37 protein-coding genes and 1 riboswitch (1 of these 38 cut by a window edge) are annotated in these 41,717 nt (G+C 71.6%); of the genes, 20 read left to right on the forward strand and 17 right to left on the reverse strand.

The annotated features are described in order from the left end of the window. Positions 1–176: the final stretch of a bifunctional [glutamine synthetase] adenylyltransferase/[glutamine synthetase]-adenylyl-L-tyrosine phosphorylase gene (locus AC07AG_RS41650; protein WP_478762258.1), read on the forward strand. Its footprint begins 2,836 nt before the window's first position; only the last 176 of its 3,012 coding nucleotides appear in the window; its start codon lies off the left edge, out of view; its stop codon occupies positions 174–176. 44 nt (positions 177–220) lie between these two features. Here the strand turns inward: AC07AG_RS41650 and AC07AG_RS41655 are convergent, their stop codons facing one another. Continuing rightward, a complete protein-coding gene (locus AC07AG_RS41655) occupies positions 221–871 on the reverse strand; it encodes a TetR/AcrR family transcriptional regulator (RefSeq protein ID WP_478762260.1) in 651 nt (216 codons plus the stop codon). Positions 872–1,018: 147 nt separating this feature from the next. Between AC07AG_RS41655 and AC07AG_RS41660 the strand changes: the two genes are divergently transcribed. After that, positions 1,019–2,470, forward strand: a complete 1,452-nt coding sequence (locus AC07AG_RS41660) for an APC family permease (RefSeq protein WP_478762262.1) — start codon at positions 1,019–1,021, stop codon at positions 2,468–2,470. Between the two features lie 139 nt (positions 2,471–2,609). After that, positions 2,610–4,190 carry an amidohydrolase gene (locus tag AC07AG_RS41665; RefSeq protein WP_478762264.1) on the forward strand — a complete coding sequence of 527 codons (1,581 nt, stop codon included), beginning with the start codon at positions 2,610–2,612 and terminating at the stop codon, positions 4,188–4,190. Between the two features lie 21 nt (positions 4,191–4,211). Here the strand turns inward: AC07AG_RS41665 and AC07AG_RS41670 are convergent, their stop codons facing one another. The 3 genes from AC07AG_RS41670 to AC07AG_RS41680 form a co-directional block, all read right to left on the reverse strand. After that, on the reverse strand, positions 4,212–5,114 hold the full coding sequence (locus AC07AG_RS41670) for a phosphatase PAP2 family protein (protein ID WP_478762266.1): 903 nt from the start codon (positions 5,112–5,114) through the stop codon (positions 4,212–4,214). Positions 5,115–5,189: 75 nt separating this feature from the next. After that, positions 5,190–6,224, reverse strand: a complete 1,035-nt coding sequence (locus AC07AG_RS41675; RefSeq protein ID WP_478762268.1) for a LacI family DNA-binding transcriptional regulator — start codon at positions 6,222–6,224, stop codon at positions 5,190–5,192. Between the two features lie 25 nt (positions 6,225–6,249). Beyond that, the gene (locus AC07AG_RS41680) at positions 6,250–7,905 is read right to left on the reverse strand and encodes a glycoside hydrolase family 13 protein (protein WP_478762270.1); all 1,656 of its coding nucleotides are present in this window, start codon (positions 7,903–7,905) and stop codon (positions 6,250–6,252) included. A 517-nt stretch (positions 7,906–8,422) separates the two neighbouring features. On the opposite strand from AC07AG_RS41680, the gene AC07AG_RS41685 reads away from it, so the two are divergent. The 5 genes from AC07AG_RS41685 (at position 8,423) to AC07AG_RS41705 (ending at position 13,450) form a co-directional block, all read left to right on the forward strand. Further along, entirely contained in the window at positions 8,423–10,075 is a 1,653-nt protein-coding gene (locus AC07AG_RS41685) for a SpoIIE family protein phosphatase (RefSeq protein WP_478762273.1), read from the forward strand. Positions 10,076–10,154: 79 nt separating this feature from the next. Continuing rightward, positions 10,155–11,081 (forward strand): metal-dependent hydrolase, encoded by a 927-nt coding sequence (locus AC07AG_RS41690; RefSeq protein ID WP_478762275.1) that lies wholly within the window; start codon positions 10,155–10,157, stop codon positions 11,079–11,081. Between the two features lies 1 nt (position 11,082). Next, complete coding sequence (locus AC07AG_RS41695; RefSeq protein WP_478762277.1) at positions 11,083–12,153, forward strand: PDR/VanB family oxidoreductase; 1,071 nt, start codon at positions 11,083–11,085, stop codon at positions 12,151–12,153. A 77-nt stretch (positions 12,154–12,230) separates the two neighbouring features. Next, a complete protein-coding gene (locus AC07AG_RS41700) occupies positions 12,231–12,935 on the forward strand; it encodes a TetR/AcrR family transcriptional regulator (protein ID WP_478762279.1) in 705 nt (234 codons plus the stop codon). Then, on the forward strand, positions 12,932–13,450 hold the full coding sequence (locus AC07AG_RS41705; protein WP_478762280.1) for an N-acetyltransferase family protein: 519 nt from the start codon (positions 12,932–12,934) through the stop codon (positions 13,448–13,450). The genes AC07AG_RS41700 and AC07AG_RS41705 overlap by 4 nt, the downstream gene beginning before the upstream one ends. Positions 13,451–13,516: 66 nt before the next feature. On the opposite strand, the gene AC07AG_RS41710 is transcribed toward AC07AG_RS41705, so the two are convergent. From AC07AG_RS41710 to AC07AG_RS41720, 3 genes are all read right to left on the reverse strand, one after another. Further along, the gene (locus AC07AG_RS41710) at positions 13,517–15,433 is read right to left on the reverse strand and encodes a hypothetical protein (protein ID WP_478762282.1); all 1,917 of its coding nucleotides are present in this window, start codon (positions 15,431–15,433) and stop codon (positions 13,517–13,519) included. A 21-nt stretch (positions 15,434–15,454) separates the two neighbouring features. Beyond that, positions 15,455–15,949: a tetratricopeptide repeat protein gene (locus tag AC07AG_RS41715; RefSeq protein ID WP_478762284.1), complete on the reverse strand. Its 495-nt coding sequence runs from the start codon at positions 15,947–15,949 to the stop codon at positions 15,455–15,457. 73 nt (positions 15,950–16,022) lie between these two features. Beyond that, a complete protein-coding gene (locus AC07AG_RS41720; protein ID WP_478762286.1) occupies positions 16,023–19,148 on the reverse strand; it encodes an alpha-N-acetylglucosaminidase in 3,126 nt (1,041 codons plus the stop codon). Positions 19,149–19,301: 153 nt separating this feature from the next. Here AC07AG_RS41720 and AC07AG_RS41725 point away from each other — a divergent pair, with 153 nt between their 5' ends. Further along, positions 19,302–19,754: a hypothetical protein gene (locus tag AC07AG_RS41725; protein ID WP_478762336.1), complete on the forward strand. Its 453-nt coding sequence runs from the start codon at positions 19,302–19,304 to the stop codon at positions 19,752–19,754. Between the two features lie 50 nt (positions 19,755–19,804). Here AC07AG_RS41725 and AC07AG_RS41730 read toward each other — a convergent pair whose 3' ends face one another. From AC07AG_RS41730 to AC07AG_RS41740, 3 genes are all read right to left on the reverse strand, one after another. Continuing rightward, entirely contained in the window at positions 19,805–21,316 is a 1,512-nt protein-coding gene (locus AC07AG_RS41730) for a DUF1996 domain-containing protein (protein WP_478762288.1), read from the reverse strand. Between the two features lie 88 nt (positions 21,317–21,404). Further along, positions 21,405–22,055 (reverse strand): LuxR C-terminal-related transcriptional regulator, encoded by a 651-nt coding sequence (locus AC07AG_RS41735; RefSeq protein ID WP_383278000.1) that lies wholly within the window; start codon positions 22,053–22,055, stop codon positions 21,405–21,407. Next, positions 22,040–23,311 (reverse strand): sensor histidine kinase, encoded by a 1,272-nt coding sequence (locus tag AC07AG_RS41740; protein WP_478762291.1) that lies wholly within the window; start codon positions 23,309–23,311, stop codon positions 22,040–22,042. The genes AC07AG_RS41735 and AC07AG_RS41740 overlap by 16 nt, the downstream gene beginning before the upstream one ends. 231 nt (positions 23,312–23,542) lie before the next feature. Between AC07AG_RS41740 and AC07AG_RS41745 the strand changes: the two genes are divergently transcribed. Beyond that, complete coding sequence (locus AC07AG_RS41745) at positions 23,543–25,726, forward strand: MMPL family transporter (RefSeq protein WP_478762293.1); 2,184 nt, start codon at positions 23,543–23,545, stop codon at positions 25,724–25,726. A 118-nt stretch (positions 25,727–25,844) separates the two neighbouring features. Here the strand turns inward: AC07AG_RS41745 and AC07AG_RS41750 are convergent, their stop codons facing one another. From AC07AG_RS41750 to AC07AG_RS41770, 5 genes are all read right to left on the reverse strand, one after another. Next, positions 25,845–26,840 carry an NAD-dependent epimerase/dehydratase family protein gene (locus AC07AG_RS41750; RefSeq protein ID WP_478762295.1) on the reverse strand — a complete coding sequence of 332 codons (996 nt, stop codon included), beginning with the start codon at positions 26,838–26,840 and terminating at the stop codon, positions 25,845–25,847. 84 nt (positions 26,841–26,924) lie between these two features. Then, positions 26,925–27,512 carry a winged helix-turn-helix domain-containing protein gene (locus tag AC07AG_RS41755; RefSeq protein WP_478762296.1) on the reverse strand — a complete coding sequence of 196 codons (588 nt, stop codon included), beginning with the start codon at positions 27,510–27,512 and terminating at the stop codon, positions 26,925–26,927. Positions 27,513–27,889: 377 nt separating this feature from the next. Further along, positions 27,890–28,909: a glutamine synthetase gene (gene glnII / locus AC07AG_RS41760; protein WP_478762298.1), complete on the reverse strand. Its 1,020-nt coding sequence runs from the start codon at positions 28,907–28,909 to the stop codon at positions 27,890–27,892. Between the two features lie 157 nt (positions 28,910–29,066). Then, positions 29,067–29,540 (reverse strand): hypothetical protein, encoded by a 474-nt coding sequence (locus tag AC07AG_RS41765; RefSeq protein WP_478762300.1) that lies wholly within the window; start codon positions 29,538–29,540, stop codon positions 29,067–29,069. 155 nt (positions 29,541–29,695) lie between these two features. After that, positions 29,696–30,064, reverse strand: a complete 369-nt coding sequence (locus tag AC07AG_RS41770) for an arsenate reductase family protein (protein WP_478762302.1) — start codon at positions 30,062–30,064, stop codon at positions 29,696–29,698. Between the two features lie 143 nt (positions 30,065–30,207). On the opposite strand from AC07AG_RS41770, the gene AC07AG_RS41775 reads away from it, so the two are divergent. The 4 genes from AC07AG_RS41775 (at position 30,208) to AC07AG_RS41790 (ending at position 34,053) form a co-directional block, all read left to right on the forward strand. Next, positions 30,208–30,513 carry a hypothetical protein gene (locus AC07AG_RS41775; RefSeq protein ID WP_361045748.1) on the forward strand — a complete coding sequence of 102 codons (306 nt, stop codon included), beginning with the start codon at positions 30,208–30,210 and terminating at the stop codon, positions 30,511–30,513. A gap of 70 nt (positions 30,514–30,583) precedes the next feature. Next, positions 30,584–31,504, forward strand: a complete 921-nt coding sequence (locus AC07AG_RS41780; protein ID WP_478762304.1) for an alpha/beta hydrolase family protein — start codon at positions 30,584–30,586, stop codon at positions 31,502–31,504. A 131-nt stretch (positions 31,505–31,635) separates the two neighbouring features. Further along, on the forward strand, positions 31,636–33,003 hold the full coding sequence (locus AC07AG_RS41785) for a DUF2252 domain-containing protein (RefSeq protein WP_478762306.1): 1,368 nt from the start codon (positions 31,636–31,638) through the stop codon (positions 33,001–33,003). Positions 33,004–33,084: 81 nt separating this feature from the next. After that, positions 33,085–34,053, forward strand: coding sequence for an asparaginase (locus tag AC07AG_RS41790; protein WP_478762308.1), 969 nt, complete (start codon positions 33,085–33,087; stop codon positions 34,051–34,053). A 102-nt stretch (positions 34,054–34,155) separates the two neighbouring features. On the opposite strand, the gene AC07AG_RS41795 is transcribed toward AC07AG_RS41790, so the two are convergent. Then, positions 34,156–35,298 (reverse strand): HAD family hydrolase, encoded by a 1,143-nt coding sequence (locus AC07AG_RS41795; RefSeq protein WP_478762309.1) that lies wholly within the window; start codon positions 35,296–35,298, stop codon positions 34,156–34,158. Positions 35,299–35,493: 195 nt separating this feature from the next. On the opposite strand from AC07AG_RS41795, the gene AC07AG_RS41800 reads away from it, so the two are divergent. The 5 genes from AC07AG_RS41800 (at position 35,494) to AC07AG_RS41820 (ending at position 39,958) form a co-directional block, all read left to right on the forward strand. Beyond that, on the forward strand, positions 35,494–36,360 hold the full coding sequence (locus AC07AG_RS41800) for an AraC family transcriptional regulator (protein ID WP_478762311.1): 867 nt from the start codon (positions 35,494–35,496) through the stop codon (positions 36,358–36,360). Between the two features lie 5 nt (positions 36,361–36,365). Continuing rightward, positions 36,366–36,812 carry a VOC family protein gene (locus AC07AG_RS41805; RefSeq protein ID WP_478762312.1) on the forward strand — a complete coding sequence of 149 codons (447 nt, stop codon included), beginning with the start codon at positions 36,366–36,368 and terminating at the stop codon, positions 36,810–36,812. Between the two features lie 7 nt (positions 36,813–36,819). Continuing rightward, positions 36,820–37,005, forward strand: a riboswitch (cobalamin riboswitch). Between the two features lie 66 nt (positions 37,006–37,071). After that, positions 37,072–38,124, forward strand: coding sequence for an ABC transporter substrate-binding protein (locus tag AC07AG_RS41810; protein ID WP_478762314.1), 1,053 nt, complete (start codon positions 37,072–37,074; stop codon positions 38,122–38,124). Further along, positions 38,121–39,152 carry a FecCD family ABC transporter permease gene (locus AC07AG_RS41815; RefSeq protein WP_478762316.1) on the forward strand — a complete coding sequence of 344 codons (1,032 nt, stop codon included), beginning with the start codon at positions 38,121–38,123 and terminating at the stop codon, positions 39,150–39,152. The genes AC07AG_RS41810 and AC07AG_RS41815 overlap by 4 nt, the downstream gene beginning before the upstream one ends. Further along, positions 39,149–39,958: an ABC transporter ATP-binding protein gene (locus AC07AG_RS41820; protein ID WP_478762318.1), complete on the forward strand. Its 810-nt coding sequence runs from the start codon at positions 39,149–39,151 to the stop codon at positions 39,956–39,958. The genes AC07AG_RS41815 and AC07AG_RS41820 overlap by 4 nt, the downstream gene beginning before the upstream one ends. A gap of 80 nt (positions 39,959–40,038) precedes the next feature. On the opposite strand, the gene AC07AG_RS41825 is transcribed toward AC07AG_RS41820, so the two are convergent. Then, entirely contained in the window at positions 40,039–40,842 is an 804-nt protein-coding gene (locus AC07AG_RS41825; RefSeq protein WP_478762320.1) for an MBL fold metallo-hydrolase, read from the reverse strand. Between the two features lie 133 nt (positions 40,843–40,975). Here AC07AG_RS41825 and AC07AG_RS41830 point away from each other — a divergent pair, with 133 nt between their 5' ends. Beyond that, positions 40,976–41,593 carry a CGNR zinc finger domain-containing protein gene (locus AC07AG_RS41830; protein ID WP_478762322.1) on the forward strand — a complete coding sequence of 206 codons (618 nt, stop codon included), beginning with the start codon at positions 40,976–40,978 and terminating at the stop codon, positions 41,591–41,593. Positions 41,594–41,717: the final 124 nt, after the last annotated feature.

Below are 41,717 nucleotides of genomic sequence, written 5' to 3' on the forward strand. Positions count from 1 at the left end.
TGATGCTGGTGCGCGGCCGGGCGGGCGACACGTTCCCGTCGGACGGCCGCGAACTTGCCGCGGTGGGGCGCTACTTGGGCTACGACCCCGGGCACGTCGGCGACATGCTGGACGACTACCGACGGGTCACGCGCAGGGCGCGGGCCGTGATGGAGGAGCGGTTCTACGGGGCGTAGACGGCCCCCGCTACGGCCCTGCCCCCGCTACGGCCCCGGCCCCGCTACGCCCCCGGCCCCGCAACGGCTCCAGAGCATGCATGGTGGTGGCCCTGGAGCATGGTCCGCGCGTGCGCCAGGAACCCCGTGAGCGCCAGCTCGAAGGCGCGGTCGGCGCGCCCCCGGGGCGCCGCGTCCAGGGCCCGTGCGAGCGCGGGCGTCGACGTCTCGTCCGGCAGCTCCCACATGGCCTCCGGCGCTGCCAGGTCGAGCGCGGAGCCGAGTACCAGGTTCTCCAGGGCGATGATCACCGGCATGACGTCCGCGAGGGCGAACCCGGCGTCGATCAGCAGCGTCACCGCGCGCTCGTACTGCTCAAGTACCCGCGGGGCGCGCACCGGTGAGGTCATGAGGAGCGGGATGACCCTGGGGTGGGCCGCGAAGGCCGCGCGGTAGGAGCGGGCCCAGCCGGACAGGGAAGCGTCCCAGGGGCTTCGCGGGTCGAGGGTGCTGGTGTCGATCGCCTCGCTCACCCGCTCGCGGAGCAGCTCCACGATGCCGTCGCGGCCGTCCACGTGGTGGTAGACGGAGCCGGTCTGCGCGCCGAGGCGCTTGGCGATCTGCGGGACGCTGAAGTCGCCCTTCTCGTCGATGAGGGCGAGCGCGGTCGTCGTGATGCGGTCCCTGTCGAGCAGGGGGGTGCGCGGCCGTCCCATGTCTTCGATCTCCTCGCGATCTCTTCCCGTGAGCCCAACGAGAGGTTACATTGCGAAAACCGAAAGCCTTTAGGTTTATGGCTTCCGGCGGCCGGTCCCCGCCGTCGGAGCCCTTGCCCCGCCTGTCGTCGAAGGGCTTCTCCCCGCATGTCCACAACCACCCGGAGCCCTGCCGCCGAGGCCGGGCCCACGCTCCGCAGCGGCTCCCTCGGCACCGCCGACATCGCCTTCTTCGTCATCTCGGCCGCCGCCCCGCTCACCGTCATGGCGGGCGTCGCCCCCATCGCCATCTCCCTGGGCGGCATCGGCGCGCCCGTCGGCTATCTGCTCGCCGGGATCACGCTCGCCGTCTTCGCCGTCGGGTTCACCGCGATGAGCCGCCACGTCCGCAGCGGCGGCGCCTTCTACGCGTACATCACGCGCGGCCTCGGCCGCCCCGCCGGCATCGCCGCCGCCCTGCTCGCCATGCTGGGCTACAACGGCATGGAGATCGGCGTCTACGGACTCCTGGGCACCGCCACACAGGACACCGCCCACGCCCTGTTCGGCGCCGACATCCCCTGGCTCCCGGTGTCCCTCGCCGGACTGCTCCTGATCTGGTACGCCGGATACCGCTCGATCGACTTCGGCGCGAAACTGCTCGGCGTGCTGCTCGTCGCCGAGACCGGGATCCTGGTGCTGCTCGCGGGCGGCGTCCTGGTCAAGGGAGGCGCGGGGGAAGGGCTGAGCCTGGACGGCTTCACCCCGGGGCATGTCTTCGTCCCCGGCACGGCCGCCGTGCTCGCCTTCGCCTTCGCGGCGTTCACCGGATTCGAGTCGACCGTCATCTACCGCCGTGAGGCGCGGAATCCGGACCGGACGGTGCCGCGCGCGACGTACATCGCGGTGGCGTTCCTCGGGCTCTTCTACGCCTTCGTCGTCTGGACGGTGATCCAGGCCTTCGGCGACGAGGCGGTCCTGAAAGCCGCGGGCTCGGACCCGGCGGGCCTCTTCTTCTCGGCCATCACGACCTATGTGGGCGGCTGGGCCGCCGACTTGATGCACGTGCTGATCGTGACGAGCGTGCTGGCGTCGCTGCTGGCCTTCCACAACGCGATCAACCGGTACGCGCTCGGGCTCTCGGAGGAGGGGGTGCTGCCGAAGGCCCTCGGCCGGGTGCACGGGCGGCATCGGTCTCCCTACCTGGCGGGGGCGGCGCAGACGGTCCTCGGGGCGGTGGTGGTCGTCGCCTTCGCCGCGGCGGGCGCGGATCCCTACGCTCAGCTGCTGCTGTGGGTCAACACCCCCGGGATGATCGGCCTGTTGGCGCTCCAGCTGATCGCGGCGATCGCGGTTCCCTGCTACTTCCGACGGATCAGCCATGAGGAGGGCGTGCTGCGGACGGTGGTGGCGCCGGTGGTGGCGACGGTGCTGCTGAGCGCGGCGCTCGTCCTGGTCGCCACGCACATAGACGTCTTCACGGGGGCGAGCCCCTTCGTGAACACGGTCCTGGTCGGGGTCGCCCCCGCGGTGTTCGTCCTGGGCCTGGCCCTGGCGATGCGGCTGCGCCGCAGCCGTCCGGAGGTGTACGAGGGCTTCGCGGCGGAGCCGCCGGGCTGACCTTTTCCTTTCCCCGACCCCGCCCCTTCCCGAAAACCCGCCGGCGCGGAGCCCCAGTTTCGGGAAGGGGCGGGATGGGGGAGAGCCCCGCAGGGCCGCCTTGACCGCAACCATCCATCCACCTGAACGGAGTTCCCCCGTGACACCCGCCGACCTCATCCTCACCGGCGCCCACATCCGCACCCTCGACCCCACCAACCCCCACGCCACCGCCCTCGCCGTCCGCGACGGACACATCGCGGCCGTGGGCCACGAGGCGGACGTACGCGACTGGAAAGGCCCCCGCACCGAGCGGATCGACCTCGGCGGAGCCACCCTCACCCCAGGCCTCGTCGACTCCCACAGCCACCCGGTGTGGGGTCTGGAGATGGCCACCGGCCTCGACCTCTCGGCCGTGACCGATCTCGAAGAGCTCCGCGCCGCCCTGCGCACAGCGGCCCGCGTCGATGGATGGGTCATCGCCTGGGGGCTCGACCACAACGCCTTCGGCGGGCGCCCGGTCCACCGCGGCCTCATCGAGGACGCCCTCGACGGCGCACCCGCCTTCATCCGCCTCTACGACGGCCATTCCGCCCTGGCCAGCGGCGCGGCCCTGCGCGCGGCGGGGATCACGGGACCGCGCGAGTTCGCCCAGCGGTCGGCCGTCGTGTGCGACGAGGACGGGCACCCCACCGGCCACCTCGTCGAGCACGCCGCGATGGACCTCCTGAACGACGTCCTGCCCCGCCCCTCCCACGCCGAGCGCCGCACCCGCCTGGTCGAGCTGCTCTCCGCGATGGCGGCCACCGGCCTGACCGGCGCGCATGTCATGGACCTCGGAGGCGGCGACGTACCCGGACTGCTCGCGGCGGTCGAGGGCGAGACGGATCTTCCGCTGCGGCTGCGGCTCGCCCCCTGGTGCATGCCCGGCGTCGACAAGGAGGGGCTCGACGAGCTCGTCGCACTGCAGGCCGAGCGCGGCAGGCACTGGCGCGTCGGCGGTGCCAAGTTCTTCATGGACGGGACCGTCGAGGGCGGCACCGCCTGGCTGGAGCACGCGGACTGCCACGGGCAGGGGACCGACGCCTTCTGGCCCGACCCGCGGGCCTACGCGGACGCCGTACGGCATCTGCACGCGGCCGGGGTGCGGACGGCGACCCACGCCATCGGGGACGCCGCCGTGCGGCACGTGCTCGACACCGTCGCGTCGCTGGGCCCCGGCGGGCGCCTCACGCACCGGATCGAGCACATCGAGACCGTCCCTGACGACACGGTCCCGCGCTTCGCGGAGCTCGGGGTGATCGCCTCGATGCAGCCGCCGCACACCGCGTACACGCGCGCCGACCACACCGACGAGTGGTCCAAGCGGCTTGGGGACGAGCGGGCCGCGCGGGCGTGGCGGACCCGGGATCTGCGGGACGCGGGGGCTGTCGTCGCCCTGGGCTCCGACTGGCCCATCGCGCACTACGACGCGCGTCAGGTGCTCTCGACCGCGCGTGCGCCCCGTGGAGCGGCCTCGGCGGCGGCCGGTCTCACCGGACTCATGGCTCTGGAGGGTGCCACCTCCCACGCCGCGATCGCGGCGGGCGAGGCGGAGGTCGCGGGGCGGATCGCCCCCGGCTTCCGGGCGGATCTCACGGCCTTCGGGCTCGACCCCGTCCAGGCGCCCGCCGACGAGGTGGCGCAGGCGCCGGTCCTGCTGACCGTGTCCGGGGGACGCGTCACGCACCGTCACCCGTGACCGGGTGGGGCAGGGCTCCGCTCAGGCCTTGGACCGGGCCTTGAACCGGGACCTGAACCGGGCTGAAAGGAGCGGAGCCCGCTCCTCCCGCACCGCCACCTCCTGAGGCATCCCGTACGGCATCGCCCCGTACCACAGGCGCGCCACCACGAACCCGAACGCCAGGCAGATCATGCCGCCCACCGCGTCGAGCCAGAAGTGGTTGGCGGTGGCCACGATCACGATCAGGGTCGCCGTCGGGTAGAGCAGGCCGAGCACCTTCACCCAGGGCACCGAGGCCAGGGCGAAGATCGTCAGGCCGCACCACAGGGACCAGCCGATGTGCATCGAGGGCATCGCCGCGTACTGGTTCGACATGTGCTTGAGGTCGCCGGAGGCCATGGAGCCCCAGGTCTGGTGGACCAGGACCGTGTCGATGAAGTCGTGGCCGTTCATCAGGCGCGGGGGTGCCAGGGGATACAGGTAGTAGCCGAGGAGTGCCACCGCTGTCGTCGCGAAGAGCACCATGCGTGTCGCCGCATAACGACCCGGGTGCTTGCGGAAGAGCCACACCAGGACACCGAGCGTCACCACGAAGTGCAGCGTCGCGTAGTAGTAGTTCATGCCGACGATGAGCCATGTCACCGAGTTCACCGCGTGGTTGACGCTCTGCTCCACGGCGATCCCGAGGTGCTCCTCCATGCGCCAGATCCAGTCGGCGTTGCGCAGGGCCTGCGACTTCTGTTCCGGCACCGCGTTGCGGATCAGGGAGTACGTCCAGTAACTCACCGCGATCAGCAGGATCTCGAACCAGAGCCGAGGGCGTCGGGGCGTGCGAAGACGGCGCAGGAATGTCCGCCCATTGCGGTCTTCTTGCTCGCCCGCGATGGGTGATGTGGTGGGCCGCTGCTGGCCTTCCAGTGTCGTCACAGTCATCTCACCCATAGGCACAGAGTCTGCCAGATACCGACCCTCCGCCCGATCATCCCAAGGTCTGGTTCAGGTCGCATTCTCTACGCCCTACGGACGAGCGCGTCCCCGAGGGGAAGAAGCGGTTGAACCCCGAACCACCAGCTCCGGCATGAACACGAATTCGCTGTGCGGGGCGGGCGTGCCGCCGATCTCCTCGAGGAGTGTACGCACCGCCGCCTGCCCCATCGACGGTACGGGCTTGCGCACGGTGGTCAGGGGTGGATCGGTGAACGCGATGAGGGGGGAGTCGTCGAATCCCACCACCGAAATGTCGTCGGGGACCTCGAATCCACGCTGCCGTGCCGTCCGTATCGCCCCCAGGGCCATCATGTCGCTCGCGCACACCACGGCCGTGCAGCCGCGGTCCATCAGCGCGGACGCCGCGGCCTGCCCGCCCTCCAGTGTGTACAGCGAATGCTGGACGAGATCCGACTCGATCTCCTCGGGGGTCAGGGCGAGCAGGTCCTGCACCGTGCGTACGAAGCCCTCGATCTTCCGCTGTACGGGCACGAACCGCTTGGGGCCCAGGGCCAGTCCGATCCGTGTATGCCCCAAGGAGACGAGGTGGGTCACCGCGAGGCGCATCGCCGCCCGGTCGTCCGGCGAGATGAAGGTTGCCTGCACCTTGGGGGAGAAGCCGTCGACCAGGACGAACGGCACGCCTTGCGCGCGCAGCTGTTCGTAGCGCTGCATGTCGGCGGAGGTGTCCGCGTGCAGGCCCGAGACGAAGATGATGCCGGAGACCCCGCGGTCCACGAGCATCTCCGTCAGCTCGTCCTCCGTGGAGCCGCCCGGCGTCTGCGTCGCGAGGACCGGCGTATACCCCTGGCGGGTCAGGGCCTGCCCGATGACCTGCGCGAGCGCGGGGAATATCGGGTTCTCCAGCTCCGGCGTGATCAGCCCGACCAGACCCGCGCTGCGCCGGCGCAGCCGCACCGGGCGCTCATAGCCGAGCACGTCGAGTGCGGCAAGCACGGACTGGCGGGTGGCACCGGCGACGCCGGGCTTGCCGTTGAGCACCCGGCTGACCGTCGCCTCGCTGACCCCCGCCTGCGCTGCGATGTCGGCCAGTCGCGCGGTCACAGGATTGGACTGTACCGGTCACATCTCAGGCTGCCCACCAGACCGTTGAATCTGCCGGGAGGATCGTCGTCTCGGCGCCGGGCGCCGTCTCCGCGCTCGACAGGAGCACGGTGCCGGTGCCGGGGGTGGGGATCGTGACGGGCGCGGAGCCGATGTTCACCGTGCAGACGACCGAGCCCCGCGGGCTCGTGCGGCGGAAGGACAGCACGCCCTGGGGAGCGTCGAGCCACTCCACGTCGCGCCCCGCGCCGAGGGCCGGGTGCTCGCGGCGCACGGCGAGCGCGCCGCGGTAGAACTCCAGGGTCGATGTGGGGTCGCCGTCCTGGGCCTCGACCGTGAGCTCCTTCCAGTCGGCGGGCTGCGGCAGCCAGCTCGGGCCGCCCTCGGCCGGGCCGAAGCCGAACGGCGCCCGCCGCCCCGACCACGGCAGCGGCACCCGGCACCCGTCCCGCGTCCCGTCCTGCCCCGTGCTGCGGAAGAACGCCGGGTCCTGGCGCACCTCGTCCGGAAGGTCGGTCACCTCGGGCAGACCGAGCTCCTCGCCCTGGTAGATGTACGCCGAGCCGGGCAGCGCCAGCATCAGGAGCGTGGCCGCCTTCGCCCGGCGCAGGCCGCGCGCCGCGTCGCCGTCGGCGAAGCGGGTGGAGTGGCGCACCACGTCGTGGTTGGAGAGCACCCAGGTGGCGGGCGCCTGCACGGCGTTCATCGCGTCGAGGGAGCGGTCGATGACGGCGCGCAGCTCGGCGGCGTCCCAACCGGTCGTCAGATACTCGAAGTTGAAGGCCTGGTGCAGCTCGTCCCCGCGCAGATACCGCGCGCTGCGCTCCACGGTCGGCGTCCAGGCCTCGGCGACGGCGATCCGCTCGCCCGGGTACTCGTCGAGGATCCGCCGCCAGCTGCGGTAGATCTCGTGCACGCCGTCCTGGTCGAAGTAGGGGACGGCCTGCTTGCCGAGCAGCTTCACCTGCTCCCCGTGGCCGATGTCGGGCAGGCCCGCCGCCTTGACCAGGCCGTGGGCCACGTCGATGCGGAAGCCGTCGATGCCGAGGTCGAGCCAGAAGCGCAGGATCGAGCGGAACTCGTCGTGCACCGCCGGGTGTTCCCAGTTGAAGTCGGGCTGCTCGGGCGCGAAGAGGTGGAGGTACCACTCGCCGTCCGGCACCCGTGTCCAGGCCGGGCCGCCGAAGACGGACTCCCAGTCGTTGGGCGGCAGTTCACCGTCCGCGCCCTTGCCCGGCCGGAAGTGGAAGCGTGCCCGCAGCGCCGACCCCCTGCCCTCGCGCAGTGCCTGCTTGAACCACTCGTGCTGGTCCGAGCAGTGGTTGGGCACCAGGTCGACGATCACCCGCAGTCCGAGCGCGTGCGCTTCCCGTACGAGATCGTCGGCGTCCGGCAGGGTGCCGAACACGGGATCCACCGCGCGGTAGTCGGCCACGTCGTACCCGGCGTCGGCCTGCGGGGACGCGTAGAAGGGGGAGAGCCAGACGGCGTCCACGCCGAGCCGCTTCAGGTGGGGGAGGCGGGCCGTGGCGCCCGGCAGGTCGCCCATGCCGTCGCCGTCGCCGTCGGCGAAGCTGCGCGGATAGATCTGGTAGATGACGGCGTCGCGCCACCACTCGCGGCGCGCGGAGTCGTCGGACGAGGCGTCGGCGGGAAGGGCGGCGGTGACGTGCTGGGTCATGAGTCCCTCAGGAGTACGGGGGTGTGCGGCACTCCGGTGAACGCCGCACGGAAGGCGAAGGTCACGAGGGCGTCCTCCGTACGCCCCGCAGGCGACCGAGGGTACGGCGCCGCGTACGGCGATCTGCTGAGGATTCGTGCGACCGGGCCCGCCCCCGGCCTCCGTACGGCGGGCGAGGGGCGACGGACGCCGTTGCGCTCGTGGCCGGGACGCGCGGAGGTGCCGGGGCCTTCGTCCTGGTGGCCCGGCGCTCGCTCCGTCGTCTTCAACGCCACCCCTGGAGGTCTGGAAGCAGCAGGTCACGGAGGCGCGGGGCCGCGCGTGCGCGCTGGGTCCCGTACGGGCCCGAAGTCGGAGATTCTACTGTCAAGCGGGCCGTGGACGGGGCTGGTTCGAGGAGCTGTACCGTTCCGGGTCGAGCTGTCGCCGTCTTCTCCCCGGGGGTGCGGCGGGGCGCTAACTTGTTGGGGCAGGCACCAGTCGGCCTGCCCCGTCCCGCGGTGAGGGGCTGTCCCGCGTGAGCGTCAAGGGCAAGGCAGTGAGCACGGTCAGCACGGTCCTGGTGGTCGACGACGTGCCCGCCAGCAGGTACGCGCTGAGCGCGGTCCTGCGCAGGGACGGACACCGTGTCCTGCTCGCCGCGAGCGCGGGCGAGGCTCTGATCGAACTCGACGTGCGGATGCGGGCGGGGGACCTGCCGGACGTGGCCCTCGTCGACGTCGGCCTGCCCGACATGAGCGGCTATGAACTCTGCCGCCGCATGAAGCAGTTGCCGCCCATAGCGGCGCTGCCCGTCGTCCACTTCTCGGCGGCGGCCCGCCCGCCCGCCGACCGGTGCCGGGGGCTCGACGCCGGGGGTGAGTCCTATCTGACGGTGCCCGCCGAACCCGAGGAGATCCAGGCGGTCGTACGGGCCGCCGCGCGCGGGGGCCGCTGCCGCAGCGATGCCCAACTCCGGGTCGGGCGCCTCGCGTTGCTCGCCGGGACGATCCTGGACGTGCAGTCCGCGCGCTGTCTGGGTGAGCTGGCCGATGCGGCGGCCGTGGGCACGGCCCGGCTGACCGGCGGTCCCGCGACGGTGTTCGTGCTCGGCGAGGACGGAGAGCTCCACCTGGGGTTCTCCCGGCGCAGGGCCGCCGAATCGATGCCGGACGCCGGGGCGCGCGAGGCGGTGGCCCGGCTGATGCGGCGCGTCATGTCGGGGCGTACGGGCGTGCGGCACTCGGTCGTGCCGGCTCCGCTGTGGCCGCCGGGGTTCTTCCGTGCGGCGGGATCCATCGGGCAGCGGGGCGACGGGACGCCGGAGGACGCCGGGCTCACCCTGGCCCGCCTGAGCCAGGGGCGCACACTGGTGTGCCTCGCGACGCCCGCGTACCAGGAGGATCCGGCCGGTGAGACGGGGCAGCCCGTCGAGCGGCTCGCCCACGCCACCGCACTGGCCGCGGAGCCGCTCCTCATGTACGAGGAGGAGCGTCATGTCGCGCTGACCCTCCAACGCAGCTTCCTGCCCTCGCAGTTGCCGGAGCTGCCCGGCACGGACGTCGTCGTCCGCTATGAACCGGCGTCGCGCCAGGCGGAGATCGGCGGGGACTTCTACGCGGCGCTGCCCACGCCCGCCGGTGTCCTGACCGGCATCGGTGACGTGGTGGGGCACTCGCTCGAAGCGGCCACCGTGATGGTCGAGATCCGGCACGCGCTGCGCGCGTACTGCGTCGAGGACCCCGACCCCGGCGTGCTCGCGCGGCGCCTGGACCGGATGCTGCAGCACTACCACCCGGGCGTGACGGCCACGATGTGCCTGAGCCTGGTCGATCCGGCCACCGGGCACACCCGGATCGCCAACGCGGGACACATCCCGCCGCTGGTGGTGCGGGACGAGGGCACGGCCGCGTATGTCGAGGCGAAGGGGCCGCTCCTGGGTCTCGGCCTCGGCCTCGACCGGCCGCCGCCGAGCGAGGTGGTCCTCGCGCGGACCGAGCGCCTGCTGATGGTCACGGACGGGCTCATCGAGACGCGGGGCACGGATCTCGCGGTGTCCATGGAGCAGTTGCGCCTCGCCGCCGCGGGTGCGCCACGAGGCGTCGCCGACCTGTGCGACACGCTCCTGGCCTGCTTCGGGCGCGAGCGGGAGGACGACATCGCGCTGCTCGCGCTGCGCAGGACGGGCTGAGGCGCCGCGCGGGACAGGCTTGAAAGAAACCGCCGCAGACACCTGTACCCATGCACCTACCCGTCAGTACATTGACGCCATGTCTAATACGCAGAGCCGGGAGCCGAGGCCCGTCGCGTCCGAGCACATACCGCTCAAGGCACGCAAAGTCTCCTTCTCCTGGGAGGACACCCCGCTGCACTGGGTGCCGGGCGACCCCTTCGCCACGCACACGATCAACGTGCTGCACCTGCTTCTCCCGGCGGGCGAACGCTGGTTCGTCCACGTGTACAAGCAGGTCCTGCCGTACATCCGTGACGACCGGCTGCGCGAGGACGTGATCGGCTTCATCGGCCAGGAGGCCATGCACGCACAGGCCCACGACGAGGTCCTGCCGCACCTCAAGGAGCAGGGCCTGGACCCCTCGCCCTACACCGCCCAGGTCGACTGGCTCTTCGAGAAGATGCTCGGCGACAGGACGCTGCCGCCCGGCAAGGCCCGCAAGTGGTGGCTGATGGAGCGCGTCGCGATGATCGCGGCCATCGAGCACTACACCGCCTTCCTCGGCAACTGGGTCCTGAACGCCGACGAACTGGACCGCAGGGGCGCCGACCCGACCATGCTGGACCTGCTGCGCTGGCACGGCGCGGAGGAGGTCGAGCACCGCTCCGTCGCCTTCGAGCTCTTCATGCACGTCGACGGCAGCTACCGCCGCCGCGCCCGCACCTGGGCCACGGCCTTCACCGCCCTGGTCTTCCTCTGGCAGCGCGGCGCGCGCTTCTTCATGGAGAACGACCCGACGCTCATCGGCGGCAAGGCGTCGTTCAAGGACTTCTACCAGGGCGGCAAGAAGGGCACGCTGCCCACGACCCCGGACATGATCCGCTCCATCCCCCGCTATCTGAGCCGCGCCTACCACCCCTCCCACGAGGGCAGCACCGCACAGGCCGTCGCCTATCTCGCCTCGTCCCCCGCGGCCACCGCCGCCGAGGCCGCGACGGAATCGCTGCCGAAGGGAGCGCACTGACATGCCCCGCATCCGCACCGTCCTGCTCGTCACGGGCGCGGCCCTGCTCGCCAAGCGGGCCATGCGGCGCCGCATCGACGCGTCCCCGCTGTGGCCGCTGCCCGCCCTGGAGGAGCCGGTCTCGGGCCGCCCGCGCTCCCGCGCGCTGCGGCTGCTCGTCACCCGGCACGAGACGGTCGCCGAAGGTGTCGTACAACTGCGCCTGGAGGGCGACCACTTGCCCGCCTGGGAGCCGGGCGCCCATCTGGACCTGGTCCTCCCGTCGGGCCTCGTCCGCCAGTACTCCCTGTGCGGTGACCCGGAGGACACCTCCTCGTACACCGTCGCGACCCGGCTGATCGGCGAGGAGCAGGGCGGGCGCGGCGGTTCGCGCGAGGTGCACGAGCAGCTCCAGGAGGGCACGGAGGTCGAGGTGCGCGGCCCGCGCAACCGCTTCCCGCTGGCCGACGCCGAGACGTACGTCTTCGTGGCGGGCGGCATCGGCATCACGCCGATCCTGCCCATGCTGCGTGCGGTCGAGGCCGCGGGCCGCGAGTGGCGGCTGCTGTACGGGGGACGTTCCCGCGCCTCGATGCCCTTCCTGGAGGACGTGGAGAAACTGGCGGGCACGACGCCGGGACGGCTCACGGTCGTCGCGGAGGACGAGGGGGGCCGCCCGGACCTCGCCGCCTTCCTCGCCGACCTGGCACCCTCCACCGCGGTCCACGTCTGCGGCCCCGAGGGCCTGATGGAGGCCGTGGCTGCGACGCTGCCCGAGGGCGCGGACCTGCACCTGGAGCGCTTCACGCCCCACACGTCCGCGGACGGCAACGCCGCCTTCGAGGTGGAGCTGCGCCGCACCGGCCGGACCCTCTCCGTGGCCGCCGACACCACGGTCCTCACCGCGGTGCGCGCGGAGCTGCCCAACACCGCGTACTCCTGCGAGCAGGGCTTCTGCGGAACCTGCCAACAGCGGGTCCTGGAAGGGGAGATCGACCACCGGGACGAACTGCTCACGGACGCCGAGCGCGCCGACTCGATGCTGATCTGTGTGTCGAGGGCGAGCGGCGACCGAATCGTCCTCGACATGTGAGACATGTGGCGAGAGATGTGAACAGTTGGGGCGGACCGGCCCCTTGGACGGCCGGATCTGCTCGGTAAGGTGTTCGCATGACTACCGGGGTGCGCCGCAGAATGGGTGTCGAGGAGCGGCGGCAGCAGTTGATCGGGGTCGCGCTCGACCTGTTCAGCCACCGCTCGCCCGACGACGTGTCCATCGATGAGATAGCGGCGGCCGCGGGCATCTCGCGACCGCTGGTCTACCACTACTTCCCGGGCAAACTCAGCCTGTACGAAGCGGCGTTGCAGCGGGCGGCCGACGATCTGGCCGAACGTTTCGTGGAGCCGATGGAAGGCCCCCTGGGGGCCCGCCTGCTGCGTGTGATGGGCCGCTTCCTGGACTTCGTCGACGGCCACGGCCCCGGATTCTCCGCGCTGATGCGCGGCGGCCCCGCCGTCGGCTCGTCCACCACCAACGCGCTGATCGACTCCGTGCGGCAGGCGGCGTACATCCAGATCCTGGCGCACCTGGGCATCACCGACCCGCCCGCCAGGCTCGAACTTGTGGTCCGCTCCTGGATCTCGCTCGCCGAGTCCACCGCGCTCATCTGGCTCGACGGACGCCGCATTCCGCGTGCCGAACTCGAACTGCAGCTGGTGCACGACTTCGCCGCGCTCGCCGCGGTGAGCGCGGCGTACGACGAGGAGATGGCGGGGATCCTGCGCCGCATCCTCGCCGAGGAGCCGCCGGAAGGCCCGTTCACCGAGCTGATCACCCGCCTGGTCGGCCTTGTCCCGCAGGAGCAGAGCAGTTGACCCACCGCCTGGCCGGCGAAGAGGACATCCCCACCCTCGTCGCCCTCTACGACGGCGCCGCGCACTGGATGCGGAACCGGGGGATCGACCAGTGGAAGCCGGGCGAGAAGGGCGCGGAGCACTTCCGCGGGCGGATCGCTTCGGACGAGGTCTGGCTCGCGTACGACGGCGAGATGGTCACCGGGGCGTACGAGGTGTGGTGGTCGGACGAGCCCGCCTGGGGCGAGCAGCCGCCCGTCGCGGGCTATGTGCACCGCCTGATGACGCGACGCGGCGCCCCGGCGGGAACGGGCCGCGCGATGCTGGCCCGCGCGGAACGGCGCATAGCGGAGGCGGGCCGGGACCGCTGCCGCCTGGACTGCGTGTCGACCAACCCGCGGCTGCGGGAGTACTACGAGGCGGCGGGTTACACGGTGGTGGGGGAGCTGCCGGGGAAGGTGGCGGCGGACGGGAGCACGTACGGCGTGACCCTCCTGGAGAAGGATCTGCGCGCTTCGGTCCCGTCCGACGCCTGACGCCCGACGCCTGACGCCCGACGCCTGACGCCCGACGTCAGGCGCCTGACGTCCGGCGCCCGACGCTCAACGCAGCGTCGACACCTTCGTGCCGTCCGCGAGCCGTCCGGTGAGCCCCGCGCGGGCGCCCCGCTCCAGGGGCGCGGCCAGGGTGTTGCCGCGGGCCGGAGCCCCTCCGGCGGCCCTGACCGAGACGACGTCCCTGCTGCCGGCTCCCAGCAGGTACCAGTTCCCGCCGCGGGACTTCCACCGCACTCCCGCGAGCACTGAGGGCTCCCGTGCCCCGCACGCCGCCGAGTCCTCGGCCTTCGCCGCGACGGCCGCCGCGCCCGACGCCTGGAACTGCGCGAGGGCCCGGCCTCCGTCGCCCCGCCACGTGTCGGCCCGGGTGCAGAGCCAGGCCGCCGAGCCGTTCGCCTCCGGCAGCGCCTGACGCGCGTACTGCCACGAGTTCACGGACCGCACGCCGTTCGAGCGCGCCGCGGTGAGCGAGCAGGCGGTCGACGACCAGTCGGCGGCCGAGGCCTCGCGCGGGGCCTGCGGGCGGCCCGCGGTGAGATGGGCGGGGACGAGTTCGCCGAGGTCGCTGGAGAGGCGGTTCGTGCCCGTGTCGTCCCGCAGCTGCAGTGCGTTCCAGGACGTGCACGTGCTGGCCTGCGCCGGACTGGCGAAGGGCCCGGTCACGCCCTCGCCGTCCCGCTCGAGGGGGGTGGCGCTCCCGTCCGGCTTCAGCAGGTCGCGTACGCCGACACCGCCCACCCAGGGTGCGGTCAGGTACCGCACGTTGCCGTCGACGCGGTTCACCACCACGGCTCCCGCCTCGGTGCTGGTCGCGCCGTCCACGCGGGCGAAGTCGAGCGCGGCTCCGCTGGTGCCGTCCTTCGGTTCGGCGTACCGCACGATGCGCAGGCCGTCGTAGAGGAGCACGACGCGGGCCGCGTCCACCTCGCCGGCGAAGAGGAGTTGCGCGGGCCCGGGAGGCGCGCCGGCCGCCGTGCCGGGCGTCGCGGAGACCTGCACCGACTCGCCGGGCCTCGCCCAGACCGCCAGGGCCCGCCGCAGCAGGGCCTCGTCGCCGGTGAGCGCGCCCCTGGCGGGCCACACCGAGAAGTCCGCCCGCGCGGAACGTTTCCACGTGCCGGCCGCGACCTTCGTCAGCTGCCCCGGGTCGAGCGCGGCCTGCCCGGCCGGATTCTTCGCGTACGCGGGCGCGGCGGCGCCGTCCGGCCCCCACCCGTCGCCCGGAAGCCCGAGCAGGGCCCCGCAGACCAGGGCGGCCGCGAGCGCGACGCCCGCGGCCTTCATGTGCTGCCTGCGGCGCATCAGGTCGGTGGGCCGCGCCTGCAGGGAACAGGGGTCGAACTCGGGGGACTTGAGCAGGTCGTACGCCGCTTCCACGCCGTCGGCCTCGGCGAGCGCGGCGGCCGGTTCGTCGACTCCGGCGGCGTCGAGCACCTTGCGCACGTCGCCGTCGGGGAGCCGTTCAAGACCACGCAGCACGTACGCGGCCCGTGCGGCGCCCGACAGGGCCGAGAGCCGCTGGTCCAGGGCGAGTTCGTCGGCGCCGCCCGACCGCGGGAAGAGCCGAAGGCCCCACACCTGCGGCAGCAGCGGCGGCAACTGCGCGCGCTTGGGCCAGGCCTTGTGCCGCAGGGGGAGCCCGGCGTCAAGCGCGGTACGGACGACGCGCAGCCGCACGTACGTGTACCCGGGGTCGCCGCCCCGTCCGTCCCCCGAACGCTGTACCGGAATGCCCTCCGCGTCGTCCGGCCTGCGGCTGCGGGGCAGCGCACGCTGGGTCAGCGCGTGGGCGGTCAGGACCCGCCGGTTGCGCCCGAGGCTGGGCGGAAGGACCAGGTACGCGAGCCGCACCAGGCGCGGGTAGTGCTCGACGAGGGCGGCCTCGGCCTGCTCGACATCGACGACGCCGGAGAGATCCTGGGACGGGGCGGGGGACTTCACATTCGACGACACGTTCAGCAAAACGAGCGAATCGTCAGTTGGTCACCTCTGGGTGAGCTCTCGCGCGTAGTTGCCCATGGACCTTTGATACCGGGGGAGATGGGGCGCGAGGGCGCCGAGCACGAGTGCGAGGCCTTCGCGCTCGCGGCCAAGGCTGGCGAGACAGAGGGCGAGCGTGGCCCGCACGGCGTCGTCCAACTCGTCGCTGGGGGCATCGAGTTCGGGAGTGAGCAGCGCGACGCCCTCCTCCGGCCGCCCGATGTTCCGCAGCGAACTGGAGAGTTGGATGAGGGTGCGCCGCCGCCGGTATCCGTCGAGCCCGCGCTCAAGGGCCTCCCGGTAAAGAGGTACGGCACGGTCGGAGTGCCCGGTGGAATCGAACGCGCAGGCCCGCTCGAAGGGGGCCAGGGGACTCCCCTCGGGCAACTCGTCGACCAGGGCGTCGATGACGGCCCGGAACTCCCCGGCACGGTCCTCCCCGTACTCGTCGAAAGCGCCCCACGCCGCGTCCAGCCGCTTCTCCCACGCAATATCCATGGCCACACTTTCGCATGACGTAACGGGTGCCCGGGGGAACTGTGCTGCCCCCGGGCACCCCGAGCCACGTACGTCAGCCGATTCCCCACTCGCTGAACTCCACGGTCCCCCGCCCTCCGTCGCCTCCATTGGTCGCACTCATGAACAGCCCCACATCCTGCGCCGCCGCGACCCCCGGCACCTCCACACTCGCCACCACCCGCCAACTGGACCCGCCGTCCGTCGAGCACGACCCCGTCAGGACATTGCCCTGCCGCCCGAGCCGCAGCAGCACCGGCGCCTTGATCCCCGTGATGCGCTTGTAGGTGTCCAGCGTTCCGTCGCCGTTCGTGTCGTACGACAGCACCACCCCGTTCGCCGGCGTGACCGCCAGGTCGACGAAGCCCGGTGAGCCCGCCACCCCCATGGCGTTGCGCGCGATCAGGCCCGCTCTCGCCCAAGGCCCCGTCACCGCCTGGGAGTCGACCCGGACCGTCACCGTGACCCCGTCCCGCAGCGCCCCCTCCCGGTACAGCGTCCCGAACTCCGTCGTGCCCTTCCACAGGTCCGCGCCCGCACCGTTGATCGCGTAGCGGCCGTCGAGCTCGCCGAACACCGCCGCGTTGTTCGTGAACTTCCGCCAGGCCTGCCCCACCGGACCCGCCTCGAACAGCACGCCCTCGTGGACGGCACGGACCCGCCGCTCACCCTCAGGCCCGTACCGCACCGCGATCTCGTACGGAAGCGGCCGCAGCGGACGGTCCAGAGGTGTGTCCGGCGCGTTCACGCGCCACGCCACCTTGCCCGACCCCGCCGGGGCCACCCGCGGCAGCGACACCGGGCCCGACGGCTCCGCGTCGACGCCGCTCAGCCGGAAGTCGACACGGCCCGTGGCCCGCAGCCCGTTGACGTTGCGGAAGACCGCCTCGACGCGGGCCTGCCCGCCGGGCGGAAGCGACGGCGGGTCGGCCACGACCTCCAGTGATCCCTGGTAAGGAGCCCGTGCCAGCACGTCCCTCACCCGTGAAGCCGTCCGGTACGCGTCGCCGATTCCCCGTAGGGGATAGTCCTTGCGCTCCCGGGTCCACGGCTCCTCCACCGCGAACCAGTCCACATCGCGGGGCTCGCGCCCGGCGTCCAGCGCGTCCGCCAGTTCGTCGAGCCACCTCTGCCAGCGGGGGACGTAGAAGTCGGCCATCAGCCCGGCCCATTCACGGTTCCCGTACTCGTGCAGCTTCCCGCCCTCGGACGTCGCCCGGTCGCCCCACACCGTGATCAGCACCTTGGCGGTCCGCTCGAACTCCGCACGCTCCGCGTCGGTCGTGCCCATCCGGCGCGCGGACTCCACCCAAGGGCCGAGCAGGAACGCCGGGTTCGTGCCCACCAACTCGTCCGACAGGCGCATCAGGCGCAGCCACAGCGTCGACAGCGTCCGGAACGTGGCCGCGTCCTTCCGGCCGTACGCCGCCCGCAGCTGCGGCAGCAACTGCCGGCTCCGGTGCGCGAGGGCCTGCCGCGCCACGTCCACCACGTCGTACCGGTACGCGGAGCTGCCCCGCAGCGCGCCACGGACCCCGAGCAGACCGGTGAGCGCCGCGTCGAAGCGGCCGGGGTCGTACGTCAGGGCACGCGGCGCGTACTCGGCGGCGCGGTTCGCCGCCAGGTCGGGGCGGGCCGCGAACAGCGAGTCGTGCGGGTCGCTCCGCTCGACGGCGGTGTGCCGGTAGGCGGTGTCGTGCAGCGCCCGCCACGCGCGCCCCGCGTCGGCGTCGCGCCCGCCGTAGCGGAAGTCGGCGTAGCCGTCGAACCAGGACCGAAGGTCCAGCTTCTTCTCCGTCCAGGCCAGTTCGGAGAAGAGCTCGAAGGCGGCCGGATCCCGGTCCGTCGCCTCCGGCATGAACGCCGTCCCCGCGAGCGCGCTGCCGCCCTTGTCCCGCCACGCGAAGAACTTCTCGTTCCAGATGTGCGCGCGGGCGCCGATCGTCGTACGGCCGCCGAAGTTCGGGATGGTGCCGAAGGCGTACGGGGTGCCGCCCCAGTCCTTCTCGCGGTCGGTGACGCTCGTGAACCGGTCGGAGACCCCGTCCACGATCAGCATCCGCCGCCGGTCGATCGCGTCGAGCAGGGCGGGCAGCGGATTGGCCTCCCAGCCCAGGATCACCCACGTCGCGCCGGGGCGCGCCTTGCGCAGGGCCGCCTCCACACCGCGCGCCGCGTCTGGCACCGGCACGTCCCCCGCGGTGCCGCCCTCGTGCAGCAGATCCATCTTGAAGTGCTCGGCGGCTCCGAAGAGCTGCTCCTGGTGCCGGTAGAAGGAAGCGGCGACCTTCCCGAAGGACGCGGTCCTGGGGTCGAGCCAGTCGGGCCGCTTGAACCCGTGCCAGGTCCCCTGGGGCACCACCCGCGCGTCCCCGCCGTTGCGCGCCACGAACCCGTCCGGGACGTGCCCGTAGTAGCCGGGAAGCACCGGCGCCATCCCGAGGGAGCGCAGCCGGTCCACGATCCTGCGCCCCAACTCGGCACGGTCCGAGATGACTTCGGGCGACAGCGGCCCTCCGTAACCGGACAGGTTCTGCAGCAGCCACCACGCCTGGTGCGAAGGGGCAGGGAGCCAGGCGCGCGCCTCCGCGTCGCTGTAGCCGAAGTCCTGGAGAACCCGGTGGTAGACAGCCTCCGCCCCCGCGATCACCAGGACCTCGTTGCAGCCGTGCAGGGCGAGTACGTCGATCATGCGCTCCCAGTACGCCCAGTCGGCGTGCGGCGCGGTGTACCCGTCGTTCGTGTCGTTCAGGGCGAACCGGTGCGGGAGCGAGGTGGACCGCTCCAGCGGGCGCGGCGGCGCGGGCAGCTTGCGCGGCAGGTCCAACTGGTCGCCGTTCCAGGCGACATGGGCCCCGCAGACGTACTTCAGATACCAGTGGACCCCGGTGAGCAGCACGGCGGGTGTCGTGCCGGACACATCGATGCGCCCCGTCGTGCCCGAAACCCGGAACCGGTCCGCGCCGCCCTTCGCGGGGACGAGTCTGAGACGGAACTGTTCCGCGTGATGCGGCAGCAGTCTGTTGAGTGCTGAGCGCGCGGAATCCGTATCGAAGGCGAAGGCAGGGCCCTTGACGGGCCCTTCGGCGGCGTGGGCCGGAACCGCCACCCCGCCGACGGCGGCACCGAGGCCGATGGCCCCGGCTGTGCCGAGCACGGAACGTCGGGACGGATCGGTCATGTGTACCCCCTGGGTCGAATGGTGCGGCGCACGGTATCCGTGCGGCGTCCCGCGCTCAACGGTGCATACGGAGATGGCGAGTTCACCTCGCCTGAAGGGACTGGTGGGACGATGAAGGCAGCGCGAAAGACGCTTGCGGGCGCGAGCAAGGGCATGCGAAGGCGCATGCGTACGGGCATGGGTGCGGGGTTGCTGCTGATGCTTGTGGCGTGCGGCTCGGACGGCGACGACGCGGTGCCTGACACGGCGAGCGGCAGCCTGGAGCAGCTGGCGGCCAAGGCGCGGTGCGAGCCCGACATCCAGACGGATGCGGCCGAACTGCGGCAGGCCACCTGTGACAAAGGTGCCCGCCGCTACGTCCTAGTAACCTTTACAAATGCCCGTGGCCAGGCCGAATGGTTCGACGAGGCGACCGATTACGGCGGCACGTACCTCGTCGGCAAGAAGTGGATCGCGGTCGGCGAGGAGAAAGTGGTCATGCGGCTGCGCGGCCGGCTCGGTGGGACGGTGGAGAAGTCCTCGCACCACTCGGGGAGTAGCGGTGGTGGGGATCACGAGGACAAGAGCCCGGGGCACTCGGGCCACTCCGGTCACCACACGAGCTGACCGCGCAGCGGTATGGGGGCCAGCCTGCGTACTGAGCCGATCGGCTCGGCTCAGTTGCAGCGCTTGCCGCTGTTGATGCACTTGGCCACGCGCTGCATCAGTCCTTCGTCGAAGACGTTGATGAAGTCACCGTGGTCGGTGATCGGTTTGTGCAGCTGCTCGGGGAACGAGTCGACGGCGAATCCCGGGCCCGGCGGCACGTCGTACACGATGCGCTGCACCAGCTGCGGAATGGCCTTGAATCCTTGCGGGCATGCGCCGCTCTGCTCGTCGGCGAAGGCCACATGCGTACGGTGGTTGGCGCTGTCGGTGTTCTGGCCGTCCCAGCAGCTCTGGAAGTTGAAGGTCCGCACGACCTGGCTGCCCTCGGGGCAGATCGGGTACTTGTCCTTCAGCTGGCGGTCCTCGAAGCCGGTGCAGCTCCAGGAGGCGTTGGCGTTGGCGTCACCATTGGTGAGGGCCTTGGCGTCACCGGTGATGATGCGCAGGAAGCGCGGCATCGCGACGACCTTGCCCGTCGGATTCCCGGCGAATTTCAGCGTGACCGACGACGGTGTCTGGATCTTGCCGACATTCTGGTCCTTGCCGCCGCCGTCCGCCTGGGCGTCGTTCTCGTCCTCTCCGTTCTGCAGCCTCAGGACCGGCCAGTAATAGGTCGACTTGTCCCCTTGGTTCCGGCATGTGGTGTCGCCGTTGGCGAGATCGTCATCGCTGGAGAAGGCGTCCGTGGCCTGATTTCCGATGTAATCGTGCATATGGTGAGCGCCATTGCTCACGCCGGGTGCGGCGATGACATTGTCCGGATTGAACTTGCCGTTCTCGTTCGTCCCGCATTTCGTGGTGAAGGTGCCGCGCGACGCGCCGCGCTGTTTGTCGGGGCGGTTGACATTGGGCTGGACTGAGTTGATGTCGACGAAGTCGCCGGCCTCGGGTCCGTTGCCGTTCTGCTGGTCCGGAGGCTGCTGTGCACCGTCGTCCGGGGGCTGCTGCTGGTCGTCCCCGTCGCCGGGCTGCTGTTCGCCGTCGTCCTGCGGAGGCTGCTCCTGGCCGTTCCCGTCCTGCGGAGGCTGCTGCTGCCCGGCCGAGTCGTCGGCCCGCATGGTGCACGGGGCCATGCCGTCGATCCCCTGGGGCGGTTGACCTCCCGCCTGGTCGATCGAGGAGCCGATGCCCTCGATGGTCGGCCGCCGCTGCTCCTCAAGGGGTTCGAGCACGGCCTTGGCCTGCTCGGTGTCCTGAGCGTCGGCGAACTTCTCGTACGCGGCGGTGATCTGGGTGTCCAGCTCCGCGAGTCTGCGGTCGACGTCCTGGCGGGCGCCGTCCGGCACGTCGGAGAGCTGGGTGCCGACGTCCGGGCAGCTGATGGTCGCGAGGCCCAGGTTGTCGCCCTGCGCGCCCGACTGGGTCCTGGCGGACGGCGAATCGGGGCTTTCCCCGGCGTTCGCGTAGACATTCACCGCGACCATTCCGCCGCCGCCCAGGATGAGAGCCGCCGAGGCGGCGATCGCGCGCCCGGCGAGTTTTGATCGTTTTCGTGATGTGCGTCGTGGTGTGCGTCCCATGGGACTACGTACGCAACAGGAGTCGGCCCCGTTCAATCACGCGCGGAATTCCCCGACAATCCCTCGGGGGAGCTCGCAGGCGATCTTCTCAACGCCCTTGATCCAGATAGGCGAGTACGGCGAGGACCCGCCGGTTGTCGTCGTCGGAGACGGAAAGGTCCAGTTTCCCGAAGATGTTGGACGTGTGCTTGGCGATCGCCCGCTCCGTCACGACGAGCTCCCCGGCGATCGCCGCGTTCGACCGTCCCTGCGCCATGAGTTCGAGCACCTCGCGCTCGCGCGGCGTCAGTTTGCCGAGCGGCCGGTCCGCCGACCGCCGCGACAGGAGCTGCTGGATCACCTGGGGGTCCATCGCGGTGCCGCCCGACGCGACCCGGCGTACGGCGTCGATGAACTGGTCGGCGTCGAAGACCCGGTCCTTCAGGAGATAGCCGACCCCGCCGTTCCCGTCGGCGAGCAGCTCGCGCGCGTACAGCTGCTCCACGTGCTGGGAGAGCACGAGCACGGGAAGACCCGGCCGCGCCCGCCGCGCGGCGAGCGCGCACTGCAGTCCCTCGTCCGTGTGGGACGGCGGAAGCCGGACGTCGACGACGGCGACGTCCGGCTCCAACTCGGCCAGGGCCTTGGTGAGTTCGGGCCCGGTCTCGACAGCGGCGGCGATCTCGAAGTCGAATGCTTCCAGCATCCGGACCAGACCGTCACGCAGCAGGAAGAGATCTTCGGCTAGGACAACTCGCAAGGGATCTCCATGGTCACCATGGTCGGGCCGCCCGCGGGACTGCTGACGGCCAGTACGCCGTCGAATGTACCGAGTCGGCGTTCGATCCCGCTCAGCCCGGACCCCGCCCCCATGGACGCGCCGCCCTTGCCGTTGTCGGTGACCGCGATGCGCAGCATGCCCGCGGCGTGGTGGATGTCCACCCAGACGCGGTCCGCGCCCGCGTGCTTGATGGTGTTCGTCAGGGCCTCACTCACCGCGAAGTACGCGGCCGCCTCCACCGGTTCCTCGGCCCGCCCGAACAGCTCCACGTCCACGTCCGTGCGCACCGGAAGGCGCAGGGCCAGGGCCTTCACCGCGTCGCCGAGGCCGCGCTCGGCGAGCACCGGCGGGTGGATGCCGCGGACCAGGTCGCGCAGCTCGGTCAGCGCCTCGCCGGAGTTCTGCCGGGCCTTGGCGATCAGTTCCTTGGCCTTGGCCGGGTTCTTCTCGATCATCGCCTCGATGGTGCCGAGGTCCATGCCCATCGCGACCAGGCGGGCCTGCGCGCCGTCGTGCAGGTCCCGCTCGATGCGGCGCAGTTCGGCGGCGGAGGAGTCCACGGCGTCGTGCCGGGTCTCGGTCAACCGGTCGACGCGCTGGGCCAGTTCACGCTCCCGCATGGAGATGGTCGGCGCGAGCAGCGAGCGGGTCAGGAGGAAGTGGGCGCGCAGGATGGCGGGGCTGGTGAAGATGCCGACGACGCCGAGCGCGGTGCCGAGCAGGGCCGCCATGTTGGCGTCGGTCTGCGAGGTGACGTGGATGAAGCCGTACCAGTCGCCGCCGCCCGCGTCGTAGATCGGCTTCCAGACGCCGAGGGCGAGGACGTAGCCGTACAGCGGGTAGAGCAGCAGCGCGGGCGCGAAGATCACCGTGACGTACCCGGCGGTCATGTCGACGAGGAGCCACTGCAGGTCACGCCAGGTCGCCGGGTCCTTCAGGAGCAGCGAGGTGCGTTCCACCTGCCCGGTGACGCCACTGCGCAGGTCCGCGGGGAAGGGGCGGTAGGGCCGCGGGATATGGACGTCCGACCAGGCGCCGGCCTGGGCGCGGCGCAGGTCGGCCCACTTGCGTACGCCGGTCAGGACCAGCGGGGTCGTGAAGACGCCGATCCCCAGCGTGATGAAGGCGATGGACAGGACCGACAGCACGAAGAGGGTGATCGAACCGGCGAGCATGATGACCGAAAGGAAGAGCCCCCTGGCTCCCGCGATCACGGATTTTCGGACCCTCGTCATTTTCTGATCCCCATCTCCTCGAACGGCATGGCCACATTCTCGCCGCAGAGATCGGTGCGGGTCATTGGGTCCGGCACCCGAGCAGGGGGTGTACCTGACGACACCCCCGCACCTCGCCCTGTGCTTCGGACAGTGGGGGGCTCGGCGGCTGGGTGGGCGGGCCGCCGATTTCTAGCGTTGTCCCCGTCATCAACCGGCTTATTCAAAGCTTACTTATGGGGGCGAAACGCCATGAGGCCAAACCTCGCGGCACGACTCGGCGTGTGGAGCGCACACCATCGCAAGACGGCCATCCTCGGCTGGCTGCTCTTCGTCGTGCTCGCCACGACCATCGGCGGGGCCTCGGGCATGGTCACCGCGTCCGACGACGAGATGGAGGTCGGCGACGCGGGCCGGGCCGCGACGATCCTCAAGGACGCGGGCGTCGAGGAGCCCGCGGGCGAGCTCGTCATGGTCAGCGCCAGGACGGCGGACGGCTGGCGGGGCGCGGCGAGCGACCTCTCCAAGGCCTTGAAGGCCACCGGCGAGACACGCGAGATCCAGGCGCCGCTGCCCTCCGAGGACGGCAAGGACGGACTGCTCCGCTTCGAGATGAAGGGCAAGTCCGACGAAGCGGCCGACCACGTTCAGCCCGTGCTCGACGCGGTGCAGAAGGCCAAGGACAAGGGCGCCGCGAACGGCATCTCCGTCTACCAGTTCGGCGACGCGAGCTCCGAGAAGCACCTCGGCGACCTACTCTCGGACGACCTCACCAAGGCCGAGTTCACCGCGGTTCCTCTCGCGCTCGGCATCCTCCTGGTCGCCTTCGGGGCCGTGGTCGCGGCGCTGCTCCCGGTCGGGCTCGCCCTGACCGCGTGCATCGGCGCCTTCGGTCTGCTCTCGCTCGCCAGCCATCAGCTGCACCTGTTCGAGACGACGTACTCGGTGATGTTCCTGATGGGGCTCGCGGTCGGCGTCGACTACTGCCTGTTCTACCTGCGGCGCGAGCGGGACGAGCGGGCGGCGGGGCATGACGCGGAGACGGCGCTGCGGATCGCGGCGGCCACCAGCGGGCGGGCCGTGCTGGTCTCGGGCCTCACGGTGATGGTCGCGATGGCGGGCATGTTCCTGTCCGGCCTGCTCCTCTTCAAGGGCTTCGCGGTCGCCACGATCCTGGTGGTGCTCGTGGCCATGCTGGGCTCGGTGACGGTGCTTCCCGCGCTGCTCTCCGCACTCGGCGACCGGATCAACGCGGGCCGCATCCCGTTCCTCAACCGCAAGGGCAAGAAGGGCGCGCACGCCAGCGGCGGCATCGCGGGCAAGCTCCTTCGCCCCGTCCTCGCCAAGCCGAAGTTCTTCGCCATCGGCTCGGCGGCCCTGCTCCTGGCGCTCGCGGCACCCGCGCTCGGCATGAAGACCGAACAGCTGGGCCTGGAGAAGCAGTTCGGCTCGGACGCCCCGCTGTCGGTCTCCTTCCGGGAGATCACCCAGGAGTTCCCGGGCGGCCCCGCGCCGGCCCAGGTCGTCGTCAAGGCCGACGACATCGAGTCCAAGGAGATGCGTGAGGCGCTGGCCGCGGTGGTGCGGGACGCGGGCAAGGGTGCCGAACTCACCGTCCACAAGAGCGCGGGCGTGGCCGAGATCGACGTACCGCTGCCCGGTGACGGCAGTGACGCGCAGTCGAAGAAGGCGCTCGGCGAACTCAGGGACGACGTGGTCCCCGCGGCCTTCGACGGCCTGGACGCGGATGCCTATGTCGGCGGGGACCTCGCCTCGTCCGAGGACTTCAGCGATCAGCTCAGCAAGGGCATCGTGCCGGTGTTCGCCTTCATCGCGGCGGTGACGTTCCTGCTCATGCTCTTCAGCTTCCGCTCGGTGGTGATCGCGGTGACGTCCATCGCGCTCAACCTCCTTTCCGTGGGCGCCGCCTACGGCGTGATGACCGCGGTCTTCCAGCACGGCTGGGGTGCGGAGCTGATCGGCTCGGAGCAGGTGGGTGCGATCGAGAACTGGATGCCGCTCTTCGTCCTCGTGGTGCTCTTCGGCCTGTCGATGGACTACCACGTGTTCGTGGTCTCGCGGATCAGCGAGGCGCGCGACCGGGGCCTGGACAACCGCGCGGCGATCCGCGAGGGCATCACGCGGACCGCGGGCGCGGTGACGGGCGCGGCCGTGATCATGGTGGCGGTCTTCGGAGTCTTCGGCACCCTGTCCATGCAGGACATGCAGCAGATGGGCGTGGGCCTGGGCGTGGCGGTCCTGCTGGACGCGACGGTCGTACGGATGGTGCTGCTGCCGTCCCTGATGACGCTCCTGGGCGAGCGCAACTGGCGTACGCCGCGCGGACTTTCGTGGCTTCCGCGGATCTCTCATGGCGAGGCGCCTGCAGCGGCGGGGCAGCCCGAGCCCCTGCCGGTTCCGTCGGGCAGGGTGTAGCTCTGGTGGGGAGCGCGGTGATCTGCGGGCCGTCTGTGGCTGTCGCGCAGTTCCCCGCGCCCCTGACGGGGCGGTGGCCGGGCTGGAGACTCCAGCCCGGCCACCGCCCCGTTCCCTGCTACAGCCCCAGCGCCTTCGCTTCCTTCTCCGGGGCCAGGCCCACCACCGGACGGTCGGGGCGCTGCGGGGCCACCCCACCGATCGACCTGAGCCAGGCCCACGTGTCCGCGACCGTCTCCGCGACCGGCCGTGCCCTGAGGCCCGCGGCCACCGCCTTCTCCGTCGACGTGCGGTGCATGGAGTCGTGCATTTCTCCCGGTGGCGCCCACACCGGCAGTTCCATCCATGGCTCGATGCCGTGCTCGGCGATCACCGAGGGGTCGGTCCACCGCAGCTCCACGTCGTCCGCCCCCGCCACGGCCACGCACGCCTTCAGGAGCTCTTCCGTCGTCGTGTGCGCGATGGGGGAGACGACGTTGTACGGGCCGTGCAGAGCCGCGAAGGCCGCGTCGACGACCCACTCCGCGAGATCCCGCGCGTCGATGTACTGGAGGTCCAACTCCCTTGGCCCCGGGGCCAGTACGGGCCCACCGCGGGCGACGCGGTTCAGCCACCACGGCAGCCGTCCGATGTTCTCGTACGGACCGAGGATCAGCCCCGCACGCGCGAGCACCGTGCGCTCCTGCCCGAACTCCGCGACGGCCGCCAGCTCCCCGCCCCGCTTGTCCTCGGCGTACGCCACCGCGTCCGCGTCGGGATCGCCCTCGACGAGAGCGTGGCTCTCGTCGGAACCCGCCGCTGTCGGCCACTGGTACACGGAGGCGCTCGACACGTACACGTACCGCCCCGCCCGTCCCGCGAGCAGCCGCGCCGACTCGCGCACGACCCGCGGCGCCCCCGACCAGGTGTCGACGACGACGTCCCACTGGCCGTCGGAGGCGGCGAGGGCGTCGAGGCCGCCCTCCGCCGTGCGGTCACCGAGCAGCGACACCGCACCGGCGGGTGCCTCATGGCGCCCGCGGTGGAAGACCGTCACCTCCCAGCCACGCGCAAGAGCCGCCTCGACGACGGCCCGCCCCACGAACTCCGTACCACCCAGCATCAGAAGTCTCATGCCGATGACTCTGCACGCCGGGCGCCGCCCGGGGAACAGGTTTCTGCTAGCGGCAGAGCCCGGCCCCGGGCGGGAAGCCCGAGGTCAGCGGGTCGTCGGCGGTGCGTACTTGTAGCCCACGCGCCGCACCGTCTGGATCGTCTGACGGTGATCGGCGCCCAGCTTGCGCCGCAGCCGCGCGATGTGGACGTCGACGGTGCGCCCGTCGCCCACGTGCCCGTACCCCCACACCGTGGTCACCAACTGGTCGCGCGTGTGCACCCGGTGGGGGTGCGCGACGAGGTGTGCGAGCAGCTCGAACTCCAGGTACGTGAGGTCGAGTTGACGGCCGTCGACCTCCGCCGCGCGCTGCACGGCGTCGATCCGGACAGGCCCGCCGGAAGCGGGCCCCTGCGCCTGACCGGCGGGCTGCAGCGGCTCGGCCTCGGCGGCGTGGGGCTCCTGCCCGGCCGGTACGAGGACGAGGTAGCCGATCATCGGCGGCTGGCCCGGCAGCGTGGGCAGCGTGTGCTGGGGCGCGGGCAGCCAGGTCGCGCCCGGCGGCAGGAAGTCGGTGATCTGCACCACCTCGTCCGGTGCGACGGCCCGCAGCCGCCCCCGGCCGGGGCTCGTCAGGGGCGTGGCGGTGGCGGTGGAAGCGGTGGACGCCGAGAAAGTACGGGAGTTCGCCATGGAGGTCAGCTCTTTCGCGCGGAGGAGTCGTCAGTCGTCGAGGACGTACGTACGTCGTGCGCGTCAGGCGAAGGCCGGGTGAACGGCTTTAGAAGGCCTGCGCGTTCCTCGCGCGGCAACACACCCGGTCGAAGTCATGGTGCTGACGGGAAGGCCAGAACGGCTCGAGGTCGTGGTGACGACCCGTCGCGGTGTTCCCGTAGCTGCCCATGACCCCATTGAAGCAGATGGGAGGGGACGCGGTCGTTCCCTCTCGCACGCTGATACGCCTCCTTGGACAACCCTTGGCGTGAATTGGCCCCTCCGGTCCCGCATGCCGAAGGGGGCGCCCACCGATTCGGCCGGCGCCCCCTTCGAAATCCCGCGGACGGGCGGGATCAGACCTGGCCGGCCTTCTCCAGGGCGGTGCAGCAGGTGTCGACGAGCAGCCGCGTCACGACGTACGGGTCGACGTTCGCGTTCGGGCGGCGGTCCTCGATGTAGCCCTTCTGCTCCACCTCGACCTGCCACGGGATGCGGACCGATGCGCCGCGGTCGGAGACGCCGTACTTGTACTCGTCCCACGGGGCGGTCTCGTGCAGACCGGTCAGGCGGTCGTCGATGCCTGCGCCGTAGTTCTTGACGTGGTCGAGCGGCTTCGAGCCCTCGCCGAGGGACTCGCAGGCGGTGATGATCGGCGCGTAGCCCTCGCGCATCGCCTTCGTCGAGAAGTTCGTGTGCGCGCCCGCGCCGTTCCAGTCGCCCTTCACCGGCTTCGGGTCGAGCGTGGCCGACACCTTGAAGTCCTCGGCGGTGCGGTAGAGCAGCCAGCGGGCGATCCACAGCTGGTCGGAGACCTCCAGCGGCGCGAGCGGGCCGACCTGGAACTCCCACTGGCCGGGCATGACCTCGGCGTTGATGCCGGAGATCCCGAGGCCCGCCTTGAGGCAGTTCTCCAGGTGCGCCTCGACGACGTCACGGCCGAAGATCTCGTCCGCGCCGACGCCGCAGTAGTAGCCGCCCTGCGCGGCAGGGAAGCCGCCGACGGGGAAGCCGAGCGGGCGGTCGCCCTCGAAGAAGGTGTACTCCTGCTCGATGCCGAAGATCGGCTCCTGCGAGGCGAAACGCTCCTCGAGCTCGGCGAGCGCGGCACGGGTGTTGGTCTCGTGCGGCGTCATGTCCGTGTTGAGGACCTCGCACAGCACGAGCACGTCGTCGCCGCCGCGGATCGGGTCGGGGCAGGTGAAGACCGGCTTGAGCACACGGTCGGAGGCGTGACCCTTGGCCTGGTTGGTGCTGGATCCGTCGAAGCCCCAGTTGGGGAGCTCCGCGCCGTCCGCCATGATCTTCGTCTTCGAACGGAGCTTGGCGGTCGGCTCGGTGCCGTCGATCCAGATGTACTCAGCCTTGAAGGTCACGGGGGCCATCCTTTAAATGCTCGGTACGGCGCAGAACGTGCGGGTGCTGCGGTGCCGTGGTGATGCGGGCAGCCTGTCAACGCGCGATTTCCCGTCCATTGCTCGAATGTGAACCCCGTGTTACCTGCGGTGCGTGTGGCTCACTTCACTTCCGGCGTCACTTGATGACGGCGTTGGCCGCCGCGATGAGCAGGCCGATCGCCGCGTCCGCCATGCCGAGCAGCACGGCCGAGCGCCGCCGGTAGCCCGCACGGAGCGCGGCGAAGGTGCCCCAGGCGAGGAGGAGGGCCGCGTTCAGGAGGAGTGCGGTGTAGGTGACGGGCGCCTCGGGCCAGCCGAACGTTCCCGCGAGCAGCAGCAGCCCCACGGTGGGCCAGCAGGCGACCACCACCGGCCACTCGTCCATGAGCTCCCACGCCAGTTGCCGCCACCGGTGCAGGCCGCCCGATCCCGGCCGGTGCGTGGACATGTGGTGCGCGTATCCGTGCGCGAGGGCGGCGGTGCCCGCGGTCACCATGATCCAGGCCGCGTCGTAGTAGGGCGTGTAGGCCTGTGCCTCCGAGTGCAGCGCCGCGATCAGCGCGCTCGCGAGGATCGTGCCGTATACGCCTCCAGCGGTCAGGTTCCGCACGGTGCGCTCCTCTCCGTTCCCCGGATCCGTCGTCCGGCCGGCGGCGTGTGGAGTGCCCAACGCTATGGAGGCGTATGTAACGGTTTGACGGAGATGACTCATCGGTCGGCAGTCATCTGCTCCGCGCCCGGCCGCTCACCGGCGGCCGTCGGTGACTACCGGGACAGCGCGTCCCGTACCGCCTCCTCCGTGCGCCCCACCACGGCGGTGCCGTCGTCGGCGGTGATGATGGGGCGCTGGATGAGCTTGGGGTGCTCGGAGAGCGCCGTGATCCAGCGGTCCCGGCCCGAGGCGTCGCGCGGCCAGGCCGCGCGGTCCTTCAGGTTCAGCTCCTTGGCGGCGTCCTCCTGGGTGCGCGTGATGTCCCACGGCTCCAGGCCGAGCCGTTCCAGGACGGCGCGGATCTCGTCCTCGGTGGGGACGTCGTCGAGGTAGCGCCTGACGGTGTAGTCGGCGCCCTCCGCGTCGAGCAGCGTGAGGGCGCTGCGGCACTTCGAACAGGCGGGATTGATCCAGATCTCCATGCCGCACACGCTACCCGCGACCCACCCGTCACACCGCCCCAAAGGCCGTCTGGCCAGCGGCGATTGTCAGTGCCCGGCGGTAGAATTGAAGCAATGTTCGAGGGTTCCCGACGGGGGTTCCTGATCGCGACAGGAGGATGCCTGTGCCCGCTGCCGCACTCACATCTAAGTCGAAGCGCAACGCTTCCCGGCCCGTGTTCATCGACCCGACGTACGCACCACTGGAGAAGCGACCGCTCCCGGCAGGACGGCCGCGCGAGTGGTACATCACGCACAACCGGCGCCTGAAGGCCATGCGCCTGGCGATAGCCCTGCTCGACTCGGGCGTCTATCTGGCGAACCAAGCCAACAACACCAGGATCCGGAGCATGGCGGAGGACGTGGGCATCCACCCGCCGTCGGACATCACCTGCCACATGGTGCGCGCCCTGATGCGGTACAGCCGCTGAACTGCCGCACGGACGCGTACGGGTGGGGACCCAGGGGTCCCCACCCGTACGCGTGGTTCATGCTGACCGCATGACCCATCCGGAAACCGCCCCCGCCCAGCAGGAGCCAGCAGGCGAGCTGCCGCTGCTCGTCACCGCCCAACTCCCGGACGGGGCACGGTTTCCCGTCCGCGGCCTGCGCGGGAGCGAGGCCCCGTCCCGCCCCGCGCCGGCCGTCCTGATCCTGCCCGCCATGGGCACCCCGGCCCGCTACTACCGCGCGTTCGCACGCCAGTTGCACGCGGAGGGGCTCACCGCCCTGACCGTGGACCTGCGGGGGCAGGGGGAGAGCACCCCGCGGGTCACGGACGCGGACGCCGTCGACCACGGCTACCGCACGATCGTCGAGCAGGACCTCGTGGCGGTCATCGAGGCGATACGGACCGAACTGGGCCCGGAGCCCGCCCTGTACCTCCTCGGCCACAGCCTGGGCGGCCAATTGGGGCTCGTGCATGCCGCGTTGGGGATCGGTCCCGGAGTCGACGGAGTCGCCCTCGTCGCCTCGGGCTCCGTCTGGTTCCGCGCGTACGGCCCCCTGCGCGGGCCCCTGCTGCTCATCGGCGAGCTGTTCGCCGCGGCGGCGTCGACCCTGCTCGGCCGGTGGCCCGGGACCAGGCTCGGCTTCGGCGGCAACCAGTCCAAGGGCGTCATGCGCGACTGGGCACGCCAGGGGCGCACGGGCCGCTACTCGTCCCCCGGCTCCCGGCACGACTACGAGGCGGCCCTGCGCACCCTCGGTCTGCCCGTCCTCGCGGTCTGTGTGGAGGGCGACACCTGGGCCCCCGCACCCGCCCTCGACCACCTCGTCGGGAAGGTTCCGGGCGCCCGCGTCACGCGCACCCGGTACTCCACCCAGGAGGCGGGCGGCCGTCTGGACCACTTCGCGTGGACCCGGGCGGGCGGCGCGCTCGCCAAGAAGGTGGCGGCATGGGCGGTCGCGGGCGGAAGCTGAGGTCCCGACACGCGTGCGGGGGCAGTTCACCCGTTCGGCGTACCCGGCATGCGTCCGCGCCCGTGGCGGCATTGGCTGCTCCTGACGGGAGGCTGTTGCGGGGGGCTGCCGACGGAGAGGGGAGCGGGGCGATGACCACTCCGGACGAGCGTGCCCGGCAGGGCAAGGCCGCACGCAAGCGCGCCTCCCGCTCCTCGCACGGGGCGTGGATACCCTCCGCCGACCGCGCGGACCCGGTGGCCGTCCTGGAGCGGCAGGGCGCGGGCCGCGTCCAGGAGCTGCTGCCCATCCGGTACTCCCGCATGGCCGCATCCCCGTTCTCCTTCCTGCGGGGTGCCGCCGCCGTCATGGCGGGGGACCTCGCCGTCCAGTGGAACACCGGGCTCACCGTCCAACTCTGCGGCGACGCGCACCTGTTGAACTTCGGGCTCTACGCATCCCCGGAACGCGCCCTGCTCTTCGACCTCAACGACTTCGACGAGACCTGCCCCGGCCCCTTCGAGTGGGACGTCAAACGCCTGGCCGCGAGCATCGCCGTCGCGTCCCGCGACAACGGTCACCCGCAGAGCGGGGGACGTGAGGCGTGCCAAGCGGCGGTGGCGGCGTACCGCACGTCGATGAGGCGTCTCGCGGGGCTCGGCGAACTGGCGGTCTGGTACGAACGGACGGACGCGGAGGCCCTGTTGCCCCTCGTCCGCTCCACCCGCCACCGCAAGCGCGTGGCGAGCACCCTGGACCGGGCCCGCCGCCGCACCAGCCTGCAGGCGCTCGGCAAACTGACGGAAGAGGTCGAGGGGGCGGCGGGAGGCCGCCGCATCATCCACGACCCGCCGCTCATCCAGCCGGCCGGCGCCACGGAACTCGCGGCCGTGCGCAAGATCTTCGGCGACTACCGCTCCACGCTCTCCGAGGAGCGCCGGCTCCTCCTCGACCGCTATCACTTCGTGGACGCCGCGCGGAAGGTGGTGGGCGTGGGCAGCGTCGGCACCCGCTGCTTCATCGTGCTCCTCGCCGGGCGCGACGCCGACGACCCGCTCTTCCTCCAGATCAAGGAGGCGGTCCGCTCGGTCCTGGAGGAGCACCTGCCTGCGGGGCTGTACGTCCATCCCGGGCACCGCGTGGTCGCGGGCCAGCGCCTCCTCCAGGCGGCGAGCGACATTTTCCTCGGTTGGATGACGGGTCCCCAGGGCCGCGCCTTCTACTGGCGTCAGCTGCGCGACATGAAGGGCTCGGCGGACGTCGAGGCCATGTCCGCCACGGAGCTGCGCTCCTACGCCGGGCTCTGCGGCACGGCCCTGGCCCGCGCCCACGCACGCTCCGGCGACCGCATCGCCATAGCCGCCTACTTGGGCGCGTCCGACACGTTCGACCGCGCCCTTGCGGACTTCGCACTGCGCTACGCCGCACAGAACGCCCAGGACCACGCGGCCCTGACCGAGGCGATCGCATCGGGCGTGGTGAACGCCGCAGGTCCCGAAGACGACGCGGCCGGTGCCTGAGCCGCTCCCGTGGGCAGCCTGAGCCGCTCTCGCCGAAGGCCTGGTCCGCCCCCGTGGCAAGATCGGGGCGTGGCGAATCCAGTGACCGTATTCACGCTCGGCGGCACCATCTCGGCCCAGGGCGGCGGTAGTTCGCCCCGCCTGACGGGGGCCGCGATCCTCGCCGGAGCGTCGCCCGGCATGGCGCCCGACGTCACCGTGGACGTGCGCGACTTCCGGCGCCTGCCCAGCTCCTCCCTCACGATCGAGGACATCGCCGCCCTCGCGGAGCTGATCGACGAAGCGACGGCCGCAGGCCACGGCGTGGTCGTGGTCCAGGGCACCGACACCCTGGAGGAGACCGCGTTCCTCCTGGACCTCACCTGCACCGCGCGCCCCCGCGCCCCGATCGCCGTGACCGGCGCCATGCGCCGCCCCGACCTGCCGGGCGCCGACGGCCCCGCGAACCTCGCCGCGGCGATCGCCGTCGCCGCCGACCCGGCCTGCGCCGGTCTGGGCGTCCTCACCGTCATCGCGGACGAGGTCCACGCCGCACGCCACGTACGCAAGACGCACACCACCTCCACGGCGACGTTCGCGTCCCCCGGCGCGGGCCCCCTCGGCACGGTCACCGAAGGCACGCCCCGCATCCACCTCCGCCCCACGCGCCCCACCGTCCAACGGCCCCTGCGCCTGGGCGCGCCCGGGCGCGTCGCCCTCCTCACGCTCTCCATGGGCGACCGCGGCGAACTCCTCGAAGCCGTGGACCACCGCTTCGACGGCCTGGTCGTCGCCGCCTTCGGCGCGGGCCACGTACCGACCTGGCTGGTCGAACCCCTGGCCGCCCTCACCGCCCGCATCCCCGTGGTCCTCGCATCGCGCACCGGCGCGGGCCCGATCCTCGGCCACACCTACCGAGGCCCCGGCTCCGAGTACGACCTGCTCGGGCGCGGCCTGATCTCCGCGGGCCCCCTGGACGCCCCCAAGGCCAGACTCCTCCTGCACGCCCTCCTGGCGGACGGCGCCGACCGCACCGGGACGGCGGACGCCTTCGCCGCGCTGCGGGAGTGACGCGCCGGTACCGCCCGGCACGACGCTTCCGCCGGGCGCGCGCGGCACCCGGCGGAAGCGGCTCGGACGGACCTGGGACGACTGGACGGCCGGCCCGGAGGGCTAGCGGATCTCGTCCGGGACCACCGTCAGCCACCGCTTGTCGGCGGTCACCTTCTGGCCCAGCTCCCGCTGCCGGTCGGCGTTCTTCTTCTTCATCCCGTCCAGCTGCTTCATGTAGTCGTCCTTGCGGTTGACCCAGACCCGCGCCCCGCCGTGCTCCACGTCCGCCGAGTGGAACAGCATCGGGCCGTCGCTCGCCGGGGTGTCGCCCGCCACCAGGACCGGCTTCTTCCACTCGTCGATGTACGTGTTGATGGCCGCGGGCTTGCCCTGGAACCAGGTCATCGGCGCCCACAGGTTCGGCGTCAGCTCACGCACCGCGAGCTTCTTCTCGTCGAAGCGGCCCTCCGCGATCTCCTTGCGGGAGCTGGTGACCTCGCCGGTCTTGCGGTCCTTGAGCTGCAGGCCGACGCCGATGACGTTCTCGGGCTTCACGTCGTAGCCGTACTTGGGGTCGGACAGGACCATCCGGACCAGGTCCTCGCTGGCCGCGCTGACGACGTAGACCTCGATGCCGTGCGCCCGCAGCGACTTGTAGAGCTCCTGCATGCCGGTGAAGAACTCGGGGGTCTTGACCTCGGTCTTCGTCAGCTTCCCGTCCTCGTAGTACTCGGCCGGGATGGGCTTGTCGTGGGCCAGGAGCTCGTCGACGTACCCCTTGAGCTGCTTCAGCGTGAAACCGGAGAAGATCTGCGCGGCCCACGGGTAGCAGACCTGGTCGTCGACCTCGCAGAGCCGGTTGTAGTAGCTGTAGAGGCTCTCCTTGTGCTTCGCCGTGTCCTTGAAGGGAATGATCTTCAGCGACGGGTCCATCGACTTGCGGGTCAGCACCCCCTTCATCTCCAGGAAGGGCAGGAGGGACTCCTCCAGGTCGTTGCGGTAGGTCGTGTTGTCCGCGTCGAAGACGGCGTACGCGCCCTTGTCCTCGTTCTTCGCGATGACCTTGCCCAGCTTCTTCGCGACCGGCTCGGGCCAGTGCGCCAGCTCGGTCGCGGTCTTCGCCGAGGATTTCGCGGTCCTGGCGGAGGCGTCCGCCGCCGTGGCGTCCGTGCCGGGCCACAGCGCCGTCCCCGCGAGGACGGCCGCGGTGAGCGCGCCCGCCGTGCCGAGTACGGCCAGCTTGCCCATTGCCTTTACTGCCATGATTTCGTGCCCCCTGAGAGCGGTCTGCGCCCCGTCCGGAGCGGCGGGTCATCGTATGAGGTCGGGCGGCGGATTCCCATGATCGACATCACCGGACGCGGCGGGCATGGGACGCGCGCCCGCGGGTAGTCGCATCGGACGCCCGTCAGGCGTACGGGCCTGCTCCCGAGTCGCGCCCATCGCATACTGGAAGGCATGGAGACCGCCTCCCGGGAGTTCGTGCGGGCCGCTCCGCGGCTCGACGGCATGGTGGTGTCCGCCGTCGGCTACCGCACGGCGGGGGAGCACCCCGGATTCCACCGCGGCCTGCCGTCCCCGTATCTGACGCTGATCTTCTCCCTGGACGGCCCCGTCGTGACCGGCGAGAGCCCCGAGCAGGCGGGCGGCCCCGACGCGTCCCGCACCGACATCGTCGTCGGCGGCCTGCACCAGTCCCCGGCGTACGTGGTGCGGCCCGAGCACGAGGCGGGCATCCAGCTCGCCGTGCACCCGCTCGCCGCCCGCGCACTGTTCGGCGTACCGGCGGCGGAACTGGCCGACGACCTGGTGACGTCCGGCGCCGACGTGATGGGGCGCCGCGCCGCCGACGTACGGGAGCTGCTGTGCGAGCAGGGCGGCTGGGAGGAGCGATTCGCCTCCCTGTCCGCCTACTTGAGGCAGCGCGTGGCCGCACAGGACACCGCAGGATCCGTACGCCCCGAGGTCGCGGAGGCCTGGGCCTGGCTGGCCCGGCACCAGGGCGTGGGCACCCTGCGCGGTCTGTCCCGGCATGTCGCGCTCAGCGAACGCCGCCTCACCACGCTCTTTCGCGCGGAGACGGGCCTGAGCCCCAAGCAGGCGGGCCGCCTGATGCGCTTCCAGCGCGCACGCGGCGCCGTCGCACGCTCCGTGGCCGCTGGAGCCGCCCCCGATCTGGCCCGCGTCGCCGCCGACTGCGGCTATTACGACCACTCCCACCTGGTGCGGGACTTCCGGCAGTACACCGGGGTGAGCCCCAGCGGCTGGCTGGCCGAAGAGTGCCGGAATATCCAAGCCGGGAGCTATGGCGTGGGCGAAGAGTAGGACCCATGAACACCACCGAGAAGCAGCAGCCCCCGTCCACCTCCGCCGGGCGCGCCCCCGCCGTCTGGCCCACGCTCCAGGCCCACGACGCCCCCGCCCTGATCGACTTCCTGGTCGGCACGGTCGGCTTCCTGCGCACCGCCGTCTACGAGGACGGCGACCGCGTGGCCCACGCCGAGCTCGACTGGCCCGAGGGCGGTGCGATCATGCTCGGCTCGTACGACGAGAAGTCCGAGGCCTGGTGCCTGAAGCCGGGCACCTTCGGCGCGTACGTCGTCACCGACCGCGTGGACGACCTCTACCAGCGGCTCAGCGCCGCGGGCGTCGAGATCATCCGTGAGATCGAGGACCAGCCGTACGGCAGCAGGGAGTTCGCGATCGCCGACCCCGAGGGCAACAAGTGGTCCTTCGGCACGTACCGCGGGGCGCCGAGGCCCGACAAATCGGCCTGACCTCGCGTGATAGCTTGCGGACGCCAGTCAACCCACACCAGGGCCAGGGAATCCGGTGCGAATCCGGAACTGACGCGCAGCGGTGAGGGGGAACGGGCGGGGCCACGGCCACTGGGCGTCCACGGACGCCTGGGAAGGCGCCCCGCCCGGCCGATCCCCGAGTCCGAAGACCTGCTGGCACCTTCGCCCGCGCACCGAGCGGCGGAGGTGACGAAGCAGGCCAGGCTCCGCGTATGAGCCGTGAGACTCAAGGGATCGTGTGTCCTCCACAGCCCGTCGTGTACGTATATCCGGCATTCTCGCCGCAGCCCTGACCGTCACCCTGAGCGCCTGCGGCTCGTCGGGCGGCTCATCGGGCCCCTCGGGAAAGAAGGCCGAGGGGTACCCGGTCACCCTCACCTCCTGCGGCAAGAAGGCGGAGATCAAGGCCCCGCCGCGGCGGGCGGTCTCCCTCGACCAGGGCTCCACCGAGATCCTGCTCTCACTCGGCCTCGCCGACCGCATGGCCGGCACCGGCACCTGGACGGACCCGGTCCTCAAGGGCCTGGAGAAGGACAACGCCAAGGTCGAGCGGCTCGCCGACAGCTACCCCTCCTTCGAGAAGGTCCTCGCCGAGGAACCGGACTTCGTCACCGCGTCCTTCCTGGCGACGGTCAGCAAGGGCGGCGTCGCCGACCGCGCCAAGTTCGCCGAACTCGGCGTACCCGCCTATGTCTCGCCCTCCGACTGCGCGGGCAAGGACAACAGCGGCGACGGCGACGGCCGCCGCGACAAGACGCTGACCATGGACACCGTGTACGGCGAGATACGCGACCTGGCCAAGGCCTTCGGCGTCGAGAAGCGCGGCGAACGCCTGATCACGGAGCTCAAGGGCCGGGTGGCGAAGGCCACGAAGACCGTCAAGAAGGCTGACGCGTCCGGCACGTCGCTCCTCTACTGGTTCGCCAACTCCGACGCCCCCTACATGGCGGGCTGCTGCGGTGCGCCGGGCATCATCACCCGCGAACTGGGCGTGAAGAACGTCTTCGACGACACCCGCGAGGAGTGGCCCCAGATCAACTGGGAGACGGTGGCCGACCGCGACCCGGACGTCCTGGTCATCGGCGACCTCACACGCAAGTCGCAGACGGCCGAGAGCGCGAAGAAGAAGATCGAGTTCCTGGAGTCCAACCCGGTCACCAAGAACCTGACCGCCGTGAAGAAGAAGCGGTACGTGCTCCTGAGCGGCCAGGCCATGAACCCGACGATCCGCACGGTGGACGGCGTGGAGCAAGTCGCCGACGCCTTGCGCGAGTTCGGGCTCGCCAAGTGACGCGAGCCCTCACGGGCGGCATACGGCAGACCCTGCTCTGGACGGTGGGCGTCGCCGTCCTCGCCCTGTCCGTGGCGGTGGCCGTCACCATCGGCCCCGCGGACATCTCCGTACCGGACGTGTGGTCGGCGGTGGCGGCGCACCTCGGCTGGGGAGAGGCCACGCTCACGCCCATCCGGGACGGCATCGTCTGGAACCTGCGCATGCCGCGCACGCTCCTCGCGGCGGTCTGCGGCGCGGGCCTCGCGGTCTGCGGAACGGTCCTCCAGTCCCTGCTGCGCAACCCGCTCGCCGACCCCTTCGTGCTCGGTGTCTCCTCGGGGGCCTCCACGGGCGCGGTCGTGATCGTCGTCCTGGGGGTCGGCGGGGGAGTGGTGTCGGTCTCGGCGGGCGCCTTCGTGGGAGCCGTCCTCTCCTTCGCCCTGGTCCTGCTGCTCAGCCACACCCTGGGCGGGAGCGTCGACCGCGTGGTCCTTTCCGGGGTGGCGGCGATGCAGCTCTTCTCCGCGCTCACCTCGTTCGTGATCCTCACGGCGGGCGACGCGGAGACTACGCGGGGTGTCCTGTTCTGGCTGCTCGGCTCGTTGAGCGGGGTGGGCTGGACGGACGTGTGGATGTGCGGGGCGGTGCTCTTCGTGGCCCTCGCGATCTGCCTGGCGCACGCCCGCACCCTGGACGCGTTCGTGTTCGGCCAGGACGCGGCGGCGACGCTGGGCGTCCATGTCGCCCGCACCCGGCTGATCCTGCTCTCCGTCACCGCCCTGCTCACGGCGGCCCTGGTCAGCAGCGCGGGCGCCATCGGCTTCGTGGGCCTGGTCCTGCCGCACGCGGCCCGCGCCCTGGTCGGCCCCGGGCACGCGAGGCTGCTCCCGGTCACGGCGCTCGCGGGCGCGGTGTTCCTGGTGTGGGTGGACACGCTGGCCCGCACGGTCCTCGACCCGCAGGAGGTGCCGGTGGGCGTGGTGACGTCCCTGATCGGCGTCCCGGCGTTCGTCCTGGTCCTCTACCGCACCCGGAGGACGACATGACGTCACGCCCGGACGGCACGCCCCGACCCGTCGAACCCGGCCTGCGCGCCGACCGGGTGGCCAGAGAGGCCGGCGGCCGGCTCATCGTCGACGGAGTGACCCTGGCCCCGCCCCCCGGAGCCACGGTCGGCCTCCTCGGCCCGAACGGCTCGGGCAAGTCCACGCTCCTGCGCATCCTGGCGGGCGTCCTGGCCCCGGCATCGGGAGTGGTCACCCTGGACGGCCGACTGCTGCGGGACGTGGGCCGCCGCACGGTGGCACGCCGGGTGGCGGTGGTGGACCAGGACGCCACCACGCAGGTCGAGCTGTCGGTGGAGGAGGTCGTACGCCTGGGCCGCATCCCGCACCGCAGGGCGTGGTCACCCTCCACGCCCCAGGACGACGAGGCGGTGCGCGAGGCCCTGACCCGCACCGGTCTCTCCGACCGGGCGGGCCAGTCCTGGCACACGCTCTCCGGCGGCGAACGCCAACGGGTCCAGATAGCAAGGGCCTTGGCCCAGACGCCCCAGGAACTCCTCCTGGACGAACCGACCAACCACCTGGACATCCAGCACCAGCTGGACCTCCTCTCCCTGGTGGCCGACCTCCCCCTGACGAGCGTCATCGCCCTGCACGACCTGAACCTGGCGGCGATGTTCTGCGACCACGTACTGGTCCTGCGCGAGGGAGTGGCGTACGCGTCGGGCACGCCGGGCGAGGTGATCACGGAGGAGCTGATCGCGAAGGTGTACGGGGTGAGGGCGGTGGTGACGACGGCGGACGACGGCCCGGAGCCGCGCCCGTCGATCCGCTTCCTCCGGGCCTGAGTTCCTCGGGGCCTCAGTTCTCCGGGCTGAGTTCCGCCGGGACTTAGCTCCGCCGGGCCTTGGTTCCCCGTCCGGCCGTCTCAGCCCAGGCTGAGACGGTCGGCGAGACCGGCGGCGGCGAATGCGGACACCAGCTCGTCCCGCCCCTCGGTGAAGTGGGCCCAGCTGTCGAAGTGGACGGGGACGACCCGGCGCGCCCCGAGGATCTTCGTGGCCTCGGCGGCCTGGGCGCTGTCGAGGACGAGCGGCGCGCCGTCGAACAGGACGGGGAAGCGGGGAGCGCCGGCGAAGAGGACGGCGGTGTCCACCGGGCCGAACCGCGCGGCGGTCTCCTCGACCGCGCCGAGTGAGGCGTTGTCGCCGCTGACGTAGACCGTGGGCAGGCCGTCGCCGGTCAGGACGAAGCCGACGACCTCACCGACGACGGGTTCCACGTCCTCGCGCCTGCCGGGACCGTGCACGGCGGGCACGCCCGTCACGGTGACCTGTCCGCCGCCGGGCCGGTCGAGCTCGACGGACTCCCAGTCGCCGAGTCCCTTCACCTTTCCGCCCAGGCTCTCGCGCAGACGGCGCCCGCCGCCGGGGGTGGTGAGCGTGAGCGGTATGTCGGCGAGCAGGGCCCGGCCCGAGGTGTCCAGGTTGTCCGGGTGCTCGTCGTGCGAGAGCAGGACCACGTCCACGGTGCCGAGGTCGTCGGGGGAGCCGGCTGCGGGCGCGGTCTTGGTGAGCCCGGGGCCGCCGTCGGCGGGGTAGCCGCCGGGTGCGTCGAAGGTGGGGTCGGTGAGGAATCTCAGACCGCCGTACTCGAAGAGGGCGGTGGGGCCGCCGAAGACGCGTACGGGGATCTGCTGGTCGGTCGTGCCGGTAGTGCCGGAAGCAGCCATGAAAGAAACACACACCTCACGAATCGGGGACCTCACGGATGGAGGACCTCACGCATGGGAGACCTCACGGATGGCGGACTCTCCATCCGTGATAAACCGTAGCCGTTTCTCACGGATGAAGGCAAGGCGTACCATGAGATACGTGAAGGAGCCCGTGGAAACCGTGATCGCCGAGCAGCCGCCACCGCCAGCGCCGGGCGCGGAGCAGTACGTCGCACTCGACTTCGCCAACAGTGCGCTCGCCCTGCCCGGCGGCCAGTTCACCGACCTCCTCGGCACCCCGGCGGCAGCGAACCGGTGGCTCACCGAACGCGACCTGGCCCCGGCCGACGCGGGTCTCCAGGAGATGTGCACGGCGCAGCTGCGGACCCTGCGGGAGCAGATCCGTTCCCTGCTGGCCGCCAGGCTCGCAGGCTGCGCGCCCCCGGCGGGCGCGCTGTCCGCCCTGAACGAAGCCCTGACCAGGGCGCCCGCGGCCTCCCTGCTGCACTGGGACCCCGCCCTTGGCCTGCACCGCGCCGCCTCCCACCCCACGACACAGATCGTGGAGCACGCCCTGGCGGCCCTGGCCGCCGACGCCGCCGACCTGCTCACGGCCCCCGACGCCGAACGCCTCACGGCCTGCGGCTCCCCACCCTGCAACCGCTACCTGCTCCGCCACGGCCGCCGCCACTGGTGCTCGACCCGCTGCGGAGACCGCGCCCGCGCGGCGCGGGCGTACGCGCGGCGCGCGCGGCCGAAGACGGACTGAGGGCGGGCTCTGAGGGCTCGGGAACAGACGGAAGCGGGGGGGGGGGGGGGGGGGGGGGGGGGGGGGGGGGGAGCGCTATCCTTCTTTCTTTTTTTGGGGCGACTTGCCTTTTTTGTGGAGTTTT

It is taken from the genome of Streptomyces sp. NPDC044044, assembly GCF_056434405.1.

Coding starts and splice junctions, on each gene's coding strand:
- AC07AG_RS41655 (WP_478762260.1), bottom strand. CDS start 871: ATGGGACGGCCGCGCACCCCCCTGCTCGACAGGGACCGCATCACGACG.
- AC07AG_RS41660 (WP_478762262.1), top strand. CDS start 1,019: ATGTCCACAACCACCCGGAGCCCTGCCGCCGAGGCCGGGCCCACGCTC.
- AC07AG_RS41670 (WP_478762266.1), bottom strand. CDS start 5,114: ATGGGTGAGATGACTGTGACGACACTGGAAGGCCAGCAGCGGCCCACC.
- AC07AG_RS41680 (WP_478762270.1), bottom strand. CDS start 7,905: ATGACCCAGCACGTCACCGCCGCCCTTCCCGCCGACGCCTCGTCCGAC.
- AC07AG_RS41690 (WP_478762275.1), top strand. CDS start 10,155: ATGTCTAATACGCAGAGCCGGGAGCCGAGGCCCGTCGCGTCCGAGCAC.
- AC07AG_RS41695 (WP_478762277.1), top strand. CDS start 11,083: ATGCCCCGCATCCGCACCGTCCTGCTCGTCACGGGCGCGGCCCTGCTC.
- AC07AG_RS41700 (WP_478762279.1), top strand. CDS start 12,231: ATGACTACCGGGGTGCGCCGCAGAATGGGTGTCGAGGAGCGGCGGCAG.
- AC07AG_RS41715 (WP_478762284.1), bottom strand. CDS start 15,949: ATGGATATTGCGTGGGAGAAGCGGCTGGACGCGGCGTGGGGCGCTTTC.
- AC07AG_RS41720 (WP_478762286.1), bottom strand. CDS start 19,148: ATGACCGATCCGTCCCGACGTTCCGTGCTCGGCACAGCCGGGGCCATC.
- AC07AG_RS41725 (WP_478762336.1), top strand. CDS start 19,302: ATGCGAAGGCGCATGCGTACGGGCATGGGTGCGGGGTTGCTGCTGATG.
- AC07AG_RS41730 (WP_478762288.1), bottom strand. CDS start 21,316: ATGGGACGCACACCACGACGCACATCACGAAAACGATCAAAACTCGCC.
- AC07AG_RS41740 (WP_478762291.1), bottom strand. CDS start 23,311: ATGACGAGGGTCCGAAAATCCGTGATCGCGGGAGCCAGGGGGCTCTTC.
- AC07AG_RS41745 (WP_478762293.1), top strand. CDS start 23,543: ATGAGGCCAAACCTCGCGGCACGACTCGGCGTGTGGAGCGCACACCAT.
- AC07AG_RS41750 (WP_478762295.1), bottom strand. CDS start 26,840: ATGAGACTTCTGATGCTGGGTGGTACGGAGTTCGTGGGGCGGGCCGTC.
- AC07AG_RS41755 (WP_478762296.1), bottom strand. CDS start 27,512: ATGGCGAACTCCCGTACTTTCTCGGCGTCCACCGCTTCCACCGCCACC.
- AC07AG_RS41770 (WP_478762302.1), bottom strand. CDS start 30,064: ATGGAGATCTGGATCAATCCCGCCTGTTCGAAGTGCCGCAGCGCCCTC.
- AC07AG_RS41780 (WP_478762304.1), top strand. CDS start 30,584: ATGACCCATCCGGAAACCGCCCCCGCCCAGCAGGAGCCAGCAGGCGAG.
- AC07AG_RS41785 (WP_478762306.1), top strand. CDS start 31,636: ATGACCACTCCGGACGAGCGTGCCCGGCAGGGCAAGGCCGCACGCAAG.
- AC07AG_RS41795 (WP_478762309.1), bottom strand. CDS start 35,298: ATGGCAGTAAAGGCAATGGGCAAGCTGGCCGTACTCGGCACGGCGGGC.
- AC07AG_RS41800 (WP_478762311.1), top strand. CDS start 35,494: ATGGAGACCGCCTCCCGGGAGTTCGTGCGGGCCGCTCCGCGGCTCGAC.
- AC07AG_RS41805 (WP_478762312.1), top strand. CDS start 36,366: ATGAACACCACCGAGAAGCAGCAGCCCCCGTCCACCTCCGCCGGGCGC.
- AC07AG_RS41820 (WP_478762318.1), top strand. CDS start 39,149: ATGACGTCACGCCCGGACGGCACGCCCCGACCCGTCGAACCCGGCCTG.
- AC07AG_RS41825 (WP_478762320.1), bottom strand. CDS start 40,842: ATGGCTGCTTCCGGCACTACCGGCACGACCGACCAGCAGATCCCCGTA.
- AC07AG_RS41830 (WP_478762322.1), top strand. CDS start 40,976: ATGAGATACGTGAAGGAGCCCGTGGAAACCGTGATCGCCGAGCAGCCG.